This is a genomic window from Roseomonas acroporae (assembly GCF_023223525.1).
Classification (GTDB): domain Bacteria; phylum Pseudomonadota; class Alphaproteobacteria; order Acetobacterales; family Acetobacteraceae; genus Roseomonas_E; species Roseomonas_E acroporae.
This window is the reverse complement of record NZ_JALPRX010000104.1, coordinates 1-57,023: the sequence shown is the minus strand read 5'-3', so window position 1 is coordinate 57,023 and position 57,023 is coordinate 1. Positions and strand designations below refer to the sequence as shown.

The 57,023-nt window shown below is 74.2% G+C and carries 46 protein-coding genes and 1 pseudogene (1 of these 47 running past the window's edge); 39 read left to right on the top strand and 8 right to left on the bottom strand.

The features are described from left to right. A protein-coding gene (locus M0638_RS22180) for a thiamine pyrophosphate-requiring protein (RefSeq protein ID WP_248669143.1) crosses the window boundary here: on the bottom strand, positions 1 to 1,661 show its 5' portion. It extends 133 nt beyond the left edge of the window; 1,661 of the gene's 1,794 nt are visible here — the first part of the coding sequence; the start codon lies at positions 1,659 to 1,661; its stop codon lies beyond the left edge, outside the window. Positions 1,662 to 2,088: 427 nt separating this feature from the next. Between M0638_RS22180 and M0638_RS22175 the strand changes: the two genes are divergently transcribed. The 13 genes from M0638_RS22175 (at position 2,089) to M0638_RS22115 (ending at position 15,409) form a co-directional block, all read left to right on the top strand. After that, the gene (locus M0638_RS22175; protein ID WP_248669142.1) at positions 2,089 to 2,745 is read left to right on the top strand and encodes a cytochrome c3 family protein; all 657 of its coding nucleotides are present in this window, start codon (positions 2,089 to 2,091) and stop codon (positions 2,743 to 2,745) included. Continuing rightward, a complete protein-coding gene (locus M0638_RS22170) occupies positions 2,742 to 5,753 on the top strand; it encodes a 4Fe-4S dicluster domain-containing protein (protein ID WP_248669141.1) in 3,012 nt (1,003 codons plus the stop codon). Before M0638_RS22175 ends, M0638_RS22170 begins: the two co-directional genes overlap by 4 nt. A gap of 46 nt (positions 5,754 to 5,799) precedes the next feature. Then, a complete protein-coding gene (locus M0638_RS22165) occupies positions 5,800 to 7,740 on the top strand; it encodes a quinol:electron acceptor oxidoreductase subunit ActD (RefSeq protein WP_248669140.1) in 1,941 nt (646 codons plus the stop codon). 17 nt (positions 7,741 to 7,757) lie between these two features. Continuing rightward, entirely contained in the window at positions 7,758 to 8,417 is a 660-nt protein-coding gene (locus M0638_RS22160; protein WP_248669139.1) for a c-type cytochrome, read from the top strand. After that, complete coding sequence (locus tag M0638_RS22155) at positions 8,414 to 9,637, top strand: hypothetical protein (protein ID WP_248669138.1); 1,224 nt, start codon at positions 8,414 to 8,416, stop codon at positions 9,635 to 9,637. Before M0638_RS22160 ends, M0638_RS22155 begins: the two co-directional genes overlap by 4 nt. After that, positions 9,630 to 10,070: a hypothetical protein gene (locus M0638_RS22150; RefSeq protein WP_248669137.1), complete on the top strand. Its 441-nt coding sequence runs from the start codon at positions 9,630 to 9,632 to the stop codon at positions 10,068 to 10,070. Before M0638_RS22155 ends, M0638_RS22150 begins: the two co-directional genes overlap by 8 nt. Before the next feature lie 11 nt (positions 10,071 to 10,081). After that, complete coding sequence (locus tag M0638_RS22145) at positions 10,082 to 10,906, top strand: thioredoxin domain-containing protein (RefSeq protein ID WP_248669136.1); 825 nt, start codon at positions 10,082 to 10,084, stop codon at positions 10,904 to 10,906. Further along, positions 10,903 to 11,889 (top strand): cytochrome c oxidase subunit II, encoded by a 987-nt coding sequence (gene coxB / locus M0638_RS22140; RefSeq protein ID WP_248669135.1) that lies wholly within the window; start codon positions 10,903 to 10,905, stop codon positions 11,887 to 11,889. Before M0638_RS22145 ends, coxB begins: the two co-directional genes overlap by 4 nt. Next, the gene (locus M0638_RS22135) at positions 11,886 to 13,574 is read left to right on the top strand and encodes a cytochrome c oxidase subunit I (protein WP_248669134.1); all 1,689 of its coding nucleotides are present in this window, start codon (positions 11,886 to 11,888) and stop codon (positions 13,572 to 13,574) included. The genes coxB and M0638_RS22135 overlap by 4 nt, the downstream gene beginning before the upstream one ends. Beyond that, positions 13,571 to 14,206: a cytochrome c oxidase subunit 3 gene (locus tag M0638_RS22130; RefSeq protein WP_248669133.1), complete on the top strand. Its 636-nt coding sequence runs from the start codon at positions 13,571 to 13,573 to the stop codon at positions 14,204 to 14,206. The genes M0638_RS22135 and M0638_RS22130 overlap by 4 nt, the downstream gene beginning before the upstream one ends. Then, positions 14,203 to 14,487 carry a cytochrome C oxidase subunit IV family protein gene (locus tag M0638_RS22125; RefSeq protein ID WP_248669132.1) on the top strand — a complete coding sequence of 95 codons (285 nt, stop codon included), beginning with the start codon at positions 14,203 to 14,205 and terminating at the stop codon, positions 14,485 to 14,487. The genes M0638_RS22130 and M0638_RS22125 overlap by 4 nt, the downstream gene beginning before the upstream one ends. 92 nt (positions 14,488 to 14,579) lie before the next feature. Continuing rightward, positions 14,580 to 15,071 (top strand): hypothetical protein, encoded by a 492-nt coding sequence (locus tag M0638_RS22120; RefSeq protein ID WP_248669131.1) that lies wholly within the window; start codon positions 14,580 to 14,582, stop codon positions 15,069 to 15,071. Next, positions 15,068 to 15,409, top strand: coding sequence for a Rieske (2Fe-2S) protein (locus M0638_RS22115; protein ID WP_248669130.1), 342 nt, complete (start codon positions 15,068 to 15,070; stop codon positions 15,407 to 15,409). The genes M0638_RS22120 and M0638_RS22115 overlap by 4 nt, the downstream gene beginning before the upstream one ends. Positions 15,410 to 15,556: 147 nt before the next feature. Here M0638_RS22115 and M0638_RS22110 read toward each other — a convergent pair whose 3' ends face one another. Continuing rightward, complete coding sequence (locus M0638_RS22110) at positions 15,557 to 16,087, bottom strand: gamma carbonic anhydrase family protein (protein WP_248669129.1); 531 nt, start codon at positions 16,085 to 16,087, stop codon at positions 15,557 to 15,559. Positions 16,088 to 16,279: 192 nt separating this feature from the next. Here M0638_RS22110 and M0638_RS22105 point away from each other — a divergent pair. The 5 genes and pseudogenes from M0638_RS22105 to M0638_RS22085 all read left to right on the top strand — a co-directional run. Continuing rightward, a pseudogene (locus tag M0638_RS22105) lies at positions 16,280 to 16,814 on the top strand (IS701 family transposase); the annotation flags it as partial. Positions 16,815 to 17,004: 190 nt separating this feature from the next. Further along, on the top strand, positions 17,005 to 18,282 hold the full coding sequence (locus tag M0638_RS22100; protein WP_248669128.1) for a putative DNA modification/repair radical SAM protein: 1,278 nt from the start codon (positions 17,005 to 17,007) through the stop codon (positions 18,280 to 18,282). Positions 18,283 to 18,388: 106 nt separating this feature from the next. Continuing rightward, positions 18,389 to 19,975, top strand: a complete 1,587-nt coding sequence (locus M0638_RS22095; protein ID WP_248669127.1) for a UdgX family uracil-DNA binding protein — start codon at positions 18,389 to 18,391, stop codon at positions 19,973 to 19,975. Between the two features lie 309 nt (positions 19,976 to 20,284). Further along, on the top strand, positions 20,285 to 21,307 hold the full coding sequence (locus M0638_RS22090; RefSeq protein ID WP_248669126.1) for an amidohydrolase family protein: 1,023 nt from the start codon (positions 20,285 to 20,287) through the stop codon (positions 21,305 to 21,307). A 51-nt stretch (positions 21,308 to 21,358) separates the two neighbouring features. Next, the gene (locus M0638_RS22085) at positions 21,359 to 22,486 is read left to right on the top strand and encodes an FAD-dependent monooxygenase (RefSeq protein WP_248669125.1); all 1,128 of its coding nucleotides are present in this window, start codon (positions 21,359 to 21,361) and stop codon (positions 22,484 to 22,486) included. A 7-nt stretch (positions 22,487 to 22,493) separates the two neighbouring features. Here M0638_RS22085 and M0638_RS22080 read toward each other — a convergent pair whose 3' ends face one another. Continuing rightward, on the bottom strand, positions 22,494 to 23,021 hold the full coding sequence (locus M0638_RS22080) for a MarR family winged helix-turn-helix transcriptional regulator (RefSeq protein WP_248669124.1): 528 nt from the start codon (positions 23,019 to 23,021) through the stop codon (positions 22,494 to 22,496). A 323-nt stretch (positions 23,022 to 23,344) separates the two neighbouring features. On the opposite strand from M0638_RS22080, the gene M0638_RS22075 reads away from it, so the two are divergent. From M0638_RS22075 to M0638_RS22040, 8 genes are all read left to right on the top strand, one after another. Next, positions 23,345 to 24,160 (top strand): MBL fold metallo-hydrolase, encoded by an 816-nt coding sequence (locus M0638_RS22075; protein ID WP_248669123.1) that lies wholly within the window; start codon positions 23,345 to 23,347, stop codon positions 24,158 to 24,160. Positions 24,161 to 24,166: 6 nt separating this feature from the next. Next, entirely contained in the window at positions 24,167 to 25,291 is a 1,125-nt protein-coding gene (locus tag M0638_RS22070; RefSeq protein WP_248669122.1) for a mandelate racemase/muconate lactonizing enzyme family protein, read from the top strand. A 147-nt stretch (positions 25,292 to 25,438) separates the two neighbouring features. Next, entirely contained in the window at positions 25,439 to 26,476 is a 1,038-nt protein-coding gene (locus tag M0638_RS22065; protein ID WP_248669121.1) for an ABC transporter substrate-binding protein, read from the top strand. A gap of 14 nt (positions 26,477 to 26,490) precedes the next feature. Next, positions 26,491 to 27,618, top strand: a complete 1,128-nt coding sequence (locus M0638_RS22060) for an ABC transporter ATP-binding protein (protein ID WP_248669120.1) — start codon at positions 26,491 to 26,493, stop codon at positions 27,616 to 27,618. 3 nt (positions 27,619 to 27,621) lie between these two features. After that, the gene (locus M0638_RS22055) at positions 27,622 to 28,482 is read left to right on the top strand and encodes an ABC transporter permease (RefSeq protein ID WP_248669119.1); all 861 of its coding nucleotides are present in this window, start codon (positions 27,622 to 27,624) and stop codon (positions 28,480 to 28,482) included. Further along, positions 28,479 to 29,324: an ABC transporter permease gene (locus M0638_RS22050; RefSeq protein ID WP_248669118.1), complete on the top strand. Its 846-nt coding sequence runs from the start codon at positions 28,479 to 28,481 to the stop codon at positions 29,322 to 29,324. The genes M0638_RS22055 and M0638_RS22050 overlap by 4 nt, the downstream gene beginning before the upstream one ends. Continuing rightward, the gene (locus M0638_RS22045) at positions 29,321 to 30,517 is read left to right on the top strand and encodes an amidohydrolase family protein (RefSeq protein WP_248669117.1); all 1,197 of its coding nucleotides are present in this window, start codon (positions 29,321 to 29,323) and stop codon (positions 30,515 to 30,517) included. Before M0638_RS22050 ends, M0638_RS22045 begins: the two co-directional genes overlap by 4 nt. A 33-nt stretch (positions 30,518 to 30,550) precedes the next feature. Beyond that, positions 30,551 to 31,147, top strand: coding sequence for an amino acid synthesis family protein (locus M0638_RS22040; protein WP_248669116.1), 597 nt, complete (start codon positions 30,551 to 30,553; stop codon positions 31,145 to 31,147). Between the two features lie 116 nt (positions 31,148 to 31,263). Here M0638_RS22040 and solA read toward each other — a convergent pair whose 3' ends face one another. Continuing rightward, entirely contained in the window at positions 31,264 to 32,406 is a 1,143-nt protein-coding gene (solA, locus tag M0638_RS22035; RefSeq protein ID WP_248669115.1) for an N-methyl-L-tryptophan oxidase, read from the bottom strand. A 151-nt stretch (positions 32,407 to 32,557) separates the two neighbouring features. Here solA and M0638_RS22030 point away from each other — a divergent pair, with 151 nt between their 5' ends. The 4 genes from M0638_RS22030 to M0638_RS22015 all read left to right on the top strand — a co-directional run bounded on the left by M0638_RS22030 (position 32,558) and on the right by M0638_RS22015 (position 39,464). Continuing rightward, complete coding sequence (locus M0638_RS22030) at positions 32,558 to 35,998, top strand: molybdopterin-dependent oxidoreductase (protein ID WP_248669114.1); 3,441 nt, start codon at positions 32,558 to 32,560, stop codon at positions 35,996 to 35,998. A gap of 368 nt (positions 35,999 to 36,366) precedes the next feature. After that, entirely contained in the window at positions 36,367 to 37,371 is a 1,005-nt protein-coding gene (locus tag M0638_RS22025; RefSeq protein WP_248669113.1) for a hydroxyacid dehydrogenase, read from the top strand. A gap of 46 nt (positions 37,372 to 37,417) precedes the next feature. Then, positions 37,418 to 38,410 carry a tripartite tricarboxylate transporter substrate-binding protein gene (locus M0638_RS22020; protein WP_248669112.1) on the top strand — a complete coding sequence of 331 codons (993 nt, stop codon included), beginning with the start codon at positions 37,418 to 37,420 and terminating at the stop codon, positions 38,408 to 38,410. A gap of 4 nt (positions 38,411 to 38,414) precedes the next feature. Further along, entirely contained in the window at positions 38,415 to 39,464 is a 1,050-nt protein-coding gene (locus tag M0638_RS22015; RefSeq protein ID WP_248669111.1) for an amidohydrolase family protein, read from the top strand. Between the two features lie 566 nt (positions 39,465 to 40,030). Here the strand turns inward: M0638_RS22015 and M0638_RS22010 are convergent. Next, positions 40,031 to 40,951: a LysR family transcriptional regulator gene (locus tag M0638_RS22010; protein WP_248669110.1), complete on the bottom strand. Its 921-nt coding sequence runs from the start codon at positions 40,949 to 40,951 to the stop codon at positions 40,031 to 40,033. Between the two features lie 100 nt (positions 40,952 to 41,051). Between M0638_RS22010 and M0638_RS22005 the strand changes: the two genes are divergently transcribed. The 8 genes from M0638_RS22005 (at position 41,052) to M0638_RS21970 (ending at position 49,579) form a co-directional block, all read left to right on the top strand. Beyond that, positions 41,052 to 43,313, top strand: coding sequence for a xanthine dehydrogenase family protein molybdopterin-binding subunit (locus M0638_RS22005; protein WP_248669109.1), 2,262 nt, complete (start codon positions 41,052 to 41,054; stop codon positions 43,311 to 43,313). Continuing rightward, positions 43,310 to 44,302: a dihydrodipicolinate synthase family protein gene (locus M0638_RS22000; protein WP_248669108.1), complete on the top strand. Its 993-nt coding sequence runs from the start codon at positions 43,310 to 43,312 to the stop codon at positions 44,300 to 44,302. Before M0638_RS22005 ends, M0638_RS22000 begins: the two co-directional genes overlap by 4 nt. Before the next feature lie 12 nt (positions 44,303 to 44,314). Then, complete coding sequence (locus tag M0638_RS21995; protein WP_248669107.1) at positions 44,315 to 44,851, top strand: 3-hydroxyanthranilate 3,4-dioxygenase; 537 nt, start codon at positions 44,315 to 44,317, stop codon at positions 44,849 to 44,851. A gap of 97 nt (positions 44,852 to 44,948) precedes the next feature. Continuing rightward, a complete protein-coding gene (locus M0638_RS21990; protein ID WP_248669106.1) occupies positions 44,949 to 46,142 on the top strand; it encodes an ABC transporter substrate-binding protein in 1,194 nt (397 codons plus the stop codon). A gap of 19 nt (positions 46,143 to 46,161) precedes the next feature. After that, a complete protein-coding gene (locus M0638_RS21985) occupies positions 46,162 to 47,076 on the top strand; it encodes a branched-chain amino acid ABC transporter permease (protein ID WP_248669105.1) in 915 nt (304 codons plus the stop codon). After that, positions 47,069 to 48,112, top strand: a complete 1,044-nt coding sequence (locus M0638_RS21980) for a branched-chain amino acid ABC transporter permease (RefSeq protein WP_248669104.1) — start codon at positions 47,069 to 47,071, stop codon at positions 48,110 to 48,112. The genes M0638_RS21985 and M0638_RS21980 overlap by 8 nt, the downstream gene beginning before the upstream one ends. Next, positions 48,105 to 48,863 carry an ABC transporter ATP-binding protein gene (locus tag M0638_RS21975; RefSeq protein ID WP_248669103.1) on the top strand — a complete coding sequence of 253 codons (759 nt, stop codon included), beginning with the start codon at positions 48,105 to 48,107 and terminating at the stop codon, positions 48,861 to 48,863. The genes M0638_RS21980 and M0638_RS21975 overlap by 8 nt, the downstream gene beginning before the upstream one ends. A 2-nt stretch (positions 48,864 to 48,865) precedes the next feature. After that, a complete protein-coding gene (locus M0638_RS21970; protein WP_248669102.1) occupies positions 48,866 to 49,579 on the top strand; it encodes an ABC transporter ATP-binding protein in 714 nt (237 codons plus the stop codon). Positions 49,580 to 50,085: 506 nt separating this feature from the next. Here the strand turns inward: M0638_RS21970 and M0638_RS21965 are convergent. The 3 genes from M0638_RS21965 to M0638_RS21955 all read right to left on the bottom strand — a co-directional run bounded on the left by M0638_RS21965 (position 50,086) and on the right by M0638_RS21955 (position 55,699). Continuing rightward, positions 50,086 to 53,295: an efflux RND transporter permease subunit gene (locus M0638_RS21965; RefSeq protein ID WP_248669101.1), complete on the bottom strand. Its 3,210-nt coding sequence runs from the start codon at positions 53,293 to 53,295 to the stop codon at positions 50,086 to 50,088. Positions 53,296 to 53,564: 269 nt separating this feature from the next. Beyond that, complete coding sequence (locus M0638_RS21960; protein WP_248669100.1) at positions 53,565 to 54,815, bottom strand: efflux RND transporter periplasmic adaptor subunit; 1,251 nt, start codon at positions 54,813 to 54,815, stop codon at positions 53,565 to 53,567. After that, positions 54,812 to 55,699 carry an alpha/beta hydrolase fold domain-containing protein gene (locus tag M0638_RS21955; protein WP_248669099.1) on the bottom strand — a complete coding sequence of 296 codons (888 nt, stop codon included), beginning with the start codon at positions 55,697 to 55,699 and terminating at the stop codon, positions 54,812 to 54,814. Before M0638_RS21955 ends, M0638_RS21960 begins: the two co-directional genes overlap by 4 nt. Positions 55,700 to 55,798: 99 nt before the next feature. Here M0638_RS21955 and M0638_RS21950 point away from each other — a divergent pair, with 99 nt between their 5' ends. Next, positions 55,799 to 56,701: a LysR family transcriptional regulator gene (locus M0638_RS21950; protein WP_248669098.1), complete on the top strand. Its 903-nt coding sequence runs from the start codon at positions 55,799 to 55,801 to the stop codon at positions 56,699 to 56,701. The last annotated feature ends 322 nt before the right edge of the window (positions 56,702 to 57,023 follow it).

Here is a 57,023-nt window from a genome sequence, read left to right as displayed (position 1 = left end):
GGCAGCGGCGGCACGTCGGGGTCGGTCTTGACCTCCAGCACCACCGGGCGGTCGCTGCGCAGCGCCTCCTCCCAGGCTGGGCCGACCAGTTCCGGCATGTCGCAGTAGATCCCCTTCAGCCCGATCAGCTCGGCGAATTTGTGGTAGGGCACGTTGGGCAGGGTCTGGGTCGCCTCGAATTTCGGGTCTCCCTCCATCACCCGCTGCTCCCAGGTGACCTGGTTCAGGTCCTCGTTGTTGAACACGCAGCAGACGAAGTGCGGGTTCTCCCAACGCTTCCAGTACTTCTGCACGGTGATCAGCTCGGCCATGTTGTTCATCTGCATGGCCCCGTCGCCGACCAGGGCGATCACGGGGCGGTCCGGATGGGCGAATTTCGCGGCGATGGCATAGGGCACCGCCGCGCCCATCGAGGCGAGGCCGCCCGAGAGCGAGCACATCATGCCGCGCCGGATCTTCAGGTCGCGCGCGTACCAGTTGGCGCAGGAGCCGGAATCGCTGGTGATGATCGCCCGCTCCGGCAGGCGGGGGGACAGCTCCCAGGTGACGCGCTGCGGGTTGACCGGGCTCGCCTTCGCCTTGGCGCGCTCCTCCAGCGTCTCCCACCACTTGCGCACGTTCTTCTCGATGCGTGCGCGCCAGGAATCCCCGCTCTTCTGCTCCAGCAGCGGCAGCAGGGCACGCAGGGTCTCGGCCGCGTCGCCGACGAGGTTCACCTCCATCGGGTAGCGCAGGCTGAGCATGTCGGCCTTGAGGTCGATCTGCACGCCGCGCGCCTGGCCTTCCGGCGGCATGAATTCGGAATAGGGGAAGCCGCTGCCCACCATCAGCAGCGAGTCGCATTCCTGCATCATGTGCCAGCTCGGCTCGGTGCCGAGCAGACCGATGCCGCCCGTCACCCAGGGCAGCTCGTCCGGCAGCGCCGCCTTGCCGAGCAGCGCCTTGGCGACGCCGGCATTCAGCCGGTTGGCGACGGCGATCACCTCGTCCGTCGCCCGCAGCGCGCCGGCGCCGACCAGGATCGCGACCTTCTTCCCCGCGTTCAGCACCTCGGCGGCGCGCTTCAGGTCCGCCTCGTAGGGCACCACCTTCGGGTCGGTGTAGCCGATTCCGGAATGGATGGTGCCGTGCCGGTTCGGCGGGTCCTCGTAGGGCAGCTCCTGCAGGTCGTTGGGAAAGATCAGCGCCGTGACCCGGCGCTCGGCCATGGCGGTGCGCACCGCACGATCCACGAGGTGGCGGGTGGAGGCGGGCGTGGTCGCCATCTGCACGAAGGCGCCCGCCACGTCCTTGAACATGCTCTGCAGGTCCAGCTCCTGCTGGTAGTGCCCGCCCAGCGCGTTGCGCGCCTGCTGCCCGGCGATGGCGAGCACCGGCATGTGGTCCATGCGCGCGTCGTACAGCCCGGTCAGCAGATGCGAGGCACCGGGCCCCGAGGTCGCGATGCAGACGCCCAGCTCGCCGGTGAACTTGGCGTAGGCCGAGGCCATGAAGGCGGCCATCTCCTCGTGCCGCACCTGGACGAACTCGATCTTGTCGGTGCCGAAGCGTTGCAGCCCGCCGAGCAGCCCGTTGATACCGTCGCCCGGATAGCCGAACACCTTGCGCACGCCCCAGTGGTGCAGGCGTTCCCAGAAGAAGTCGCCGACCGTCTTGGCCATGTCCGCACCTGCCGCGCCGCGCCCGAGTGCCGCGGCCCGCCGGGCCGCCGCTTCCGGTTTCCCGAACGCGGCCGGCCGCCGCACTGTTCCTTCCGGTGTCGGCGCGTGGCGCGGAATGAAGGCGCCGCAGGCCGTCGAGGATTCCGCCATGTTGCACCGCGGCCGTCGGCCTGGCGACCTGACGGTCGCAGCGCGGCGTGCGATGACGACGAAAGGGGCGGAACGGCACCCCTCGTCGCGCGTCGTGAGGGTGAGGCAGGCAATCGCCCGTTAGTGAACCTCCCTTACGATTTCTTCATCCGAGCCGGCTGGACGTCCACGCCACCGGGCGACAGCATCGACGCGCTCTGCCAGGAGGCACGCGCATCCCTGCGCCCCGACAACGTTCGCCGCGCGCGCCGCAAGCCGCCAAGCCCGTGACGAACGGGTGACGCAGCTTTTCCCGCCTGTCGCCAACACGCTGGCGCGTGCCGCGCTGCTCGGCGCCGCGCTGCTGCTGCTCGGCGGGATGGGGCTGCTGGTCACGATCCCCTTCACCCCGCACGTCACGCGGCAGGACGTGGTGGTGGAACAGCCGGTGCAGTTCAGCCATGCGCACCATGTCGGCGGGCTCGGCCTCGACTGCCGCTACTGCCACACGGGTGTCGAGCAATCACGCTTCGCCGGCCTGCCGCCGACCCATACCTGCATGACCTGCCACTCGCAGCTCTGGACCAATGCGGCGATCCTGGCGCCGGTGCGGGAATCCCTGGCGCGCGACGAGCCGCTGCGCTGGGTGCGCGTCCATCGCCTGCCGGACTACGTCTACTTCGACCACAGCATCCACGTCGCCAAGGGCGTCGGCTGCTCCACCTGCCACGGCGCGGTGCAGCGCATGCAGCAGGTCCGCCAGGTGGCGCCGCTGACCATGGGCTGGTGCCTGGACTGTCACCGCGACCCGGCGCCGAACCTGCGGCCGCGCGAGGCGATCTACGACATGGGCTGGACCCCGCCGGCCGACCAGCGCGCCCGCGGCGAGGCATTGATCAGGGCCTACATGATCCGCACCGAGCACCTGACCGACTGCTCGCGGTGCCACCGATGACCGGCGGGCCGTCCCTCCCGCGCCGGCAGGCGGCGCTGGCGCTGCTCGCCTCCGCCGCCACGCTCACCGCCTGCGGCGAGCCGCCGGAGGAGATCATCCCCGCCGTGGAGCAGGCGGAGGACGCGGTGCCGGGCGTGCCGCGCCGCTTCGCCACCGCGCTGCCGCTGGGCGGCTACGGGCGCGGCGTGGTCGTCACCTCGCACGAAGGGCGGCCCACCAAGGTGGCGGGCAACCCGGACCACCCCGCCAGCCTCGGCGCCACGGATGTCTTCGCCGAGGCGGCGGTGCTGTCGCTCTACGATCCCGACCGCTCGCGGCTGGTGCGCGAGACGGGGCGCGGGGGCGCGCAGGTCGCCTCCTGGGAGGGCTTCGTCGCCGCGCTCGCGCCCCGCCTGCGCGTGCTGGAGTCGCGTCGGGGCGAGGGGTTGGCGCTGCTGACCGGCCACCTCACCTCGCCCACCCTGCTGCGCCTGATCGACGCCGTGCGCGCCCGCTTCCCCGGGTTGCGCCACCACGCGCACGAGGCGGTGGGCGAGGCCCAGGCCCTGGCCGGCGCGGCGCTGGCCTTCGGCCGTCCGCTGGCCACACACGCGGCCCTGGAGCGCGCCACGGTGGTGCTGGCGCTGGATGCCGACCCGCTCGGCCCAGGCCCCGACCAGATCCGCCATGCCCGCGCCTTCGCCGCCCGGCGCGCGGCGCAGCGCGGCGGCGCGACCGATGCGCGCCTCTACGCCGCCGAGCCGGTGATGAGCGTCACCGGCGCCAAGGCCGACCACCGCCTCGCCGCGACGCCCGGGCTGGTGCGCGACCTCGCCGTGGCGCTGGCGGCGCGACTGGGCGCCGGGCTGCCGGCGCCGGACCTGCCGCCCGGGGCCGCGCGCTTCCTGGCGGCGGCGGCGGACGACCTGCTCGCCCACCAGGGCGAGGCGCTCGTGCTGGTGGGCGAATGGCAGCCGCCGGCGCTGCACGCCCTGGCGCACTGGATCAACGCCCGGCTGCGCGCGCCGGTGGCGCTGACCGAGCCGGTCGGGCCGGCCACGCCGCCTGCCACCCTGGCCGAGCTGGCCGGCGACCTGCGCGCGCGGCGGGTGGACACGCTGCTCGTGCTCGGCGCCAACCCGGCCTACGACGCGCCGGCGGCGCTGGGCTGGGCCGAGGCGCTGCGCGATTCCGGCGCCTTCTCCGTGCATCTGGGTGGCTGGCGGGACGAGACGGCGGCGCTCTGCCGCTGGCACCTGCCGGAGACGCACCCGCTGGAGGAATGGGGCGACCTGCGCGCCACGGACGGCACCGCCGCCATCGCGCAGCCGCTGATCACCCCGCTGTACCGCACGCGCTCGGCGCACTGGCTGCTCGGCCTGCTGCTGGGACGCGACGATCTTTCCGCCCGCGAGGCGGTGCGGGAGACCTGGGCGGCCGCTCGCGCGGGCGCCGATGGCGAAGCTGCCTCCGCGGCGCCGGCCGACCGGGGGGCGGGCGGCGGCGGGATGGCCGGACAGGGAGCAGGCGGCGAGGGGGCGGGACAGGAGACGGCAAACCGGGGGACGGCAGACCGGGGGGCGGCAGGTCGGGGAACAGCAGACGGGGGAACGGCCGGACGGGACGCAACTCGGTCGGCGGCGTTCGAGCGCTGGTGGCGCCGCGCCCTGCGCGACGGCGTGGTGCCCGGCAGCGCCGCCCGGCACGTCGCAGCGCCGGCGCCGCGACTCGTGCCGCCGCCCACCATGCCCGAGGGGCCGTTCCTGCTGCTGCGCCCCGACGCCGCGCTCTGGGACGGGCGCTTCGCCAACAATGCCTGGCTGCAGGAATGCCCGCGGCCGCTGACGCGCCAGGTCTGGGGCAATGCGGCGCTGCTGGCCCCGGCCGAGGCGCGCCGGCTGGGCCTGTCGGAAGGCGACCTGGTTCGCCTGACCCTCGACGGGCAGGCGCTGGAGGTGCCCGTCCTGCCGCGCGCCGGCATGGCGCCGGGCGTGGTGGCGCTGGCGCTCGGCCACGGGCGGCGGCGCGCGGGCGCGATCGGCGACGGGGTCGGGGCCGATGCCTACGCGCTGCGCCGGCCGGATTCGCCCTGGGCCATGCCGGGCCTCGACATGCGCGCCACCGGACGGCGCGGCACGCTGCTGCGGCTGCAACCGGAAACGCCGCTGGAGGGCGAGACGGCCACGCTGTTCCGCACCGCTGTCGCACCGCGGGAGCCGGTGCCGCCGAGCCTCAACCCGCCCCTGCCGCGGGGCGCGGAGGCCTGGGCGATGGTGATCGACACCACGCGCTGCATCGGCTGCAACGCCTGCGTCGTCGCCTGCCAGAGCGAGAACAACGTCCCCGTGGTCGGGCCGGAGGAGATCGCGGTGGGCCGCGACATGCACTGGCTGCGCATCGACACCTATGACACCCGGGGCGACGCCCAGGATGGCACCGGGAGCGGGGCCGGCCCGGAAGCCGATCCGCGCCCCGGCTTCCAGCCCGTTCCCTGCATGCATTGCGAGCACGCGCCCTGCGAGCCGGTCTGTCCCGTCGCGGCCTCGGTGCACGATTCCGAGGGGCTGAACGTGCAGGTCTACAACCGCTGCATCGGCACGCGCTTCTGCCAGGCCAACTGCCCCTACAAGGTGCGCCGCTTCAACTTCCACGGCTACGCGGACGGGCAGGAATACGCCAGCCTCGGCGCCCCCGTGGTGGCGGCGCAGCGCAACCCGGAGGTGACGGTGCGCGCGCGCGGCGTGATGGAGAAGTGTACCTACTGCGTCCAGCGCATCAGCGCCGCCCGGCGGACCGCCGCGAAGGAGGATCGGCCCATCGCCGAGGGCGAGGTGGTCACCGCCTGCCAGTCCGCCTGCCCGGCGCAGGCCATCGCCTTCGGCGACCTGCAGCGGCCGGACTCCGAGGTTTCCGCCCTGCGCCGCCAGCCGGCGCACTACGCGCTGCTGGAGCATCTCGGCACGCGGCCGCGCACCACCTACCTCGCGGCGCTGCGCCACCCGAACCCGGCGCTGGAGGACGGCGCGTGAGACCCGGCGCGCCCCCGCCGGGCGGCGCCGTGCCGGGGCCGGCGCCGTGAGCGGCAGCGAGGGGCTGCTGCCGCCGGGGGCGGGCTACGGCACGCTGGTGGGCGCGGTGGCGGACCCGCTGCTGCGCCGCCGGGTGGGCCGGCCCTACTGGCTCGCCTTCGCGGCGGGGGCGCTGGGCACGGCGCTGATGCTGGTCTCGATGGGCTGGCTGTTCGTCGAGGGCATCGGCATCTGGGGCGTGAACACCAGCGTGGTCTGGGGCTTCGCCATCGCCAACTACGTCTGGTGGATCGGCATCGGCAACGCCGGCACCTTCATCTCGGCGGCGCTGCTGCTGCTGCGCCAACCCTGGCGCGCGGCGATCAACCGCTTCGCCGAGGTGATGACGCTGTTCGCCGGCGCCATCGCCGGGCTGTTCCCGATCATGCATCTCGGCCGGCCCTACCGGGCCTACTGGCTGCTGCCCTACCCCAACAGCATGGAGCTCTGGCCGCAATGGCGCTCCGCGCTGGTGTGGGACTGCGCGGCGATCGCGACCTACCTTCTCTTCTCGCTGGTCTTCTGGTGGCTCGGGCTGCTGCCCGACCTCGCCACGCTGCGCGACCGCGCACCCGGGCGCGCCGGCCGGCTCGCCTACGGCGTGCTGGCGCTGGGCTGGCGCGGCTCGGCGCGGCACTGGCACCTGCACGACCGGCTCTACCGCACGCTGGCGATGCTGGCCCTGCCGCTGGTGGTCTCGGTGCACAGCGTCGTCGGCATGGATTTCGCCGCCAGCCTGATGCCGGGCTGGGAGGAGAGCATCTTCCCCCCCTACTTCGTCGTCGGCGCGCTGTTCTCCGGCTTCGGCATGTGCGTGGTGCTGGCGGCGCTGCTGCGCTGGGGGCTCGGCCTGCAGGCGGTGATCACGCAGCGCCACTTCGCGGTGATGGCGAAGGTGATCCTGGCCGGCGCGCTGGTGCTCGGCCTCTCCTACCTGACCGAGTGGTTCACCGCCTGGTACAGCGGCGATGCCGACGAGCGCGGCCATGTCCGCTTCCTGTTCGGCGGGGAGTACGCGCCGCTCTACTACGTGCTGCTGGCCTGCAACGTGCTGGTGCCGCAGGTTCTGTGGTCGGCGCGGGCGCGGCGGAGCATCGGGGCGGTGGTGGCGGTCTCGCTGCTGCTGAACCTCGGCATGTGGCTGGAGCGCGTGCTGATCATCTGGAACGTGCTCTCGCACGGCTACCTGCCGTCGATGCACGGCGTGTTCCGGCCGACCTTCTGGGACTGGGCGCTGCTGGCCGGCACGATCGGCTTCTTCCTGCTGCTCTTCCTCGTCTTCGCGCGCCTGCTGCCGGTGATCGCCATGCACGACCTCGGCAAGCTGCTGTTCGACCGCCAGCGTGCCGAGGCGCATGCCGGGGAGGAGGACGAGGCACGGGCCGGGGAGCGGCCCGGCGGCGCGGGCCGGGGCGCGCGGCCCATGGGCGGCGCGCCACCGATCCTGGCGGAGTTCCGCGACCCGCTGACCCTGATCGACGCGGCACACCGGGCGCGCGAGGCCGGGCTGCGCGGCCTGGACGCGCACACGCCCTTCGCCGTGGCCGGGCTGGCCGAGGCGCTGGCCCTGCCCACGCCGAGGGTGCGGCCGGCGATGCTGGCGGGCGGGCTGCTGGCGGCCGCCTTCGTCTATGCCCTGTGCTGGTACAGCGCCGTGCTGGACTACCCGCTCGTGCTGGGCGGCCGGCCGCTGCACGGCTGGCAGGTCTTCCTGGTGCTGACCTTCGAGGCGGGCATCCTGGGCGCGACCTTCACCGGCGTGGCCTGGTTCCTCGTCGCCGCCGGCCTGCCGCGCCTGAACCACCCCGTCTTCGACGCGCGCGACATCGGCCGCGCCAGCCAGGACCGCTTCTTCCTCGCCGTCGCCGACCCCGCTGCCGACGAGGCGCGGTTGGCCGCGCTGCTGGACGGGCTGGGGCCGCTCTCCATCCGGCGGGTGGCGCCGTGACGCGGCGCGGCGTGGCTTTGGCCACGACACGGTGCAGCGCAGCCCTGGCCGCGATATGGTGCAGCGCGGCCCTGGCCGCGACACGGCGCGGCACGGCCCCGGCGCGGCGCGCCCCCGCCGCGCTGCTGGCCGCGCTGCTCGCCCTGCCGCTGCTGGCGGGGTGCCGGCAGGAGATGGCGCGGCAGCGCCGGCTCGATCCCCAGGGCCCCACCGACGCCTGGCCCGGCGGCGTGGCCGCCCGGAAGCTGCCGCCCGGCGTGGTGGCGCGCGACTCGGTGCTGGAGCCGCCGCCGCGCCCGTCCGTCACGCCGGCCCTGCTGGCGCGCGGGCAGGAGCGCTTCGTCATCGCCTGCCAGCCCTGCCACGGCGCGGCGGGCGACGGGGACGGGATCATCGTGCGTCGCGGCTTCCCCAGGCCGCCCTCCTTCCACGCGCGGCGGCTGCTGGCGATGCCGGCGCGGCACGTCGTCGAGGTGATCGGCCAGGGCTACGGCGTGATGTACGCCTATGCCGACCGGGTGGCGCCGGCCGACCGCTGGGCGATCGCCGCCTATGTCCGGGCCTTGCAGCTCTCCCGCCACGCCACCCTGGCGGACGCGCCCGAGGCGGCCAATGCCCTGGAGGCAGGTGCCCCGGAAGCTCCGTCCCCATCGGTGCCGGCGGAGGCGGCGCCATGAGTCGGCCGCCCGCCACCCGGCCGGGCGCCGGCCCGGGTGCCGCCGCCCGGCCCGACGGCGCGCCGCCGGGGGCGTGGCTGCGGGCGCGGGCCGGGCGCGCCCTGCTGCTGGGCCTTGCCGCCGCGGCGGCGCTGGGCCTGTGGGCGCTGGTGGCGCCCGCCGGGCCGCCCGCCGCCGGCTGGCTGGTCGGGCTGGCCTTCTGGGCCTCCGTCGCGCTGGGGGCGGTGGCGCTGCTGGCGGTGCACGCGCTGACCGGCGGCCGCTGGGGCGAGTCGCTGCGCCCGGCCCTGGCCCCGGCGGCGCTGGGGCTGCCGGCCCTCCTGCCGCTGCTGCTGCCGCTGCTGCTCGGGCTTACGGCGCTCTACCCCTGGGCCGTCGATCCCGGCACGGCCCCGGCGCCGGACGTGGCGCGGCTCTACCTCAACCCGGCCGGCTTCCGGCTGCGCACGCTGCTGGCCTGGGGCGTCTGGTGCCTGCTCGGCTGGCTGATGCTGCGGCTGCGCGGCGGGGCTCGCGCCGTGGCCGGGGCGCTGGGGCTGGTCTTCCACCTCGGCGCGGTCACGCTGGTCGCCCTCGACTGGCTGCTGTCGATCGACCCGCACTTCCAGTCCACCGCCTTCGGCGTGGCGGCGCTGGTGATGCAGATGATGGCCGCCCTGGCCTGGGCGGCGCTGCTGCGGCCGGCGGTCGGGCGGGAGGCCGGCGACCTCGCCGCGCTGCTGTTCGCCGCGGTGCTGGGGGCGCTCTATCTCGGCTTCGTCCAGTACCTGGTCGCCTGGTACGGCGACCTGCCGGACAAAGCGCGCTGGTTCCTCCGGCGCGAGGGGGCCGGCTGGCTGGCGCTGCAGGGCGCCTCCTTCCTGCTCGCCGCCCTGCTGCCGCTGGTCGCGCTGCTCCGGCCGGGGACGCGGCGCAGCCCGGCGGCGCTGGCCGGGCTCGGGGCGGCGATCCTGGCGGGGTTCTGGGCGCATCTGTGCTGGATCGTGGCGCCGGCCTTCGGGGCGTCGGTGCTGCCGGCAGCGCTGCTGGGCGTGCTGGCGGTGGGCGGGATCTGGCTTGGCCTCGCCTACGGGCCGGCGGGCGGGTGGCTGCTGCGTCGCGCGGAAAGCGCGCCCGGTGAAGGCGCGGAAGGGGCGTCCGACGGTCGCGTGGCGCGTGCGCCTGACGATCGGGTGGAGCGCCTCTCGGGTGGCAGGGCGGAGGGCCTGGCCGATGGCTGAGGACGACCCTCGCCCCACGGCCCTGCCGGACATCCGCGCCGTGCTCGCGGTCGGGCTGGGCACGCTGCTGTTCCTGCTGGTCGCCATGGCGGGGCTGGGCGCCTGGTTCCGCTGGGCCGGTCCGGACACCACCATTCCCGCCCCGACCCCCGTTCCCCCGCCACGGCTGGAGACCGGCCCGACCACGACGCGCGACGCGCTGGCCCCGGTGCAGCGCGCGCAGCGGGAAGGCTATGCCTGGACCGACCGCGCGGCCGGGCTGGTACGCATCCCCGTGGCGCGCGCCATGGAAATCCTGGCGGCGCGCGGCGAGGCCGCCTGGGCGCCGCTGGAAGCCCCGGTGCCCGGCATCCCGCTGCCGGTGCGGCCGGAGGCAGCGCGGCCGGAGCCGGCCGGACCATCGGGGGCGGCCGGACCGGGGGCGGCGCGATGAGGCGGAGCCCGTTGTCCCACCTGCGGCCCGCGGCCCTGGCCCTGCTTCTGGCCGCCACGCCGGCCATGGCCGCGCCGCCCGGGGCGCTGGCCGATGTCGCGCTCTCGCCGCCGCCCGATGCGCGCCTGCCGCCCGATCTGGCGCTGGCGACCGAAGCCGGGGAGACCGGAACCCCGGCGCAACTGCTGGCCGGGCGGCCGGCGCTGCTGGTGCTCGCCGACTACCGCTGCGCCGTGCTCTGCGGCACCGCGCTGGGGCTGGCCGATTTCGCCCTGCAGCGGAGCGGGCTGCGGCCGGGCCTGGACTACATGCTGCTGGTGCTGGGGATCGACCCGCGCGACGGCCCGGCCGAGGCGGCGGCGGCGAAGCGGGAGCGGCTGGGCGATTCCCCCGTCGCCCCGTCGGCCCGCTTCCTGACGGCAGCCCCCGAGGCGCTGGCCGCCGCCGAGGCGGCGCTCGGCTACCGCGCCTGGCGCGATCCGGAGACGGGCGAGTACGCCCACCCGCTCGGCGCGCTGGTGCTGGCGCCCGACGGGCGCGTCAGCGCGGTGCTGGACGGGCTGGTGCCGGAGCCGGCGGCGCTGCGCGCGGCGCTGGCGCAGGCGGCCTCGGCCCCGCCCGCCGGCCCGGTGGCGCGGCTGGGCGAGCGGTTGCGCCTGCTCTGCGCCGGCTTCGGCCTGGGCGACGGCTTCGCCGTGCCGCTGATCCGCCGCGTGCTCGGCATCGGCATGGCGATGACGCTGCTGGGGCTCGGCGGGCTGCTCTGGGCGCTGTCGCGGCGCCGGATGGGGCAGGGGCCGGGTACGGTCGGACGAGGGAAGGCGGGGCGGGCATGAGCGGCCTGTCGGGCTGGGTGCCGCTCTGGCCGCCGGCGGCCTCGGCGGAGGCGGGGACGGTGGATGCCATCGTCCTGCTGCTGCTCGGCCTCTCGGGGGCGGTGCTGCTGCTGGTGCTCTGCCTCGTGGCGGGCTTCGCCATCCGCTACCGGCGCGGCTCGCCCGCGAAGCGCGGCGCGCTGCCCGAGCTGGTGCAGTCGGAGGTGGAGATCGGCTGGACCGCCGCCACGCTGCTGCTGGCGCTGCTGCTCTTCGCCTGGGCCGCCTCGGCCCAATTGGGCGAGGAGCGGACGCAGTCCGACGCGCTGGAGATCCACGTCACCGCCCGGCAGTGGATGTGGAAGGCGCAGCACCCGAACGGCGCGCGCGAGATCAACGCGCTGCACCTGCCGCGCGGCGAGCCGGTGCGGCTGCTGATGACCTCGGAGGACGTGATCCACTCCTTCTTCGTCCCCGCCTTCCGCATCAAGCAGGACGTGCTGCCCGGCCGCGTGACGCAGCTGCGCTTCCATCCCACCGAAACGGGGGAGTTCCACCTGTTCTGCGCCGAGTTCTGCGGCACGCTGCATGCCCGCATGCTCGGCACCGTCACGGTGATGGAGCCCGGCGACTATGCGCGCTGGCGGGCGGCGCAGCCGGAGGGCGACGGGCTGGCGCGCGAGGGGGCGGCGCTGTTCGTCTCGCTCGGCTGCGCCGGCTGCCACGGGGCGGGCGGAGGGGGCAGCGAGGTCGGCGTCGGCGCGACGGTGCGCGCGCCGCGGCTGGCGGGGCTGTACGGGCGCGACGTGCCGCTGGCCGATGGCCGCGTGGTGCGGGCGGACGAGGCGTATCTGCGCGATTCCATCCTGCAGCCCGGGCGCGACGTGGCGGCGGGCTACGCGCCGCTGATGCCCTCCTTCGCCGGGCTGCTCGGCGAGGGGGAGGTGCAGCGCCTGGTGGCCTATCTGCGCGAGCGGGGCGAGCAGCCGGGAGAGGGCCGATGAGCGGGATCACGGCGGACGACGCAATGGCGGAGGCGCCACAGGAGCGGCAGGGCGACAGCTACCTGACGGCGGAGACCGGCCTCGCCTCCTGGCTGCTGACCACCGACCACAAGCGCGTGGCGCTGCTCTACGCGGCGGCGCTCACCGCCTTCTTCTTCATCGGCGGCGCGGCGGCGGTGCTGATCCGGCTGGAGCTGTTCACCCCGGCCTCCGACCTCGTCTCCGCGGAGGGCTACAACCGGCTGTTCACGCTGCACGGGCTGGTGATGGTCTGGTTCTTCCTGGTGCCGGCGATCCCCAACACGCTGGGCAACTTCCTGCTGCCGCTGATGATCGGCGCGCGCGACCTCGCCTTCCCGCGGCTGAACCTGTTCTCCTGGTACCTGTTCATGGGCGCGGGGCTGCTGCTGCTGGCGGCGCTGCTGCTCGGCGGGGTGGACACGGGCTGGACCTTCTACACCCCCTTCTCCACCGGCTACGCCCATTCCAACGTGCTGCTGGCGGCGCTGGCGGTGGTGCTGGTGGGCTTCTCCTCGGTCGCGACGGGGGTGAACATGCTGGCCACCGTGCACCTGCTGCGCGCGCCGGGGATGGGCTGGTTCCGGCTGCCGCTGCTCGTCTGGTCGATCTACGGCACGGCGCTGGTGATGGTGCTGGCGACGCCGGTGCTGGCCGCCGCGCTGCTGCTGGTGGTGGCCGAGCGCGCCTTCGGCCTGCCGATCTTCGATCCCAGGCAGGGCGGCGACCCGCTGCTGTTCCAGCACCTGTTCTGGTTCTACTCGCACCCGGCCGTCTACATCATGATCCTGCCGGCCTTCGGCGTGGTGAGCGAGATCGTGCCCTGCTTCGCCCGGCGGCGGATCTTCGGCTACACCTTCATGGTCTACGCCATCCTGATGATCGCGCTGCTGGGCTTCCTGGTGTGGGGGCACCACATGTTCGTCTCCGGCCAGTCGCTCTACGCCTCGCTGGTCTTCTCCTTCCTCTCCTTCGTCATCGCCGTGCCCTCGGCGATCAAGGTGTTCAACTGGTCCTTCACCCTCTACCGCGGCCAGATCAGCTTCCAGGCGCCGATGCTCTACGCGCTCGGCTTCATCGGCCTGTTCACCCTGGGCGGGCTGACCGGGCTGGTGCTGGCCTCCGTGCCGGTCAACCGGCACGTCACCGACACCTACTACGTCGTGGCGCATTTCCACTTCATCATGGTGGGCGGGGCGGTGACGGCGCTCTACGGCGGACTGCACTTCTGGTGGCCCAAGATCACCGGCCGGATGCCGCCCGACGGCTGGGCCCGCTTCGCCGCGGTGCTGATGTTCTTCGGCTTCTCCTTCACCTTCTTTCCCATGTTCGTCATGGGCTTCCTCGGCATGCCGCGCCGCTACGCCAGCTACCCGCCGGAATTCCAGGTCTGGCACGTGCTGGCCTCGGCCGGGGCGGTGCTGCTGGCCGCGGCCTACCTGCTGCCGATGGGCTACCTCGCCTGGTCGCTGGTCCGCGGCCGGCGCGCGGGAGATGATCCCTGGAACGCGACGGGGCTGGAATGGCGCACCGCCTCGCCGCCGCCGCGCGACAATTTCCGCGTGCCGCCGATCGTCGAGGAGGCCGCCTACCTCTACCATCCCAGGCACGAAGGTCCGCGCCACGAGGAGCAAGAGCCGCACCGCGACCAGGGCGGCGGAACATGAGCGGCGACGTCGCGGCCGCGCTGCGCGAGCCATGGGACAGCCTGCGCCGTCAGCGCGAGGCGGCCGAGTTCGGTGTCTGGATCTTCCTGGGCAGCGAGGCGCTGCTGTTCGCCGGGCTGCTGCTCGCCTTCGCGGTGAACCGGACGCTGCACCCGGCCGGCTTCGCGGCGTCGGGACGCGAGACGGACATCGTGTTCGGAACGGTGAACACGCTGGTGCTGCTGACCAGCAGCCTGGCCATGGCGGTGGGCAGCGAGGCGGCACGGGCGGGGCTGCGCCGGCTGGCACTGCGCGCCCTGGCCACGGTCCTGCTTCTCGGCCTCACCTTCCTGGTGCTCAAGGGCTTCGAATGGGCCAAGGATCTGCGCGAGCAACTCTGGCCCGGCGCGGGTTTTCGCCTGGCGGAGCCCGGGGCGCGGCTGTTCTTCGGGCTCTACTGGACGATGACCGCGCTGCATGCGCTGCATCTCGCCGGCGGGCTCGCCGTGGTCGGCTGGCTGTCCTGGCAGGGTTGGCGGGGTACGCGGCCGCTGGGCAGCCCCGCCTTCCAGGTCGCGGCGCTGTATTGGCACCTCGTGGACGTCGTGTGGATCCTGCTCTATCCGCTGCTCTACCTTGGCGGTCGTGCATGAGCGGCGGCGAGGCGCGTGCCATCCTGCGCCGCGGCCTGCTGACCTGGGCCGGGCTGCTGCTGCTGCTGCTGGCGACGCTGGCCCTGGCCTATGTGCCGATGGGGTGGCTCAACCTGCCGGTCGGCCTCGCCATCGCCGCGGCGAAGGCCCTGCTCGTGGCGCTGGTCTTCATGGATCTGCGCCGGCGCGACCTGCTGCTGCGCCTTGCCGCAGGCGCATCGCTGCTGTGGATCGGCTTCCTGTTTCTGCTTACCTTCGCCGATCTGCTGAGTCGGCCCTGAAGGTTCTCTTGCAGAACGGAGACTGCCGGAATCCGGGCACGCTGGACCACAACGGGTTTGTCGGCGGCTTCGGGCCTCGGGAGGGGGGAGCGATGACGAGGAAGACGTCGAACCGGTTCCCGCCCCGGGCATGGCAGCGGGTGGTGCGGTCGGCGCGGGAGCATGCGGCCGACCATGCGTCGCAATGGGCGGCGCTCGGCTCGATCGGGGACAGGATCGGCTGCACGGACAAGACGCTGCGCGGGTGGGTACGGCAGGCTGAGCACGGCCAGGGGCTGCAAGCGGGCCCGACGGGCGGGGCGGGCAAGCGGATCAAGGCCCCGGCGCGGGAGAACCGTGTGCGGCACCTGGCCAACGAGGGCCCGTGCGAGGCGTCGGTGCATCTTCATGGCGGCGCTCAGCCGCCGATCGCGGCCATGATCGCCTTCATCGACGATCACCGCGCGGCCTGCGGGCTTGGGCCACGCAGCGGATCCGAGGCGATCCGCCCTGCCCACGTCGCCTGCCGGGCCCTGTTCGTCTCCATCGAGGAGGACCGGTTGCGCCGCGGCGTGCTGTCGCCGCGGGCGGTCGGGCCGGCATGATCGGCCGGATCGAGGCGTTCCCGCCCGGCACCGCCACGCCGGTGACCGCGCGCCTCGGCGGGCGGGAGATCGCGATCCTGGTTGTCCATGACACGGCGGGGCTGCGCGCCTTCGAGGATGCCTGCCCGCACCAGTACCTGCCGCTGAGCTGGCGCGGCGGCAGCGTGCTGAGTGCGGACGGCCGGCGGCTGCGCTGCGCCAGCCACGGGGCGGAGTTCTGCGCGCGGGACGGGCGGGCGCTCACCGGCCCCGGCACGGGCGAGGGGCTGACGCCGGTGCCACTGCGCGTGGCGCCGGACGGCACGGTGCATGTCGCCGAAGCGGAGGGTTCCGGCTGAACGATGCTGGCGGCCCGGGACCGGGGCTCTGCCCTGGGCCTCGGCAGAAAGGGCGCCGCCCTCTCCGCCCGCTCCCGCGAGGGGACGCAGTCCCCTTCGAGATCCTCGTTCCGGAAGGGCGGGATGCGGACCGGCAGCCAGCCTGTTTCAGTCGATCCGGCGCAGCCCGGCCGCGAAGCGGCGCCAGTTCGCCACGTAGTGCGCGGCCGAGGCGCGCAGCATCGCCGCCGTCTCCGGATCCAGCGTGCGCGCCACCTTGGCCGGGGCGCCGACGATCAGCGAGAAGTCCGGGAACTCCCGCCCCTCCGTCACCAGCGCATTGGCGCCGACGATGCAGTTGGCGCCGATCCGGGCCCGGTTGAGCACGGTGGCGCCCATGCCGATCAGCGCATTGTCGGCCACCGTGCAGCCATGCAGGATGGCGCGGTGGCCGACCGTGACGCCGGCACCGATGGTGAGCGGCACGCCGGGATCGGAATGCAGCACGGCGCCATCCTGGATGTTGGTGCGGTCGCCGATGCGGATCGGCTCGTTGTCGCCGCGGATCACCGCGCCGAACCAGATGCCGACCTCGTCGCCGAGCACGACGTTGCCGATGACGTGCGCGTCGGGTGCGACCCAGTAGCGCCCTGCCGGCGGCAGGGTCGGGGTCATGGCATCGAGAGCATGGATAGGCATGGGCGTGGTTCCTCCTGAACGGCTTGTCGCGCGCGGCAGCAGGTTACGGCAAGGTCCCGGCGGCGCGCCGCTCCCGCCGTTCTCCCTGGAACCATCGGACAGTCCAGTCACAGACCCTGGCACTGCCTGGGCACTTCAATGGTGCTTTGGCGCTGTCTGTCTCCTGGCTGAAGTTCTGGGAGGCCGGAGATGGTGGCGGGTCGAGCCGGGGTGGTGGATCTGGACCTGTGGCTGGAGCCGTTCCTTGCGGTGATGGGACGCAAGACGCGGCGACACTGGGCGCCGCTCTATCTGCGCGGGCTGCTGGGGCCTGGGGAGCGCAAGAGCCTGCAGCCGATGGCGGCGAGGCTGGGGCTGTTGGGTCACGACCAGTTGCAGCATTTCATCGCCAGCCCTGCCTGGGACGACGGTCCGCTGTGGACGGCGCTGGCGCGGGAGGCGGACCGGCTGGTGGGCGAGCCGGCGGCCTTCCTGGTGATCGACGACACGGCGCTGCCGAAGAAGGGCGAACTGTCGGTGGGGGTGGCACGGCAGTACTGCGGGCAACTCGGCAAGCGGGCGAACTGCCAGGCGCTGGTCACGCTGACGCTGGCGCAAGGCGAGGTGCCGGTGCCGGTGGGCCTGCGGCTGTTCCTGCCCGAAGACCTGGAGCGGCGACGCGGGCGTGCCGGCGGCGCAGGCCAGGGCGCCGGTCCTCTGTTCGAGCACCGGCCGGCACCAGCCGGTTTCTCCCGGTCATGTTTTCCCTGGCCATGCTGCCCTGGCGTTCGCCACCGGGAGAAGGGCAGGCGGAGCGCGTCTGCAGGAGGCGTCCATGCAGGAGCGGCCACTCGGCCGGCCAGACTTCCCCCGATTCCTTCCGGCGGTGGCGGCCGGCGGGACCTTGGCATTCCTGCGAAATGGAACATATAGGGAACATGATCGAGATCGTCCCCGTCGCCCGCCCGGACCTGCGCCACAAGCTGGCGATCCTGGCCGACGCGGCGAAGTATGACGCCTCCTGCGCCTCCTCGGGCTCGGCGCGGCGCGACAGCCTCGGCGCGCGCCACGGGGTCGGCTCGACGGAGGGCATGGGCATCTGCCACGCCTATGCGCCGGACGGGCGCTGCATCTCGCTGCTCAAGGTGCTGCTGACCAATGCCTGCGTGTTCGACTGCGCCTACTGCATCAACCGCGCCACCTCCAACGTCCGCCGCGCCCGCTTCACGGTGGCCGAACTGGTCGGGCTGACGCTGGACTTCTACCGGCGCAACTACATCGAGGGGCTGTTCCTCTCCTCCGGCATCATCCGCTCGCCGGACTACACGATGGAGCAGGTGGTGCGCGTGGCGCGGGCGCTGCGCGAGACGCACGGCTTCCGCGGCTACATCCACCTCAAGACCATCCCCGACGCCTCCCCCGGGCTGCTGGCCGAGGCCGGGCGCTGGGCCGACCGGCTCTCGATCAACATCGAGCTGCCGGGCGAGGAATCGCTGCGTCGCCTCGCGCCCGAGAAGGATTTCCGCGCCATCCGCCTCGCCATGGCCGGGCTGCGCGACCGCATCGACACGGCGCAGGGCGAGGGGCGCGAGGCGAGGCCCGGCCGCGCCGCGCCGCCGGCCTTCGCGCCCGCCGGCCAGTCCACCCAGATGATCGTCGGCGCGGACCGGGCCGATGACGGGCAGATCCTCGGCACCGCTGCCAACCTCTACGCCGGCTACCGCCTGAGGCGCGTCTACTACTCGGCCTACAGCCCGATCCCCGACGCCTCCGCCGCCCTGCCGCCGGCCGCGCCGCCACTGCTGCGCGAGCACCGGCTCTACCAGGCGGACTGGCTGCTGCGCTTCTACGGCTTCTCGGTCGAGGAGGTGATGCAGGGCGCCGAGGCCGGGCTGCTGCCGCTCGACATCGACCCCAAGCTGGCCTGGGCGCTGCGCCACCGCGACCGCTTCCCGCTCGACGTCAACCGCGCGCCGCGCGAGCTGCTGCTGCGCGTTCCCGGCCTCGGCGCCCGCAACGTGGAACGGCTGCTGGCCGCGCGCCGGCACGCCGCGATCCGCACGGCGGACCTGGCACGGCTGCGACTCTCCCTGCCGCGCGTGCTGCCCTTCCTGGCCACCGCCGACCACCGCCCCTCGCCCCGCCTGCTGGAGCATCCCGGCCTGCGCCGGCGCCTCGCGCCGCGCCCGGCCCAGGGGGAGCTGTTCGCGCCGTGAGCGGCGTGGGGGGAGCTGTTCGCGCCGTGAACGGCGCGGGGGGAGCCGTTCGCGCCGTGAGCGGCGTGAAGGGAGTTGTCCGCGCCGTGAGCGGCGGCCGGTCCGGATGATCCGCGCCCTGCTCGACGGCCCCACGGATCATGCCGGCTGGCGCCGGCAGGCGCGGGCCCTGGCGCTGGCCGGCGTGCCGCCGGAGCGGGTGGAGTGGTCGGTGGCGGGCGACACGCCCGGCCTGTTCCCCGATCCGGTGCCGCCGGCGCCGGCGGGCGCCACCCTCACCGTGCCGCGCGGCTTCCCGCCGCTGGCCGAGACCGTGTCGCGCCACCGCGATCCCGAGCGCTTCGCCCTGCTCTACGGGCTGCTGTGGCGGCTGCGCGAGTCGCCCGGCCTGCTCGCCGTCGCGACCGATCCCGCCGTCGCGCGTGCCGAGGCCATGGCCCGCGCGGTGCGGCGCGACGCGCACAAGCTGCACGCCTTCCTGCGCTTCCGCGAGATCGCGACGCCGGACGGCCCGCGCTTCGTCGGCTGGTTCGAGCCCGACCATCACATCCTGGAGGCCGAGGCCGGCTTCTTCGTCCGCCGCTTCGCCACCATGCGCTGGTCGATCCTGACGCCCCGCCGCTCCGCGCACTGGGACGGCGAGGCGCTCGCCCTCGGCCCCGGCGGGCGGCGCGCCGACGCCCCGGCCGAGGATGCGCGGGAGGCGCTCTGGCTCGCCTATTACGCCAGCATCTTCAACCCGGCGCGGCTGAAGCCCGCGGCGATGCGCGCCGAGATGCCGCGCAAGTACTGGCGCAACCTGCCCGAGGCGGCGCTGATCCCGCGCCTGATCGCCGAGGCGCCGGGGCGCGTGGCGGCGATGGTCGCGCGCGGCGTGTCCCCGCCCGTGGCGGCGCGTCGGCGCGCGGCGTTGCCGGGCGCCCTGGCGCCAACGCCGGCCCCGGCTCCGGCCCCGGCTCCGGCATCGCCGTCCGGCGATGCGGCGTGCGTCGAAGCGTCGGCGGCGATGGTGGCGATGCCCATCGTGGCCGCGCCCGGGGCGCCGCCACCGGCCGGCGGCGGCGCGACGGCCGACTCCCTGTCGGCGCTCCGCGAGGCGGCACTGGGTTGCCGGGCCTGCCCGCTCTGGAAGCCGGCGACGCAGATGGTGTTCGGGGAGGGCGTGCCCGGCGCGCCGCTGATGTTCGTGGGCGAGCAGCCCGGCGACGCGGAGGATCTGCGCGGCCGCCCCTTCGTCGGGCCCGCCGGCCGGCTCTGGAACCGGGCATTGGCGGAAGCGGGCGTGGACCGCGCCGCCGCCTACGTCACCAACAGCGTCAAGCACTTCAAGTTCACGCCGACCGGCAGGCGGCGGCTGCACCAGCGGCCGGATGCGGGCGAGGTCCAGGCCTGCCGGCCCTGGCTGCACCGGGAGATCGCCCTCGTGGCGCCGCGCCTGGTCGTGGCGCTCGGCGCCACCGCGCTGAACGCGTTGACCGGCCACGCGGGCGCGCTGGGGCCGCTGAAGGGCGAGGTGGTGGCGGGGCGGGACGGCGTGCCGGTGCTGGTCACCGTGCATCCCTCCTACCTGCTCCGGCTGCCCGACCCGGCGGCGCGGGCGGCCGAGTATGCGGGCTTCGTCGCGGCGCTGCGCCGCGCGGCGGAACTGGCCGGTGTCCACGGCGAGGGGATGGACGGCAGGGAGCGCCGGTAGGTCCCGTCGGCGCCCGGGACCGGACGGCGTGGGAAGGCCGGGACCGCCGGTGCCCGAGGAGACGGCGTGCCGGCCTCGCCGTGGGGCGTGCCCGGGCGCCGAGGCCGGCGCCCACCCGGCCCGCGGGCGACGCTCCGGGCGGCGGAGCCGTTCATCCGGCGCGCGCGATCCGACGTCGCCGTCGTTGACACCGTGCGGCGCGCCTCACTAGTGTCGTGAAACTTCGATATCTAACTATCATCCGACGAACCAATCCCCGGACCGCCACGCGCCCGTGGCGGGCCAGGACCCTGGCAGGCGAGGAGCGGGTTGGCAGGCATCGTCGACATCCACGCCCATCACGTGCCGCCCCTGCTGATCGACGAGGTGGCGCGGCACGGCCCGGCCTTCGGTGTCCTGCTGCGGCACGATGCGGACGGCGTCCTCCGGCTGCGCGTCGGCGACGGGCCGCCGTTGCGGCCGGTGCTGCCGGAGCTCAGCAACCTCCTGCTGCGCCTGCCGCTGCTGGACGAGCAGGGCGTGACGCTGCAGTACCTCTCGCCCTGGACCGACTGCGCCGGCGATGCGCTGCCGCCCGACCAGGGCGCGCGCTGGGCGCGGCTGCAGAACGAGACCATGGCCGACTCGGCCCGCGCGCATGGCGACCGCTTCGAGGCGATGGCGACGCTGCCGATGCAGGATCCCGGCCTCGCCGTCGCCGAGCTGGAGCACGCGGTGCGGCACCTCGGCCTGCGGGCGGTGGAACTGGTGACGTCGGCGTGCGGCCGCGACCTGGACCATCCCGACTACCGGCCGTTGTGGCGCCGGCTGCGCGACCTCGACGTGTTCGTGCTGCTGCACCCGCCCGGCACGCCGGTCGGCATGGAGCGCCTCGGCGACTACTTCCTCAACAACCTGCTGGGCTTCCCGATCGAGACCACCATCGCGGCGAGCCGGCTGCTGTTCGGCGGCGTGATGGCCGAATTCCCCGGGCTGAAGGTCTGCCTCGTACACGGCGGCGGCTTCCTGCCCTACCAGATCGGCCGGCTCGACCGCGGCTTCGCCGTGCATCCCGCCTGCCGCGCCGGCGGCCCGGCGGAAGCGCCCTCGGCGGCGCTGCGTGCCTTCCACTACGACACGCTGACGCACGACGATCCGGCGCTGGACTACCTGGCCGCGCGCGTGGGTGCCGACCGGCTGCTCTACGGCAGCGACTACCCGTTCGAGATGCTCGACCCGGCCGGGCCGGCGCGGGTGCGGCGTTCGGCGGCGCTGGCGGGGCAGGCCGGGGCGGTACTGGGCGGCAACGCCGAGGCGCTGCTGCCGCCGCGCGGGGCGGGGATGCCGGGCTGACCGGCACGGGCCGGCGGGAAGGGCGGGGCAATCGGCATGAGGGAGGGCGGCATGCGCCGGGAAACACGCGTCGCGGTCATCGGCGCCGGGCTCGGCGGCACCACGGCGGCGGCGCTGCTGCAGCGCGCGGGCTTCGCGGTGCGGCTCTACGAGCAGGCGCCGGCCTTCGAGCGGATCGGCGCCGGCATCCATCTCAGCCCGAACCTGATGCAGGTGCTGCGGGCGGTGGGCGTGGCGGATCGCCTCGAGCGGATCGGCCTGCATCCGGACGCCTTCCTCAGCCGCGCCTGGGACAGTGGCGAGGTGCTGTTCCGCCTGCCGCTCGGCGAGGCCGGGGAACGGCGCTACGGCGCGCCCTACATCAACGTGCACCGCGGCGACCTGCACGCGGCGCTGGCCTCGGCGGTCGCGCCGGACAGCATCGCCTTCGGCCACCGCCTGGCCGGCATCGAGACGCGGGGCGATGGCTGCCGCCTGCTGTTCGGGAACGGCGCGACGGCCGAGGCCGACATCGTGATCGGCGCGGACGGGGTGAACTCGCGCGTGCGCGAGCTGGTGCTGGGCGTCGAGAAGCCGCGCTACACCGGCCATGTCGCGCATCGCTGCATCGTGCCGGCCGCCGCGGTGGACCCGCCGCCCGCGGACTGCACGAAATGGTGGGGTCCCGACCGGCACCTGCTGATCTACTACATGACGGGCAGGCGCGACGAGCTGTACCTCGTCACCAGCTTCCCGGAGCCGGAACTCACGGTCGCCGGCGCCTGGGCGCCCTGCGATGCCGACGAATTCCGGGCGGAGCTGGCGGGCTTCCACCCGGAGGTGCGGCGCGTCGCGGCGGCGGCCGGGGCGGTGACGAAATGGCCGGTCTTCGATCGCGAGCCGGTGCCGGTGTGGAGCGAGGGGCGGCTGGTGCTGCTCGGCGATGCCTGCCACCCGCTGCGCCCCTACATGGCGCAGGGGGCGGCGATGGCGATCGAGGACGCGGCGGTGCTGGCGCGCTGCCTGATCGAGGCGCTGGCCAGCGACCCGCTCGCCGCCTTCCCGCGCTATGCCCGCAACCGGTTGGAGCGCACCAACCGCGTGCAGCGCGTCTCGGTCGCCAATGACTTCCTGCGCGGCCCGACCGACCCGGCCTGGGTGTTCGACTACGATGCCTGGACCGTGCCGCTGCTCGACTGACGCGGCCTCAATCGCCTTCCGCCGCGAGATGCTCGCCGAGCACCCAGAGCAGGGCGGTGAGGTCGCGCGCCTTCGCGGTGCCGATGCCGAGGGCGGCGCGCTGGATGCCGATCAGCTCGGGCAGCATGCGGTCCACCAGCGCGAGCCCCTTGCGCGTCAGGCCGATCAGGATGCTGCGGCGGTCCGCCGGCTCGGGCAGGCGCACCGCCAGCCCCGCCTCCTCCAGCCGGTCGAGCCGGCTGGTCATGCCGGCGCCGCTCAGCAGCAGGGCGGCGGAGAGCTGCGTCGGCGTCAGCCGGTGCGGCGCCCCGGCGCGCCGCAGCGCGGCCAGCACATCGAACATGCCGCGCGTGATGCCATGGCGCGCCACCATGCGGTCGATGCGGCCGTCGAGGAGCTGGTAGGCGCGGGCGAGGCCGGCGAACAGCGCCATCGGCTCGAGGTCGAGATCCGGGCGCTCCCGCCGCCACTGCGCGGTGATGGCGGCGGCGGAATCCTGGTCGCCGGCCGCGACGCGCTCCTCGGCGGGCCGCACCGGGGGATGGCGTGACGTGTTGGCACGCGCCGGGCGGGATTCCGAGGGGCGGGACTCCGGGAGGTGGGCCTCCGAAAGGCGGGATTGCGGCGGGCGCGGTCGTCCTTGCTGTTCCATGCGGCCTGCTCTCTCCCTGCGCCCGTCGGAAAGCCATTGACGGCGGGCACCCGCGCTCAATAACTTCGGCACCGAATAATACGGCCCGGAAGCATTCGGCGGAAGGGCCACCGCGCCGCGAGCGGTGCATCCCATGGCCGCGCATTCCGCGGTGGCGCGGTCCGTGGCGGGTGTGCCGCGGGGCGGACGAGGAAGGGGCGCGCGGCATGCAAGCGTTTCTCTGCACGACCTGCGGCACGCAGTACCCGCCTTCCGAGTCGCCGCCACCGCGCTGTCCGATCTGCGAGGACGAGCGGCAGTACCTGCAGCCGGCCGGCCAGGGCTGGACCACGCTGCCGCGCCTGCGCATCACCCACATGAACGCGTTCCGTGACGAGGCGGGGCTGCTCGGCATCGGCACGGCGCCGCATTTCGCGATCGGCCAGCGCGCCCTGCTGGTGCCGACGCCGGCCGGCAACGTGCTGTGGGACTGCATCAGCCTGATCGACCGCGCGACGGTGGAGATCATCCGCGGCCTGGGCGGCCTCGCCGCCATCGCCATCTCGCACCCGCACTACTACACGACGATGCTGGAATGGAGCGAGGCGTTCGGCGGCGTCCCGATCCATCTGCACGCCGCCGACCGCGACTGGATCATGCGCGACGGCCCGGCCATCGCCCTTTGGGAAGGCGACACGAAGGAGATCGCGCCCGGGCTGACGCTGATCCGCTGCGGCGGGCACTTCGCCGGCGGCACCGTGGCGCACTGGACCGGCGGCGCGGCGGGGCGCGGCGCGCTGCTCAGCGGTGATATCCTCCAAGTGGTGGCGGACCGCAGGACGCTCGGCTTCATGCGCTCCTACCCGAATTTCATCCCGCTCGGCGCGGCCGCGGTGCGGCGGATCGCCGGGCGCGTCGCGCCCTGGCGCTACGACGCGATCCTCGGCGCCTTCTGGGACAAGGTGATCCCGCACGATGCCGAGGCGGCGATGCGCCATTCGGTGGAGCGGCACATCCACTGGCTCGGCGACCCGCCCGAATAGCGCGCGATGCGTATCGCCGCGATACGGAGTTGGCCGCTCGCCGTGCCGCCCGCCGCCGGTTCCGGCCGCACGGCGCCGGTGCGCACCCTCGTCGTCGAGGTGATGGACACGGACGGGCTGAGCGGCTTCGGCGAGGCGCTGAGCCCCGCCGCGCCGCGCGACGCCGCCGCGCAGGTGGCATCGCGCTTCGCGCCGCTGCTGCTCGGCGAGGCGGCGGCCGACATCGCACGGCACTGGCAGCGCATGGGCGACGCGGCCGGTGTGCCGCTCGTCGGCGCCGCGGCCGAGGCGCGTTCGGCGATCGACATCGCGCTGTGGGACCTGCTGGGCCGGCGACGGGGCGTGCCACTGCACCGGCTGCTCGGCGGCATGGCGCGCGCGCTGGTACCGGCCTACGGTTCCTACGTCGCCGTGGTGGCGGACGACGTGGCGGCGGCGCAGGCCGAGGCCGCCGTCGCGGCGGGCTTCCGCCATCTCAAGGTGAAGCTGCAACCGCCGCTCGATGCGGCCATGGCGCGCGCGCGGCATATCCGCCGCGTCGTCGGACCGGCTGTCGCGCTCTGCGCCGATCCGAACGGCAGCTTCGACGAGGACGCGGCACACCGGCTCGCCGCGCTGCTGGCCGAACTCGATTTCCTCTGGCTGGAGGAGCCGCTCGATCCGACGGACCATCGCGCGCTGGCGCGTCTGAACCATCGCGCGCTGGCGCGTCCGAACCAACATCATCTGCTCATGATTTCGGCAGGCGAGAGCGAGTTCACGCCGGAAGGCGCGGCGGCGCTGGTGGAAGCGGACGCGATCGGCCTGTTGCAGCCCGACTGCGGCCGGATCGGCGGCATCACCGGCTTCGTGCGCGCGCGGAACGCGGCGCTGCCGCGCGGGCTGCCCTTCTCGCCGCACAATTCCGGCGGTGCGATCAAGGCGGCGGCGTCGTTGCAGCTCGCGGCGGCCTTGCCGGACCTGCACAGCTTCGAATGCAGCCTGTTCCGCACGCCGCTGAACGATTCCCTGGTGCGCACGCCGGTCGCGCATCCGGCGCAGTTGCTGGGTGGCTGCCTGCCCGTGCCGGACGCGCCCGGCCTCGGCATCGAGGTCGATCGCGCCGCGCTGCGACGTCTCGCCGACGCATGAGCGGCGCGACGCATGCATGGCATGTCGCTTGCTAGCCACGCGGCGGCCATGCCGCACGACGCGGCCGTGACCACCGGCCGCGCCGATGCAACCGGAGCCTCCGCTCCGACGGCAGCGCGCCCGTCCCATGCCGGAGAACCGCACGACATGATGCTGCGACGCCGCCATCTTCTCGCCACCGGCCTGGCCGCGCCGCTGCTCGGCGGCGCGCACGCCGCCTCGGCGCAGGCCACCACGCTGCGGGTGACGCATTTCGGCGGCCCCTACCAGATCCTTTCCGAGATCGCTGGCCAGCCCTTCGAGGCGGCGAAGGGCGCGCGCGTCGCCTACAGTGTCGAGATCTCGCCGAGCGCGCTGACCAAGCTGCAGACGCAGAAGGCCTCGCCGCCCTTCGACGTGGTGCTGTTCTCGCGCGCCTACGGCCTGCGCGCCATGAATGGCGGGCTGCTGCACAAGGTGAGCCGGAGCGACTTCCCCGAGGCCGCGCACGCCCTGCCGGACACGGTGCCGGAAGCCGGCTGGGGCGCCGCCATGATGATCGACTCGATCGACATGATGGCGCGGCGCGACCTGGTCGGCGAGCCGATGACCTCCTGGTTCGACCTGTGGCGCCCGGCGCTGCGCGGCAAGGTGATGCTGCCCTCGGCGGTGAACGGCGCCACCGCCTTCGGCTTCATCGCCTGCATCGTGCACGCGCTCGGCGACATGAAGTCGCCCGCCACGGCCAACGAGGCCTTCGCGCGGCTGAAGGCGCTGAAGCCCGCGGTGCGCGGCTTCTACGTGGACCCGATCCAGCCGAACCAGATGATCGAGCGCGGCGACATCGCGGCGGCGCCGCAATTCGCGGTGCGCGTCGCCAATTCCGCCCGCAACACGCCGGAGGTGGTGAAGGTGACGCCGAAGGAGGGCGTGCTCGCCGTCCCCTACGATCTGTGCATCCCGGTCAACAGCCCGAGCATCGCGCTGGCCAAGTCCTACATCGACTTCCTGCTGACCAAGCCGGTGCAGGGCGCGCTGGCCGAGAAGCTGCTGGCCTCGCCGGTGCGCACCGACGTGACCGTGCCGCCCGCGCTGGCGCCGCTGGTCACCACCGATCCCACGCGCCTGTTCTTCCAGGACGAGGAATTCGCCGCCGCGAAGCAGCGCGAGTGGCTCGACCGCTACACGCGCGAGGTGCAGAACTGAGCCGGCGCCTCGCCATGGCCGCGACGGCCCTCGCCGCCGACGCCGCGGCGGACACGCTCGATCCCGCGGCCGCCGCCGAACGGCCGCCGGTGCTGGAGATCGCCAGCCTGCGCAAGTCCTTCGGCAGCATGCTGGCGCTCGACCGCTGCGACCTGACGCTGCGCCAGGGCGAGATCGTCGCCCTGCTCGGCGCCAGCGGCTGCGGCAAGTCGACCCTGCTCAACATCATCGCGGGCTTCGAGACGGCCGATTTCGGCACGCTGCGCCTGCGCGGGGCGCTGCTGAACAAGGTGCCGCCGCACCGGCGTAACATCGCCATGGTGTTCCAGAGCTACGCCCTGTTCCCGCACATGACGGTGGCCGGCAACATCGCCTACGGGCTGGAGGTGCGCGGCCTCGGCAAGGCGGAGATGGCGTCGCGCGTGGCCGAGATGGTTGGCATCCTGCGGCTCCAGGGGCTGGAAGGGCGCTATCCGCAGCAGCTCAGCGGCGGGCAGCGGCAGCGCGTCGCGGTGGCGCGCGCCCTCGCCATCCGCCCCGACATGCTGCTGCTCGACGAGGCATTCAGCGCCCTCGACAAGAACCTGCGCGAGGAGACGCAGCTCGAACTCTCGCTGCTGCTGCGCCGGCTCGACGTCACCACCATCCTCGTCACCCACGACCAGCGCGAGGCTTTCGCCCTGGCCGACCGCGTCGCGGTGATGCATGCCGGCCGCATCGCGCAGATCGGCACGCCGGAGCAGGTGTACCGCCACCCCGCCACCGACCAGGTGCTGCGCTTCCTCGGCAGCGCCAACACGCTGCGCGGCACGGCGCGGGCGGGCGAGATACGGCTCGCCGAAGGTCTGGGCTATGCGCTGCCGCCGGGACGGACGGTGCCCGAGGGGCCGGTCTCGGTGCTGTTCCGCACCGAGGATGCGGGCGTCTCCACCGTGCCCACCGCGATCCACCGCGCGCACCCGGCGCGCGTCACGCTCAGCACCTTCTTCGGCGCGCAGGAGCGCGTGGTGCTCGACCTCGACGGGCAGCAGGTGGTGGTGGACCGGCCGGTGCGCAGCGCCGATCCGCTCGCCTCGCTGCCCGCGGGCAGCGCCGTGTTCCTCGACCTCGATCCCGAACGCTGCCGGCTGGAGGCGGGCTGAGTCATGCGCTCGCGCGCCCTGGTCCCCTGGCTCTGGCTGCTGCCGGCGGGCTGCCTGCTGGTGCCCTTCTTCGTGCTGCCGCTCGCCGTCACCTTCCGCAACAGCTTCTGGCGCGACGACGACAGCGGCGTGGCGGTGCCCGCCTTCACCTTCGCGAACTACGCCAGGGTGCTGGGCGATCCCTACTACCTCCAGGTGTTCGGCAACACGCTCTGGATCGCGCTGCTGATCGCGGCGCTGGCGCTGGCCATCGCCTTCCCCTTCGCGTGGCTACTGGCGCGGCTGACCGGCCGCGCCCAGGCGCTGGTCTTCTGGGTGGTGTACCTGCCGCTCTACGTCAGCGTGGTGATGCGCGCCTTCGGCTGGATCGTGATCCTGGCCGACAGCGGCGTGGTCAACCAGGCGCTGCTGGCGATGGGGCTGATCCGCCAGCCCATCCGCATCCTGTTCGAGGTGGAGGGCATGGTGATCGGCATGCTGCACCGCTACCTGCCGCTGATGATCGTCCCGCTCGTCACCGCGCTGCGCAAGCTGGATCCGAGCCTGCTGCGGGCCTCGGCCAATCTCGGCGCCGGGCACTGGTACACCTGGCGCCGCGTGGTGGTGCCGGCGGCGCTGCCCGGCATCGTCGCCGGCACGCAGCTCGTCTTCTCCGGCGTGCTCAGCGACTACGTGACGCCCTCGCTGATGGGCGCCTCGGGCTACCAGCTCGTCGCTCCGGCGATCTACTACGAGGCCGCGACCAACAGCGCCTGGGCGCTGGCCGGCGCCATGGCGACGCTGACGCTCGCCCTGGTGTCGCTGCTGCTCGTCGTCGCCAACGCCCTGCTGCGGCGCTTCGCGCCCTGGGCGGCGACGCTGTGAAGCCGCAATTCGGGGTCGCGGAGCGGTTCCACGCCGCCGCCGTGCTGCTCTTCCTGGTCGCGCCGATCCTGGTGGCGATGATCGTGGCCTTCAGTTCCGGCAACCGGCTGGACTTCCCGCCGCCCGGCCTCAGCCTGCGCTGGTTCGGCGTGGCGCTCGGCAACGAGCTGTTCATCGACGGGCTGCTCGTCAGCCTGGTCCTCGCCGCCGCCAGCGCCGTGCTCGCCACCATCGCCGGCACCGGCGCGGCGCTGGCGATCAACCACCACCGCTTCCGCGGCCGCTCGCTGGTGCAGGCGGCGGTGATGCTGCCGATCGCCATGCCGACCATCGTGCTCGGCCTCGGCCTGCTCTTCACCCTGTCGATCTACGACATGCAGCCCGGGCTGCTGCCCACCATCCTCGGCCATGCCGTGCTCGGCCTGCCCTACGTCGTCGCCATGGTGACGGCGGCGCTCGCCAGCTACGACACCTCGCTGGAGCGCGCCTCGCTCAACCTCGGCGCCGGGCCGGCGCGCACCTTCCTGCGCGTCACCCTGCCGCTGATCGGCAACGGCGTGGTGGCGGGCGGGGTCTCGGCCTTCATGATCTCGCTCGACAACATCTCGCTCTCCCTCTTCATCTCGAAGGGCGACACGCTGCCGCTGCGGCTGATGCAGCAATTGCAGTCCTACGCCGATCCCAGCGTGGCGGCGATCGCCACGGTGGTGGTCGGGCTCTCGGCGGCCGGCTTCCTGCTCTCCCTGGCCTGGGGCGCGCGCCGCCGGCGCCTCGTCGAACCCGCGCCGCCCGGCGCCGCCGCCGGCAGGCCCCCCGCCGAAAGCAAGGAAGCGACCGCATGAGCCTGCCCGGCGGCCCGGAGACCGGGCGCGGCAAGATGGTGATCCGCAACATCGGCCTGCTGCTCTCGGGCGCGCTGGAGCGGCCGATCCTCGACGCCGACACGGTGGTGGCGGTGGACGGGCGCATCGCCGCCTGCGGCCGCGCCGCCGACTGCGACACGGAAGGCGCCTCGGTCGTCATCGACGCGCAGGGCTGCGCCCTCTCGCCCGGGCTGGTCGACAGCCACGTCCACCCGGTGTTCGGCGACTGGACACCGCGGCAGAACCAGCTCGGCTGGATCGATTCCTGCCTGCATGGCGGCGTCACCACCATGATCTCCGCCGGCGAGACCCATCTGCCGGGCCGGCCGCGCGACATCGTGGGCGTCAAGGCGCTGGCGATCACGGCGCAGCGCGCCTTCGCCAATTTCCGCCCGAGCGGGGTGAAGGTGGTCGCCGGCGCGCCGATCATCGAGCAGGGGATGGAGGAGCAGGACTTCGCCGAGCTGGCGGCGGCCGGCGTCACGCTGCTGGGCGAGATCGGCCTCGGCACGGTCAAGGCCGGGCGGGAGGCGCGGCGGATGGTGGCCTGGGCACGCCGGCACGGCATCCGCAGCACCATCCACACGGGCGGGCCGAGCGTGCCCGGCTCCGGCTACATCGACGCCGACACGGTGCTGGAGGCCGATGCCGACGTGATCGGCCACATCAATGGCGGCCACACCAGCCTGCCGCTGCGTCAGATACGCTGCCTCTGCGAGGGCTGCGGGCGCGGCATCGAGATCGTGCACAACGGCAACGAGCTGGCCGGCCTCTCGGCGCTGCGCTTCGCCAGGGAGCTGGGGCAGCTTTCCCGCGTCATCCTCGGCACCGACGCGCCGGCCGGCTCCGGCGCGCAGCCGCTCGGCATGCTGCGGATGATCGCGCTGCTCGCCTCGGTCGGCGACACGCCGGCCGAGCAGGTCTTCGCCTGCGCCACCGGCAACACGGCGCGGCTGCGCGGGCTGGATTGCGGACTGATCGAGCCGGGCCGCGCGGCGGACTTCCTGCTGATGGACCGCGCCCAGCACAGCGACGGCAGCGACCTGCTGGACAGCATCCGCAAGGGCGACCTGCCGGGGGTGGGCATGGTGGTGATCGACGGCATCGTCCGCTGCCGCCGCAGCCGCAACACGCCGCCGGCCGAGCGCGTGCCAACGATCGTCGGCGAATGATCGTCGGGGAATGACTCTCGGGGGATGAACGCCATGGAGACCGGATCCGGCCTCGCCATCCGCAAGCTGCTGACGGTGGTCGAGGACACCTGCGACGAGGGCGGCCGGCCCGTCTCGCCGCCGACCCGCAAGGCGGCGGCGCTGGCGGTGGTGCGCAACCCCTGTGCCGGGCGCTTCGCAGACGACCTGTCCGGGCTCTACGCCATCGGCGAGGCGCTCGGCGCCCTGCTCGGCGAGCGGGCGGTGGCGGCGCTGGGCGTCTCGCCCGGGCAGGTGGAGAGCTTCGGCAAGGCGGCCATCGTCGGCGAGGATGGCGAGCTGGAGCATGCCGGCGCCATCCTGCACCCGAAGCTCGGCGCGCCGCTGCGCCGCGCCGTGGAGCGCGGCGCCGCGCTGATCCCGAGCGCCAAGAAGCGCGGCGGCATGGGCGCCGCGATCGACGTGCCGCTCGGGCACAAGGACGCGGCCTATGTCCGCAGCCATTTCGACGCGATGGAGGTGCGCGTGCCGGACGCGCCGCGCCGCGACGAGATCGTGGTCGCGGTGGTGATCACCGATTCCGGCCGGCCGGCGCCGCGCATCGGCGGGCTGCGGGTGGAGGAGGTGGTGGGCAAGGACGGGCTGCGCTGAACGACCGCACCGTTCGCCGGGCGGCGCCGGGGCGCCGCCGGGGGGACGGGGCTGGCCGAGAGGAACGGGGCCGAAGCCCGCCGCCGGCCCGGGGCGGGCCGGTGGCCATCGCGGCGTCAGGCCGCGGCCAGCGCCGGGCGACGCAGGTCGAGGAAGCCGATGTCGTGCCGGGTGGTGCCGTCGCCGGTCGCGAGGTCGGCCAGGATCTCGCCGATCACCGAGCAGAATTTGTAGCCGTGACCCGAGCAGGGCGAGGCCACCACCACCTGCTCCTGCCCGGGCAGGCGGTCGAGGACGAAGTGCCCGTCGGGCGTGTTGGTGAACAGGCAGGAGCGCAGCGCCATGGTCGGGCCGTTGCCGGCCGGGAAGTAGCGGGCGGCGAAGTCGCGCAGCAGCGCCTCGTCGCGCGCATCCGGCTCGCGTCGCAGATCCTCGGGCGCGCCGGTCTCGCCGAGATGATGGTAGCGCCCGAACTTGAAGCCCGGCACCTCGTAGATCGGGAAGCCGTAGTAGCGTCCCTCGGCCACGTCGAGGTTGAAGACCGGGAAGCGGGCGTGGTCGAACAGCGACGGGTCGTCGGGCTGCAGCCAGGCGAGGACCTGCCGCTCCGGCACGGCGAGGCGCGCGAGGCCCGGCACCATCGCCCCCATCCAGGCCCCGGCCGCGAGGACCAGCCGCTCCGCCTCGTAGCGTCCCTGCTCCGTCTTCACCACCACGCCGCCCGCCGGCGTCGCGCGCCATTCGCGCACCGGCTCGCGGGCGTGGATCTCGGCGCCGAGCGACTGCGCCGCGCGCACATGCGCGACGATGGCGCGCTCGCTGGCGATCAGCCCGCCCTCGGCCTGGAACACCGCCCGCGTGCCGGCGGGCAGGCGGTAGGCGGGGAAGCGGGCGTTCACCGCGTCGGCCGTCAGCACCTCGTGTGGCAGGCCGTGCAGCCGCGCCGAGGCGAGCGCGCCGTTGAACAGCGGCCCGTCCTCGGGGCCGCCATCGATCGAGCCGGTGGCGACGAGCAGCTCCGCGCCGCTCGCCGCCTCGATCTCGCGCCAGAGCGCGTAGGCGCGGCGCAGCAGCGGCACGTAGGCCGGGTCCTCGTAGTAGGGCAGCCGGATGATTCGGCTGATGCCGTGCGAGGAGCCCATGGCGTGCGGGATGTCGTAGCGCTCCAGCCCCAGCACGCGCCGGCCGCGCCGGGCGAGCTGCCACGCCGCCGCGCTGCCCATCCCGCCGATCCCGACCACGATGACGTCGTAGCGCATGGCCATCTCTCCGTTCCCTCCGCCGCCGGCGTGCGCGGAAGCTGCCAAAATCGCAGCGTCGGCGCGCGGGTCCGCGTGCCGGCCGACGCCGCGCGATGCGCCGGTCCGCCCGGCGCGGTAGGATGCCCGCCGGCCAGGAGAGGCGCGACCGATGGACGGCGCTGACGACGACCGGCGGCGCGGCGCCGCGCCCGCCACGCTGCCCGGCTTCTGCACCCTCTGCCGCTCCCGCTGCGGCACGCGCAACACGGTCGAGGCCGGCCGGCTGGTGCGGGTCGAGCCGGACCCGGACCACCCGACCGGCCGCGCCCTGTGCGCCAAGGGGCGCGCGGCGCCGGAGATCGCGCACGGCTCCCGCCGCCTCGCCACGCCGCTGCGGCGCACCCGGCCGAAGGGCGCGGCCGATCCGGGCTGGGAGCCGATCGGCTGGGACGCGGCCATGGCGGAGATCGCCGCGCGCCTCGGCGCCATCCGCGCGGAGAGCGGCGCCGAGGCGGTCGGCTTCGCCGTCACCTCGCCCTCCGCCACGCCGATCTCGGATTCGATCGAATGGATCGAGCGCCTCATCCGCGTCTTCGGCAGCCCCAACACCGCCTACGCCACCGAGATCTGCAACTGGCACAAGGATTTCGCCCACGCCTTCACCTTCGGGGCCGGAATCGGCACGCCGGACTACGCGAATGCCGAGCTGATCCTGCTCTGGGGACACAACCCCGCCAATGCCTGGCTCGCCGCGGCCGGCGCCATCGCCGAGGGCCGCGCGAAGGGGGCGCGACTGCTGGTGGTGGACCCGCGCCGCACCGCCCACGCCGCGCAGGCCGATCACTGGCTGCAGCCGCTGCCCGGCACCGACGCGGCGCTGGCTCTCGGACTGGCCGGGCTGCTGATCGACGAGGGCCGGATCGACGCCGCCTTCCTGCGTGAATGGACCAACGCACCCTGCCTGGTGCGGGAGGATGACGGCCTGCTGCTGCGCGCCGGCACGCTCGGCCTGTCCGGCCCGCCCGACCGGCCGGTGGTGCTGGACGCGGCGACGGGCACGCCGCACGCCCTGAACCCCTGCCATCCGGAAGCGGCGCCGCAGGCCGGACGCCTCGCGCTGCGCGGCCGCCATCGCCTCCACGGCGCCGACGGCGCCGACATCGCCTGCCGCCCCGCCTTCGACCTGCTGGCGGAAGCCTGCGCCGCCTGGACGCCGGGGCGCGTCGCCGACGCCACCGGCGTGCCGGAAACGGCGCTGCGCGCCGCCGCCGCGGCGATCGGCGCCGCCCGGCGCATCAGCTACTACGGCTGGACCGGCATCGGCCAGAGCGCCAACGCGACCCAGACCGACCGTGCCATCGCCGTGCTCTACGCGCTGACCGGCAGCCTGGACCGGACCGGCGGCAACCGGCAATTCCCGCGCCTGCCCGCCAACCCGGCCAACCCGCCGGGCCTGCTCGCCCCGGCCCAGGCCGCGAAGGCGCTGGGGCTGGCGGCGCGGCCGCTCGGCCCGCCGGCGCGCGGCTGGGTCACGGCCGCCGATCTCTGCGCCGCGATCCTGGAGCGCCGCCCCTACGCCGTGCGGGCGCTGCTCTCCTTCGGCGCCAACCTGCTGGTCTCCCAGCCCGATCCCGCCCGCACCGAGGCGGCGCTGGCGGCGCTGGAATTCCACGTCCACTGCGACCTGTACGAGACGCCGGCCGCGCGCTTCGCCGACATCCTGCTGCCGGTGAACAGCCCGTGGGAGCGCGAGGGGCTGCGCCTCGGCTTCGAACTGGACGCCGCCTCCGAGGAATTGGTGCAGCTGCGCCCGCGCATGGTCCCGCCGCTCGGCGAGAGCCGGTCCGACCTCGAGATCGTGTTCGATCTGGCGGTGCGGCTCGGCCATGGCGACGCCTTCTTCGGCGGCGATGTCGAGGCCGGCTGGAACCACCAGCTCGCGCCGCTCGGGCTCGACGTCGCCACGCTGCGCCGCCACCCGGCCGGCCGGCGCGTGGCGCTGCCGCGCGAGGAGCGCCGCTTCGCCGCCCGGCGCGCGCGCGGCGAGCCGGCCTTCGCGACACCGAGCGGGCTGGTGGAGATCTACTCGGAGACGCTGCTCCGCCACGGCCAGCCGCCGCTGCCCCGCCACGTGCCGCCGCCCGACGCGCCCGGCCCCGGCCTGCCGCTCCTGCTCACCACGGCCAAGGACGGCTATTTCTGCCACAGCCAGCATCGCGGCATCGCCTCGCTGCGCCGGCGCGTGCCCGAACCCTGGGCGGCGCTGCACCCGGCGGCGGCGGCGGCGCGCGACGTGGCCGAGGGCGACTGGCTGGCGATCCGCACCCGGGCCGGCGCGGCGCGCTTCCGCGCCCGGCTGGACGCGACTCTGCATCCCGGCGTCGTGGTCGCCGAATACGGCTGGTGGGAGGGCTGTCCCGATCTCGGCCTGCCCGGCTACGTCCAGGCGGGGGCGGCCGGCAGCAGCTACAACGCGCTGGTCGCCGACGACCATGCCGATCCGGTCAGCGGCTCCGTGCCGATGCGCGGCATCGCCTGCGAGGCGACACGCGCCGGCCCCGGCCTGGGCTGGCCGGACTTCCGCGAATTCCGGGTCGCGGCGGTGGAGCCCGAGGCCGAGGGCGTGGTCTCGCTCCGCCTCGCCGCGGCGGATGGCGGCGCGCTGCCGGACTATCGCCCCGGCCAGCACCTGACGATCCGCCTGCCCGGGCCCGACGGCGTGCCGGTCACCCGCGCCTACTCGCTCTCCGGCCCCGCCGGGCGGCGCGACTACCGCATCACCGTCAGGCGCGTGGTGGGGCGGGACGCGGACGGCGCGGCGGTGTCCGGCCTCGCCTCCACCCGCATCACGCAGGGGCTGGCGCCCGGCGACCGGGTCGAGGCGCGGCAGCCGGACGGGCGCTTCACCATCCCCCTGGACGCGCCCTTCCCGGTGGTGCTGCTGGCCGCCGGCATCGGCATCACGCCCTTCCTCGGCTATCTCGAATCCCTGGTCGGACGGCCGGACCCGCCGCGCGTGGTGCTGCACTACGGCAACCGCGACGGCGCCGGCCACGCCTTCCGCGAGCGGCTGCGCGCCCTCACCGCGCTGCTGCCGACACTGCGGATCGTCGACCACTACAGCCGGCCGCGCGGCGGGGAACGGGCGGGGCGCGACTTCGACCGGCACGGCCGCATCACCGCCGCCGACGTTGCGCCGGCGCTGATCGCGGCGCGCGCCCGCTTCTACCTGTGCGGGCCGGAGACGATGCTACGCGACCTCGCCGCCGGCCTCGCCGCGCGCGGCGTGCCGCGCTTCGAGATCTTCCAGGAAACCTTCCACGCCGCCGGCGGCGACGTGGCGGCGGGCCCCGCCGGGCCGTTCTCGGTCACCTTCCGCCGCTCCGGACGCACCCTGCGCTGGCAGGCCGCCGACGGGCCGCTGCTCGGCTTCGCCGAGGCGGCCGGGCTGCGCCTGCCCGGCGGCTGCCGCGTCGGCCAGTGCGAGAGCTGCGCCGTGGCGCGGCTGGCCGGCGAGATACGCTACCTCGCCGCGATCGAGGCCGAGGACCCCGGTCTCTGCCTCACCTGCCGGGCCGTGCCGGCCAGTGACCTCGTGCTTGATGCCTGAGGCGCATCTCCGGCGCCTTCGGCTGACCCGGCCACCGGAGCGGCCTGCCGCGTGACCATGTCGGGCGTCTCGACGTCGCCGCCGCAAGCCTCGGCGCCAACGCCCTCGGCGCCGACATCTTCCGCCGCTGACCGGGAGCAGCGCGCCGATGTCCTTCGCTGCCCCCTGCGGCTGCGCTGCGGAAGGGGGCGCGTCGGCGCCCCTGGTGACCTTCTGCACCGCGTCGCGGCCATGCGCGCAGCGAGCGCCGCGCAAGCGGCCGCCGGAAAAACGCAACGCTATTGCGTTTTTCCGGAAACCCTGGTGTTCTCATCCCCATGCCGGCGGCCCGGACGGTCGCGGCGAAACGGAGGAAGCGGTACCTGCCCATGCGCCCGACAGATCAGGCCCGCGACGTGCTCGTCACCGGCGCGGCGCTGGCGCCCGCCGCCACGGCGCTGCTCGGGGAGGCGGGCTACGTGGTCCGCTGCACCGGCAACTACCCGAGCGAGGCCGAGCTGATCCGGCAGGTGCGGGAGTACCGGCCGGTCGCCATCCTGCACCGGCACGGCGCGGTCACGGAGGCGGTGATGCTGGCCGCGGCGCCGGCGTTGCGGGTGATCGCGCGGCACGGCGCCGGCATCGACGGCATCGACGTCGCGGCGGCCAGCCGGCACGGCCTGACCGTCACCCGCGCGGCCGGCGCCAATTCGCGGTCGGTCGCCGAGCACGCCATGGCCCTGATGCTGCCGCTGCTCAAGGATCTGCCCTCGGTCGTCGAGGGCATGCAGGCCGGGCGCTGGGAGAAGACCTCGCGCATGACGCGCGACATCGAGGGCGTCACGCTCGGGATCGTGGGCTATGGCGCGATCGGCTCGAAGGTCGCGCGCTTCGCCGACGCCTTCGGCATGCGCGTCCTCGCCCACGACCCGTACCTGCCGGCGGGCGGGCTGCCGGGGCCGGGCGAGCGCGTGCCGGACCTGCCCGCGCTGCTGCGCCGGGCCGAGGTGCTGTCGCTGCACTGCCCGCTGAGCGCCGAGACGCGCGGCCTGATCGGCGAGGCGGCGTTCGCGCTGCTGCCGGAGGGCGCGATTCTCGTGCACACCGCGCGCGGCGGCATCGTCGAGGAGGCGGCGCTGGTCGCGGCGCTCGATTCCGGCCGGCTGCGCTGGGCGGGCCTCGACGTGTTCGCCGCCGAGCCGCTCGACCCCGAGAGCCCGCTGCGCCGCCATCCGCGCGTGGTCGCGACGCCGCATCTCGCGGCCAACACGCCGCGCGGCGCGCTCGGCATGGCCTGCGGCGCGGCGGAGAGCATCGTCGCGGTGCTGGCCGGCCGCGCGCCGGCGCTGCCGGGGGCGCTGGTCACCGGCGGCGAGGCGCTCGCGGCCGCCTGACTTTCCACGCGCCCAACCTTTCGCGCACCAACAGGGGAGGACCGAATTGCCGGCACCAGCCAACATCGCCCGGCGTGGCCTGCTCGCGCTGCTCGGCACGGCGGCGGTCCTGCCGCTCCGCATCGAGGAGGCCCGGGCGGAGGAGCCCTGGCCGGCGCGGCCGGTGCGCGTCGTCGTCCCCTGGCCGCCCGGCGGAACGGCCGACCTGGTCGCGCGGCAGCTCTTCGCCGCGGTCGCGGCGAGGCTCGGCAGGCCCTTCGTGGTGGAGAACCGCTCCGGCGCCACCGGCACGATCGGCGCCGGCGCCGTGGTCCAGGCCGCGCCCGACGGCTACACCGTGCTTTACGACGGCACCGGCATCTCGGTCACGCCCGCCCTGTTCGGGCACCTGCCCTACGACCCGCGGCGGGATCTCGTGCCGGTGTTCCGCGCCGTCTCCGTGCCGCAGCTCATGCTGGTGAACCCGTCGCTGCCGGTGCGGGACGCCGCCGGCCTCGTCGCCCTGGCGCGCTCGGGCGAGCGGCGGCTCGACGCGGCCTCGGCGGGCAACGGCTCGCTGCAGCATCTGGTGATGGAGCTGTTCGCGCGCCGGGCGGGGGTGCCGCTCAACCACATCCCCTATCGCGGCGGCGCGCCGGCGGTGAACGACCTGATCGCCGGGCAGGTGCAGCTCTACTTCGGCAACGTCAACGTCTCGGCCCCCTTCGTGCGGGACGGCGCGCTGCGGGCGCTCGCGCATACCGGGCGCGGGCGGCTGGCCTCGCTGCCGGATGTCCCGCCGCTGTCGGAGACGCTGCCGGACTTCGAGACCTACGAATGGAACGGCGTGTTCCTGCCGAAGGCCACGCCGCGGCCGATCGTCGAGGCGCTGAACCGCGCGCTGAACGACGCCATCGCCGAGCCCGAGCTCGCCGCCAGGCTGCGCGCGGCCGACCTGCAGGCGGCGCCCAACACGCCCGACGAATTCGCCGCCTTCTTCGCGGCACAGAGCGATCTCTGGCAGGGCTTCGTCCGCCAGGCCGGCATCCGACTGGAGTAGCGACATGGCCACCGCCCCGCATGCAGGCCCCCATCTTCAGGTCCGCCCGGACTGGCTGGCGCGGCGCCGGGAAGCGCCGCTGGAGCCGGACCTGCCCATCATCGACCCCCATCACCACCTGTGGGACCGGCCCGGCTCGCGCTACCTGCTGGAGGATCTGCTCGCCGACACCGGCTCGGGCCACGACGTGCGGGCCACAGTGTACGTGCAGGCGCGCGCCATGCTGCGCGCCGACGGGCCCGTCGAGGAGCGTTCCCTGGGCGAGACGGAGTTCGCCAACGGCGTCGCCGCGTGCAGCGCCAGCGGCGTGTACGGCCCGACGCGCGCCTGCGCCGGCATCGTCGGCATGGTGGACCTGATGCTGGGCGAGGCGGCGGGGCCGCTGCTCGAACGCCACCAGCGCGTGGCGGGCGAGCGGCTGCGCGGCATCCGCAACACCACCGCCTGGCACGAATCGCCGGAGATCCTCTCCAACCCGATCCCGCCGCCGCCCGGCATGCTCACCTCGGCGGGCTTCCGCCAGGGCGCCGCGCTGCTGCCCGGCTTCGGCCTCTCGCTCGACATCTGGGCCTACCACACGCAGCTCGACGACGTGCTGGCGCTCGCCCGCTCCCTGCCGGCCTTGCAGCTCGTCCTGAACCATTGCGGCGGGCCGCTCGGCGCGGGGCCCTATGCCGGCCGGCGCGCGGAAGTGCTCGCCGAGTGGCGCGATCGGATGGCGCGGCTGGCCGAGCTGCCCAACGTCGCGGTGAAGCTCGGCGGGCTCGGCATGGCGGTGAACGGTTTCGGCTTCGAGAAGGGCGAGACGCCGCCGGGCTCCGAGGAACTCGCCGCCGCCTTCGCACCCTACATTCTGGGCTGCATCGAGCTGTTCGGCCCCGAGCGCTGCATGTTCGAGAGCAACTTCCCGGTGGACAAGGGCAGCTACGGCTACACGGTGCTGTGGAATGCCTTCAAGCGGCTCACCGCCGGCATGGCGCAGGGCGAGCGCACGGCGCTGTTTGCCGGCACCGCCGCCCGGATCTACCGCCTGCCGCTCGGACCGGCGGCCTGACGGGGCGGGCGCGTCCGCCCCGCATCGCGGCATCAGGGACGGCGGCTGCTCTTCCCATCCGTCGGGCCGGTCGATTGCGCCGGCGACGCCATTTCCGCTAGAGCGGATCGCAGTCCGGTTGGGACTGCGGTTCGCCGTAGCTCGTTGTTCTCGGTGCGGATTCATGCCGCCGGGCGTGTCCGCCCGCCGGCGATCCGCTCTGGAGCATTTTCAAGCTGAGCGTACTCGCTCAGCGGCTCGGAAAATGCGCCGGATCGACGGCTGGAGCCGTTCCGGCCTGATACAGTCAGGCTGGAACGGCTCTAGCCGCAGCTGCCCCCTGGTGCAGACCGGCATTCGGGCGTCGAGGTCCGCCTCGGCGATGTGGGGTACCGTCATGGCCTCGGGCGGGATGCCGTGCGGCGGCGGCCGGCAGAGACGCGTCACCGAACGCTCGGCGCGCCACGCCCTACCCGCGAGCACCACGTCCGGCTGGCCGAACGCGATCACCTCGGCCGGTGACGCCTCGACGCGGGGGCCGGGGCGCCGTCCCGCCGCGCGGCCGTCGCGCCGGGAGCGGCCGGGCGTCAGCGCCGCGTGCCGCGCAGCAGCGGCACCAGCGCCGCCTGCAACGCCGTGGCGCCGGCCGCCGCCAGCCCGTGCAGGCCCGGGCGGCGCAGCAGCGCGATCTCGCGCGTCACCACCGGCTCCGACAGCGGCCGGATCGCGACGCGCCCGCGCTGCGCCAGCGGCGCCGCCGCCATCGGCAGCGCCGCGACGCCGAGCCCGGCCGCCACCAGCGCGATCGCGGTGGTCATCTGCGCCACCTCGAAGGCAGGCGGGGCGGGCGGCACGCCGGCCGCGGTACGGGCTGCGTCCACCAGCCCGCGCACCGCGGAATCATGGGTCAGCGCCACCTCCGCCGCGCCGGCCAGACGGCGCCAGGGCAGGGCGCGGCGCTCGGCGGCGAAGGGATGGCCGGCGGGGCAGAACAGGGCCAGCGCGTCGGTGCCGAGGCGGATGCGGCGCAGCGTCGCGCCGCCCGCCGGCGTTGCCTCCGGCGGGAAGGTCCCGAGGGCGAGCCCCGCCTCGCCCCGCGTGACGAGGCCGAGGGCCTGCGTCGCCCCCGCCTCCCGCACCACCACCCGCAGCGCCGGCAGCGCGGCGCGCAGCGTGGCGATGGCCGGCGGCAGCAGCGCCGCGGCCAGCAGCGGCGGCGTCGCGACGACGAGCGGCGCCTCCTCCCCCGGCGCCCGCGCCGCCTCGATGGCGGCGGCGAGGTCGGCCAGCAGCGCCGCGGCGCGCGGCCGGAACGCCTCGCCGGCGGCACTGAGCGCGACCCGGCGGGAGGAACGCTCGAACAGCCGGACGCCGGTCGCCGCCTCCAGATCCGCGACCAGGGTGGAGATGGTCGACTGCACCCAGCCCAGCCGGCGCGCGGCGGCGGTGAAGCCGCCCGCCTCGGCCACGGCGAGGAAGGCGCGCAGCTGCCGGGGCGAGATGTCCATCGCCGATCCCGATCGATCCATCTGAACATCGCCGTTGTAGGATGGATGGCGCTTCGCGTGAAATGCCCCGACACGATCATCGGGGATGCCACGGACAGCCATGCCGGACGGTTCGGCACAGAACGGCGAGGCGCGCCAGCAGGGCTGGATCGGTCGCGCCCGGCGCCGGCGCGAGGATGCCGCGCTGCTGACCGGCGCCGGCCGCTTCGCCGCCGACCTGCCGCGCCCCCCCGGCTGCCTGCATGCCGCCTTCGCCCGCGCCGCCGAGGCCAGCGGCGTGCTGCGCCAGGTGGACCTCTCGGCGGCGCTCGGCCTGCCCGGCGTGGTGGCCGCCTTTGCCGGCGCCGACTGCGTGCCGGCCGGCGAGCCGGCGGTGAACCGCTTCTTCCCCGACCTGCCGGCCTCCCGCTTCCTGCCGCTGGCGCGCGACCGCGTGGCGGCGGCCGGGCAGCCGCTGGCGATCGTGCTGGCCGAGAGCGCCATGGCCGCGCTGGACGGCGCCGAGGCGGTGCTGGCCGAGTTGGAGCCGCTCGACCCGGAAGCGACCGAGCCCGCCTTCGCCGGGCAGTGGCGGTCGGGCGACGCCGAGGCCGCCTTCGCCGCCGCCGCGCACGTGGTGCGGGCCGGGATCCGCCATTCCCGCCTCGCGCCCGCCGCGATGGAGCCGCGCGCGGCGCTGGCGGTGCCGCGGGAAGGCGGCGGGCTGACCATCCACCTCTCGACCCAGACGCCGCACCGCGCCCTCGCCGACCTCGCCGCGATCCTCGGGCTCGACCCGGCGGCGATCCGGGTGGTGGCGGGCGACGTGGGCGGATCCTTCGGTGCCAAGGCCTCGCTGCACCCGGAGGAGGCGGCCGTCGCCTGGGCGGCGCTGCGCCTCGGCCGCCCCGTGTCCTGGCAGGCGACGCGCTCGGAGGAGATGCTGACGGCGACGCAGGGGCGCGGGCAGCATCTCCGTGGCGAGCTGGCGCTCGACGCCGGGGGCCGCGCCACGGCGCTGCGGGCGGTGATCGAGACGCCGCTCGGCCACCGCCTGCCCTACTCGGCGGCGGTGCCCGGGCGCAACGCGGCGCGCTGCCTGCCCGGCCCCTACGCGGTGCCGGCGGTGGACATCGCCCTGGCCGGGCATTTCGACCATCGCGCGCCGATGGGCATCTATCGCGGCGCCGGCCGGCCAGAGGCGGCGATGCTGATGGAGCGGCTGATGGAGGCCGCCGGCCGCGCCACCGGCCTCGGCTCCGAGGAGATCCGACGCCGCAACCTGCTGCCGCCCGAGGCGCTGCCCCATCGCACCCCGACCGGCGAGGTGCTGGATTCCGGCGACTACCCGGCGCTGCTGGCGCGGGTGCTGGAGATGGGGGCCGGGCTGCGCGAGGCGTGCGCGGCGCGGCGTGCCAGGGGCGAGCTGGTCGGGCTCGGCCTCGCCCTCTACGTCGAGCCCTGCGGCCAGGGCTGGGAGAGCGCGCGGCTGACGCTGGCGCCGGACGGGCGCATCCTGGCCGCCACCGGCGCCACCGCGCAGGGCCAGGGGCGCGAGACCGCCTACGCCCAGATCGTCGCCGACGCGCTGCGCGTGGCGGACGCCGAGGTCGAGGTGCTGCACGGCGACACCGCCACCACCCCGCCCGGCATCGGCGCCCTGGCCAGCCGCTCCACCGGCATCGGCGGCGGCGCGCTGATGCAGGCGGCGGCGGCGCTGGAGGCGAAGGCGCTGCCGGTCGCGGCGCGGCTGCTGCAATCGCCGCCCGAGGCGCTGCGCCCCGCGCCCGGCGGCTTCGCGGTGGCTGGCGCGCCGGGCCGGCAGGCCGGCTGGGCCGCCATCGCCGCCGCCACCCCCGCCGACCCGCTGGAAGCCGAGGCGGTGTTCCACGCGCCGGGCGAGGCCTGGGCCTGCGGTGCGGTGCTGGCGCTGGTCGCGATCGAGGCCGAGACCGGCATCGCGACGGTGGAGCGGCTGGACTGGGTGGACGACATCGGCACGGTGGTGAACCCGATGCTGGCGAAGGGCCAGATGCTGGGCGGGCTGCTGCAGGGCGTGGGCGAGGCGCTGCTGGAGCGCGTGGCCTACGACGAGGCCGGCCAGTTGCTCAGCGGCTCCTTCATGGACTACGCCATGCCGCGCGCTGATGATGCGCCGCTGGAGACGCGCCTCGGCGCCCCGGCGCATCCCTCGCCGGCCGGGAATTCGCCGCTCGGCGCCAAGGGCGTGGGCGAGGCGGGCTGCATCGGCGTGCCGGCGGCGGTGGTGAACGCCGTGGCGGACGCGCTGGCGGCGCGCGGGGTGACGCTGGACAGCCTGGCGCTGCCGCTCACCCAGGAGAGCATCTGGCGGGCCTTGAACTCGGGAGGGTCGGAGCGATGACCGCAGCCTATGGACGCAACGAGGCCAAGGCGCATGCGCGCGCGCACCTGCGCGGCATCTGGTGCGCGGCGCTGACGCCGTTCCAGCCCGGCACCCTGGCGCTGGACGAGGCGGGCTTCGAGCGCAACCTGCACCACTGGTTCGGCGCGCTCGGCATCGACGGCGTCTTCGTCGCCGGCAAGCAGGGCGAGTTCTTCTCGATGTCGGTCGCCGAGCGCAAGCGCACCTTCGAGATCGCGCAGAACGCGGCCCGGGCCTGCGGCAGGCGCACCATCATGTCCTGCTCCGACCAGAACCTCGACACGGTGCTGGAGCTGGCGCGCCACGCCGAGGCGATCGGCGCCGACTACATCGTGGTCCACGCCCCGGTGCTGCACTTCGTGCACGGGCCGGACGAGATCCTCTGGCAGTACTACAAGTACATCAGCGAGCGGGTGAACATCGGCATCGCCATGTGGTCGCACCCGGACAGCGGCTACCTGATGTCGCCCGAGCTGTGCGCGCGCATCGCGCAACTGCCCAATGTCGTGGCGATCAAGTACAGCGTGCCGCGCCCGATGTACGCCGAGCTGACGCGCCTCGCCGGCGACAGCCTGATCGTCTCGACCGCGAGCGAGGAGGAGTGGCTCGACAACATCCTGGAGCTGGGCTGGCAGGTCTATCTCTGCTCCTCGCCCCCGTACCTGATGCAGACGGCGGTGGACCGGCGGATGCGCGAGTACACCGACCTCGCCTTCGCCGGGCAGGCCGACGCGGCGCGCGCGGTGTGGGAGAGCCTGCAGCCGGTGCGCCGCGCCCTCAAGGCGGTGAAGCCGCACGACAAGCCGACCGCGCACGGCAAGTACTGGCAGGACCTGCTCGGGCAGGTGGGCGGCCCGGTGCGCTTCCCGATGCTGGCGCTGAGCGAGGCCGAGAAGGCCGCGATGCGCGAGGCGCTCGCCGGCTGCGGCCTGCGCCTGCCCGCCGGCCACGCCGCCGCCGCCGAATAGGGAGCCCGAGCCATGCGCATGCCCTTCGACTTCAAGGCCTGGATCGCCGAGAACGAGCACCTGCTCAAGCCGCCCGTCGGCAACCGGCTGCTGTTCCAGGATGCCGAGACGGTGGTGCAGATCGTCGGCGGCCCCAACCAGCGCGTCGACTTCCACGACGATCCGGTGGAGGAATTCTTCTACCAGATGCGCGGCGACATGGTGCTGAAGGTGCATCTGGACGGGAAGGTGCAGGACATCCCGATCCGCGAGGGCCAGGTGTTCCTGCTGCCCGCGCACGTGCCGCACTCGCCGCAACGGCCGCAGGAAGGCTCGATCGGGCTGGTGGTCGAGGGCAAGCGGCCGCCGGACGCGAAGGACGGCTTCGAGTGGTACTGCTTCGGATGCGGCGGCAAGGTCCACCGCATCGAGCTGGTGGTGACGGACATCGTCAAGGATCTGCCGCCGCTCTACGCCGAGTTCTACGCCTCCGAGGCGAAGCGCACCTGCCCGCATTGCGGCGCGCTGCACCCCGGCAAGCAGCCGCCGCCCGGCTGGGTCTGCCTGTAGGCCCCGCCTCCCGGCCCCCCTCCGCCTCCCCTGGCATGCTTCTCGCTTACTCCGCCCGCAACATCTGAGACCGGCCCGCCGGACACGGAGATTCCCGATGCTGCACAGACGCGGCCTCCTCGCCGCCGGCGCCCTCGGCGGTGCCGCGCTCGTCGCCTCGCCTCTCGCGCGCCCCGCCCTGGCGCAGGCGGCGCCGGTGCGCATCGGCATGATCACCAGCCTCTCCGGCCCCGGCGCCTATCTCGGCCAGGACATACGCGACGGCTTCCTGCTGGCGATCGAGCAGGGCGGCGGCAAGCTGGGCGGCACGCCGGTGGCGCTGCTGGTCGAGGATGACGGGCTGAAGCCCGGCCAGGGCAAGCAGATCGCCGAGCGCTTCGTCGGCAACGAGAAGATCCGGCTGCTCACCGGCATCGTCTTCTCCAACGTGCTCGGCGCCGTGCTGCCGGACGTGCTGGACGCCGGCGCCGTCTACGCCTCGCCCAACGCCTCGCCCTCCAATTTCGCGGGGCGCGACTGCCACCGGAACTACTGGTCCATCGCCTGGCAGAACGACAGCCTGCACGAGAGCGCCGGGCAGGCGGCGCAGAATCTCGGCCACAAGCGGATGTTCCTGCTCGCCGCCAACTACCAGGCCGGGCGCGACGCCATCGCCGGCTTCCGGCGCATGTACAAGGGCGAGGTGCTGGGCGAGATCTACACCCGCCTCGACCAGACCGACTACGCCGCCGAGCTGGCGCGCATCCGCGCCGCGCGGCCGGACGCGGTGTACCAGTTCCACCCGGGCGGGCTCGGCATCGCCTTCCTGCGGCAATACGCCCAGGCCGGGCTGGCCGAGCTGGTGCCGCAGGTGGTGGCCGCGCCCTCGATGGACAGCACCACGCTCGCCGCCGTCGGCGAGGCGGCGCTCGGCATGACGGTCGGCTCGCACTGGAACTCGGATTTCGACGTGCCGGCGAGCCGTGCCTTCGTCGCGGCGTTCCGCGCGAAGTACGACCGCCTCCCCACCTACTACGCGCAGCAGGGCTTCGACACCGCGCTGGCCATCGGCGGCGCCTTCCGCAACGGCGGCGCCGACCTCGCCGACACCGAGGCGTTCCGCAAGGGCATGCTGAAGGCCGACTTCGCCTCCACGCGCGGCCGCTTCCGCTTCGGGCCGAACCAGCACCCGGTGCAGGACTGGTTCATGCTCAAGGTCGAGCGCGGCGCCGACGGCAAGCCCGCCCTGGTGACGAAGGCGAAGATCCTCTCCGATCACGGCGACGCCTACGCGGCGCAGTGCCGCCTCTGATCGCCGGCAGGGGGCGGGCATGGCGCTGCTGCTGGAACAGCTGCTGAACGGGCTGCAGCTCGGCGTCATGCTGTTCCTGCTGGCGGCGGGGCTGACGCTGGTGTTCGGCATCATGGGCGTGATCAACCTCGCCCAGGGCTCGCTCTACATGGTGGGCGCCTTCGCCGGGGCGGCGCTGGCGGCGCGCACCGGCTCCGCCACGCTGTCGCTGCTGGGCGGCATCGCCGCCGCGGCGGCGGTCGGCATGGCGATGGAGCTGGCCGTGCTGCGCCGCCTCTACCGGCGCGGCCATCTCGACCAGGTGCTGGCCACCTTCGGCATGATCCTGTTCCTCAACCAGGCGATGACCATGCTGGCGGGCCGGCAGCCGCTCTTCGTCGCGGTGCCGCCGGCGCTGGAAGGGGCCGTCGAGATCATCCCCGGCGTGCCCTATCCCGTGTACCGCCTCGCCATCATCGCGGTCGGCATCCTGGTCGCGGCCGGGCTCTGGCTGCTGATCCAGCGCACCCGGCTCGGCATGCTGGTGCGCGCGGGGGCGACCAACCGCGAGATGGTGCGCGCCCTCGGCGTCGACATCCGCCTGCTCTACACGCTGGTCTTCGGCCTCGGCGCGCTGCTCGCCGGGCTGGCCGGCGTGATGGCCGGGCCGGTCTTCTCCGTGCAGGTCGGGATGGGCGAGCAGATCCTCATCACCACCTTCGTCGTGGTGGTGATCGGCGGCATCGGCTCGGTGCGCGGGGCCTTCGCGGGGGCGATGCTGGTCGGCCTGGTGGACACGCTGCTGCGCGCCTTCCTGCCGGACCTGCTGCGCGGGGCGATCGGCGGGCCGGATGCCGACGCGCTGGCGGGCGGCCTCGCCTCGATGGGCATCTACCTGCTGATGGCGATCGTGCTGCTGGTGCGGCCGCGCGGGCTGTTCCCCGCCCATGCGTGAACATCCCGCGCGCGAACGCGCCGCCCTGCTTCTGCTGCTCGCCGCGGCCGCGCTGCTGCCCTTCCTGGCGACCGCGCTCGGCAGCCCGGCCACGGTGCCGCTGGCCAGCCGCATCGTCATCTACGGCATCGCCGCCGCCTCGCTGAACCTGATCCTCGGCCATGGCGGGCTGGTCTCCTTCGGCCACGCCGCCTTCTACGGGCTCGGCGGCTACACGGTCGGCATCCTCTACGCGCACCTCGCCCCGGGCGATCCGTTCCTCGGGCTGATCCCCGGCTCCAACCAACTCGCCGTCACCCTGCCGGCGGCGCTGCTGGTGGGCGGCCTCGGGGCGGCGGCGATCGGCGCGCTGTCGCTGCGCACCAGCGGCGTGCAGTTCATCATGATCACGCTGGCCTTCGCGCAGATGCTCTACTTCCTGTTCGCCTCGCTCAGCGCCTATGGCGGCGATGACGGGCTCTCGGTGCGCCGGCCCAACCTGCTCGGCCCGCTCAACCTGCGCGACCCGGCCACCATGTACTGGGTGGCGCTCGGCGCCCTCGCCCTGTGGCTGGCCTTCCAGCGCCGCCTCGTGCGCTCGCGCTTCGGCCGGGTGCTGGAAGGCATCCGCCAGAACGAGGCGCGGGTGGTGGCGAGCGGCATCCGCCCCTACCCGTACAAGCTCGCCGCCTTCGTCATCGCCGGCATGGGGGCGGCGCTCGCCGGCGCGCTGATGGTCAACGCCATGCGCTTCGTCAGCCCGGACATGCTGCACTGGACCAAGTCGGGCGAGCTGATGGTGATGGTGATCCTGGGCGGCATCGGCACGCTGCTCGGCCCCGTCCTCGGCGCGCTGGCGCTGGTGGTGCTGGAGACCGGTCTCACCGCCCTGACCGAGAACTGGCAGGTGGTGCTGGGGCCGATCCTGGTCGTGGTGGTGCTGTTCAGCCAGGGCGGGCTCGCCGCGCTGTTCCGCCGCCGCCCGGCTTCCGACGCCCCTGGCGCCGCCGGCGGCCGCCTGCCGCGCCTCCTGTCCTGGCGCCGCCGTCATGGCTGAGCCGCTGCTGGCCGTCCGTGGCCTGGTGAAGCGCTTCGGCGGCCTGCTCGCCACCGACCATCTCGACCTCGCCGTCCTGCCGGGCGAGCTGCATGCGCTGATCGGGCCGAACGGCGCCGGCAAGAGCACGGCGATCGCGCAGATCACCGGCACGCTGCGCCCCGATGCCGGCAGCATCCGGCTGGCGGGCGAGGAGATCGTCCCCCTCCATGCCGCCGCGCGGGTGCATCGCGGCATGGCGCGCACCTTCCAGATCACCCAGTTGCTCGGCGACGACACGGCGCGCGACAACGTGGCGCTGGCGGTCCAGGCGCGGCTCGGCCATTCCTTCCGCTTCTGGCGTGACGCGCGGCGCGACCCGGCGCTGGCCGCCCCGGCCGAGGCGCTGCTCGACCAGGTCGGGCTGCCGGAGTCACGCCGCGCCCTGCCGGTCGCCGACCTCTCGCATGGCGAGCGCAAGCAGATCGAGCTCGCGGCCGCCCTTGCCGCCGCGCCGCGGCTGCTGCTGCTGGACGAGCCGATGGCCGGCCTCGGCGCCGCCGAATCCCTGCGCATGACGGAGACGCTGCGCGGGCTGAAGGGCCGCATCGGCATGCTGCTGGTCGAGCACGACATGGAGGCGGTGTTCGCGCTGGCCGACCGCATCTCCGTGCTGGTCTACGGGCGCTGCATCGCGACCGGCACGGCGGACGAGATCCGGCGCGACCCGGCGGTGATCGCCGCCTATCTCTCGGACGAGGAGGGGGTGTAGCGGTGCTGCGCGTCGAGGGGCTGCAGGCGGGCTATGGCCACAGCGCCGTGCTGTTCGATGTCTCGCTGGCGGTCGGCGCGGGCGAGGTGGTGACGCTGCTCGGCCGCAACGGCATGGGCAAGACCACCACGGTGCGCGCGATCATGGGGCTGAACCCGCCGCGCGGCGGCACGGTGGCGTTCCTCGGCGCGCCGATCGCGGGCCTGGCACCCGAGGCGATCGCGCGGCGCGGCATCGGGCTGGTGCCGGAAGGGCGGCAGGTCTTCCCGACCCTCACCGTGCGCGAGAACTTGGTCGCGACCGCCGCCGACCGCGGCGGCCCCAGGACCGACGGGACACGGCCCTGGGCCCTCGATCGCGTCTACGACCTGTTCCCGCGCCTGCGCGAGCGCGAGTCGCAGGTGGCGCGCACCCTCTCGGGCGGCGAGCAGCAGATGCTGGCGATCGGCCGGGCGCTGATGACCAATCCTCGGCTGCTGGTCCTGGACGAGGCCACCGAGGGGCTGGCGCCGGTGATCCGGCACGAGATCTGGACCACGCTCGCGGCGCTGAAGCGCACCGGCCTCTCGATCCTGCTGATCGACAAGACTCTCTCGGCGCTGCGCCGGCTGGCGGACCGCCACTACGTCCTGGAGAAGGGCCGCACCGTCTGGTCCGGCGACGGCGCGGCGCTGGAGCGCGACGCGGCGCAGGTGAGGGGCTGGATCGGCGTCTGACCCACGAAGCGGCGTTCCGCCCGTGGCGGGACGTGTTCCGGATCGCCTCGGCCCCGCAATTCGGTCGGCGGTCGGCATGCGTCAGGCCGTCCTTGCTCGGACGAGACGCGCATTCCGGTCCGAACCGGCGGATTGCGCGGATTCGCGGCCGAGATTGTCCCGATGGAGCGGCGCGATCCCGCCGATCCGGACCCTGGCCCGACCCGCCGGATTCACGCCGCTGTCCGCCGACCGCCGAACGCGGCAACGAAGCCCCGTCTCCGGCGTCGCGGAAGCCGAGCTTGGCGTGCTCGCCGTCGCGGCGGCCCAGCCCTTCTCCGATCGGCCGGATCGGCTACCGGCCTGGCCCCGATCCCGTCACTGCGGACGGATACGGCTCCTGGCCGCGCAAGATCCGCTCGACGCTGCGCCCGCCATCCCGCCATCCGCACGGACCGTGCGCAGCGCGCCGTGCGCCGCGTCACCTCGGTGCAGGCCATGGCAGAACCCCGGGCGCATGATCGCCTTCAGAGCCCGGCGCCGCCGGGCAGGCCGGAGGAACCGGGCTCGGCCTGCCGTGGCACCTGGGCGCCATGGTGGATCAGGCGCCGGTTCCCGGCGAGCCGACGGAGCACCACGTAGAAGACCGGCGTCAGGAACAGGCCGAAGGCAGTGACGCCGATCATCCCCGCGAACACCGCGACGCCCATCGCATGCCGCATCTCCGCGCCGGCGCCGACCGAGGCAACCAGCGGCACGACGCCCATGATGAAGGCCATCGAGGTCATCAGGATCGGCCGCAGGCGAAGCCGGCTGGCCTCGATCGCCGCGGCGACCGGCGAGCGGCCCTGCAGCTCCAGCTCCCGCGCGAATTCGACGATCAGGATCGCGTTCTTGGCCGAGAGGCCGACCAGCACCACCAGGCCGATCTGGGTGAAGACGTTGTTGTCGCCATGCGTGAGCCAGACGCCGGCCATGGCGGCCAGCAGGCCCATCGGCACGATCAGGATGATCGCGATCGGCAGGGTCAGGCTCTCGTACTGGGCGGCGAGCACCAGGAACACCAGCAGCAGCGCCAGCGGGAACACCAGGATCGAGGAGTTGCCGGCCAGGATCTGCTGGTAGGTCAGCTCGGTCCATTCGTAGCCGAAGCCCTTGGGCAGCGTCTCGGCCGCGATCCGCGCGATCGCCGCCTGCGCCTGCCCGGAGGAGTAGCCCGGGGCCGCGGCGCCGTTGACGTCGGCGGAGAGGAAGCCGTTGTAGCGCATCGCCCGCTCCGGCCCGGCGCTGTCGCGGACCTGCAGCACGGCCGAGAGCGGCACCATCTCGCCCGCGGCCGAGCGCACCTTGAGCCGGCCGATATCCTCGGCGCGGGCGCGGAACGGCGCGTCGGCCTGGATGCGCACCGAGTAGGTGCGGCCGAACGCGTTGAAGTCGTTCACGTAGAGCGAGCCGAGATAGATCTGCAGCGTGTCGAACACGTCGGTGACGGAAACGCCGAGCTGCCGCGCCCGGACGCGGTCGAGATCGACCCGCAGCTGCGGCACGTTGGCCTGGAAGCCCGAGAACATGCCCGTCAGTTCCGGCGCCCGGCGGGCGGCGGCGAGGAAGGCGGCGGTCGCCTCGGCCAGCGCCTCGTAGCCCAGGCCGGCACGGTCCTCGATCTGCAGCTTGAAGCCGCCGATGGTGCCGAGGCCCTGCACGGGCGGCGGCGGGAAGATCGCGATGAAGGCATCCTCGATGCCGGCGAACCGCGCGTTCAGCCGGCCGGCGATGCCGCCCGCCGAGAGCGCCGGGGTGGTGCGCTCCTCGAAGGGCCGCAGCGGGGTGAAGACGATGCCGGCGTTGGAGCTGTTGGTGAAGCCGTTGATGGAGAGGCCGGGGAAGGACACGGTATCGGCCACGCCCGGCGTCGCCAGCGCGATCGCGTCCATGCGGCGGATGACCGACTCCGCCCGGTCGAGGCTGGCGCCGTCCGGCAATTGCGCGAAGCCGACCAGGTACTGCTTGTCCTGCAGCGGCACGAAGCCGCCCGGCACGGCGCGGAACAGCACCGCCGTCACGCCCACCAGGAGGAGGTAGAGGAACATCATCAGGCCCTTGCGCGAGATCACCCGCGCCACGCCGCCGCCATAGGCGCGCCCGCCCGCGGCGAAGGCGCGGTTGAAGCGGCGGAAGAACCAGCCCAGGCCGCGGTCCATCATCCTGGTCAGCCGGTCCGGCGGCGTGCCGTGGCCCTTCAGCAGCAGGGCGGCCAGCGCCGGCGACAGGGTGAGGGAGTTCACCGCCGAGATCACGGTGGAGATGGCGATGGTCAGCGCGAACTGGCGGTAGAACTGCCCGGTCAGCCCGCTGATGAAGGCGAGCGGCACGAACACCGCGACCAGCACCAGCGCGATGGCGACGATCGGGCCGGAGACCTCGCTCATCGCCTGGTTGGTGGCGTCCCGGGGCGACAGGCCGGCCTCGATGTTGCGCTCCACGTTCTCGACCACCACGATCGCGTCGTCCACCACGATGCCGATGGCGAGCACCAGGCCGAACAGGCTGAGCGCGTTGATCGAGAAGCCGATCAGGTGCATCACCGCGAAGGTGCCGACCACCGAGACCGGCACGGCGACCAGCGGGATGATCGAGGCCCGCCAGGTCTGCAGGAACAGCACCACCACGATCACCACAAGCACCACCGCCTCCAGCAGCGTGTGCACCACGGCCTCGATCGAGGCGCGCACGAACTGGGTGGTGTCGTAGACGATCTCGTAGCTCACCCCCTCGGGCATGGTCTCCCGGATCTCGCCCATCACGCGGCGGACCTCGTCCGAGATCCGGATGGCGTTGGAGCCCGGCGCCTGGAACACCGGCACGGCGACCGCGGCCTTGCCGTCGAGCAGCGCGCGCAGCGCGTAGTCGGCCGCCCCCAGCTCCAGCCTGGCCACGTCGCGCAGTCGGGTGACGGCGCCGTCGGGCGCGGCGCGGATCACGATGTCGCCGAATTCCTCGACGCTGCGCAGCCGCCCCTGGGCGTTGACGGAGAGCTGCAGCGCGACGCCCGGCACGTTGGGCGCGCCGCCGATCACGCCGGCGGCCGCCTGCACGTTCTGCGCCCTGATCTCGCGCACCACGTCGCCGGCCGAAAGGCCGCGCTCGGCCATGCGCTGCGGATCGAGCCAGACGCGCATGGCGTAGTCGCCCGAGCCGAAGAGCTGCACGTCGCCGACGCCGGCGATCCGGGCGAGCCGGTCCCTGACGTTCAGCACGGCGTAGTTGCGCAGGTAGGTCGGGTCGTAGCGGCCATCCGGCGAGAGCACGTGCACCACCATCATCAGGTCGGGCGAGCTCTTGCGCGTGGTGACGCCGAGCGCGCGCACCGCGTCGGGCAGGCGCGGCTCGGCCTGCGCGACGCGGTTCTGCACGAGCTGCTGCGCCTTGTCCGGGTCGGTGCCGAGGCGGAAGGTGACGGTGAGCGTCATCAGCCCGTCGGTCGTCGCCTGGCTGCTCATGTAGAGCATGCCCTCGACGCCGTTGATCTGCTCCTCGATCGGCGTCGCCACCGTCTCCGCGATGACGCGCGGGCTGGCGCCGGGATAGGTGGCGCGGACCACCACCTGCGGCGGCACCACCTCCGGGTATTCCGAGATCGGCAGCGCGACCAGGGCGAGCAGGCCGGCAACGAAGATCAGCACCGAGAGCACGCCCGCGAAGATCGGGCGGTCGACGAAGAAGCGGGAGATGTTCATGGCGTCCGTCCGAGGGGTCCCGGCTCTCTGTGGGCGGTCACGGGGCCGGGCAGGCCCGGCCATGGCCGCGCGCGGTCGCACGCGGTCCTCTGCGGGAGAGGCTCCAGCCTTCTGATTTCTTGCATTTTCCGATTCGCCGGGTGAGTACACCCAGCCTGAAATGCTCTAGAGCATTTTCAAGCTGAGCGTCCTCGCTCAGCGGCTCGGAAAATGCGAAAAATCAAAAGGCTAGAGCCGTTCCGGCCTGATACAGTCAGGCTGGATCGGCTCTAGCGGGCCGCCAGCATGCCGGGGGCTTCCGTGGCGGCGGTCATCGCGACCGGACGCGGCGCCACGACGGCGCCGGGGCGGACGCGCTGCAGCCCGTTGACGACGATGCGCTCGCCCGGCTCCAGCCCCTCCGTCACGATGCGCAGCCCGTCGGCGGTGCCGCCCAGCCGCACCGGCCGGTAGGCCACCCTGTTCGCCGCGTCGACCACCAGCACGTAGCGGCGGTCCTGATCGGTGCCGATGGCCTGTTCCGCCACCGCGAGGACCGGCTCGGGCCGCGGCTGGCCCAGGCGTATCCGCGCGAACTGGCCGGGCAGCAGGCGCCCGTCCGGATTGTCGAGGCGGGCACGCAGGCGGATGGTGCCGCTGCGCGCATCCACCACGTTGTCGACGAATTGCAGACGCCCCCGGAACGGCGTGCCGCCACTAGCCATGGTGCCGATCTCGACGGGGATCCGGTCGATCCCGGCGCCCGGCGGCAGACCGGCGAGGGCGTGCTCGACGGTCTGCTCGTCGGCCTCGAAGCTCGCGTAGATCGGGTCCACCGAGACCAGCGTGGTCAGCACCGGCGCCCCGGGGCCGGCCGGCACCAGGTTGCCCGGCGTCACCTCGATGCGTCCCACCCGCCCGTCGATCGGCGCCCGCACCTCGGTGTAGCCGAGGTCGAGGCGGGCGAGGGTGAGCTGCGCCTGCGCGCTCCGCAGCGCCGCGCCCGCCGCCTGGAAGGCGCTGGCGCGCTGGTCGAGGTCGCGCTGCGTGCCGGCGCTGCTCTGCACCAGCTGCTGCGCGCGTGCCTGCTCCCGGCCGGCGAGGAGGAGCTGCGCCTCGGCGGTCGCCACCTGCGCCTCCGCCCGCTGCACCGCGGCGGCGTAGGGCGCGGGGTCGATGGTCACGAGCAGGTCGCCCCGGCGCACCAGCGCGCCCTCGCGGAAGGGCACGCCCAGGATGGCGCCCGCCGCGCGCGGCCGCACCTCGACGCGGCCCACCGCCTCGACCCGGCCGGAGAATTCGCGCCAGAGCGTGACGTCGCGCCGTTCCGTCACGGCGACGGAGACGGGCGGCGGGGCGGGCGCGGCGGCCGTCGCGGCGGGCGCGGCCTGCCAGGGCAGCGGCACCCGGCCGGTCAGCACCGCCCCGCCGCCGAGCCCGGCCAGGACCAGCACCGCCACGGCGGCGACAAGGACGGGCCGTCGCCGGCGGCGGTGCGAGGCCTGCGGCGGCTCGATGGCGATCTCGCCGATCTCGTTCATGACAGCGGCTCCGGAGCGTCTGGCTTGCGAGCGGCGACGCGGCGCGCGGTCGCGTCGAGGAAGGCGGCGACGGCGGCACGGACCTCGTCGGCCCAGGGGAGAGGCGAGTCGGCGCCGGGACGGACGGTGTCCGGACAGGCGGCCTCGGGACAGGTGGCGGCGGGCGCGACGAGCAGGCCCGGCCAGGCGACCGGCGCCGCGATCCGGTGCAGCCGGGCCGGCACGCCGCTCGCCGCCAGACGCTGCGCGTAGGCGGCGGCCTCGTCGCGCAGAGGATCGTCGGGGCCGGTCAGCAGCAGCGCCGGCGCCACGCCGGCCAGGCGCAGCGCGCCGCCGGGGGCCGCGTAGGGATGGCAGGCGCGGTCGGGCGAGCCGAGATAGGCGTGCCATCCCTCGGCCAGCGGGCAGCCGATCGCGCCGGTCTCGGCGCTGCGGCAGGAGGCGGTGGCCAGGCGCGGGTCGAGCATCGGGGAGAGCAGGATCTGCCCTGCCAGCGGCGGCTCCCGCCGGTCGCGCGCCATCAGGGCGAGGGCGGCGGCGAGGTTGCCGCCGGCCTCCTCGCCCGCGACGTAGAGCCGTCCGCCCCGGCGTGTGCCGCCGCGCTGCCGCGGCGCCTGGCACAGGGCGAGATAGGCTGCCTCCAGCGCCTCCGGAAAGGGATGCGCGGGGCCGGCCGGGTAGTCGACCGAGACGACCACCGCCCCCGCCGCGGCCAGGATCCGTGCCACCGCCTCGCCATCCGCCAGCGTGCCGGCGAAGGCGCCGCCGTGCAGGTGCAGCATCGTCGGGGCCGTGCTCGGCAGGGTGCCGCGGCCATGGATCCGGACCCGCAGGGAGAGGCGGGACGTCAGCTCCATCGTCTCGGTGGCGGGGGAAGGGGCCATGCCCGAGATCTGGATAGCGGCATTCCACCAATAAAGCGTCGTGTTGTGGCCTCACTGTTCATACTGGTAAACAATCCGCCCGTGCCGGAGACCCACGCCATGGATCAGCTCGCGGCCATGCGTGCCTTCGCCCGCATCGTGGAGACGGGCAGCTTCACCCGCGCGGCCGCCTCGCTGAACCAGCCCAAGGCGACGGTGACCAAGCTGATCCAGGGGCTGGAGGCGCATCTGCGCACCGGCCTGCTCAGCCGGACGACGCGGCGCCTCGTGGTCACCGCCGATGGCGCCGCCTACTACGAGCGCGCCGTGCGCCTGCTCGCGGAGCTGGACGAGCTGGACGGCAGCATGGCCCTGTCGCGGCTGAGCCCGAAGGGCCGGCTGCGCATCGACGTGCTGGCGGTGCTGGCACGGGACGTGATCATCCCCGCCCTGCCGGGCTTCTTCGCGCTCTACCCGGACATCCGGCTCGAGATCGGCGCGTCGGACCGCAGCGCCGACCTGCTCGCGGAGAATGTCGACTGCGTGATCCGCGGCGGCACCATCCGCAACCCGAACCTCGTCGCCCGGCGCATCGCGACGATCGGCATGGTGACCTGCGCCGCGCCGGCCTACCTGGAACGGCGCGGCATGCCGGCGCACCCGGCGGAGCTGCGCGACCGGCACGACGCGATCGGCCACTTCAGCGCGACCACGGGCGAGACCTATCCGCTAGGCTTCGACCGGGACGGGGAGCATGTGGAGGTGGCGGGCGGCGCGCGCGTCGCCGTGAACGAGGTCAGCAGCTCCGTGCTCGCCGTCGTCGCCGGCCTCGGCGTCGGGCAGCTGCCGCGCTTTGCCGCCGCGTCGCATCTGGCGGCGGGGCGGCTGGTGCCGGTGCTGCCGGACTGGAGCGTGGCGCCGGTCCCGCTGCACATCGTCTATCCGCCCGGCCGCCAGCTGAGCAACAAGGTCCGCGTGTTCGCCGACTGGGCGATCTCGCTGTTCCAGGATGTCCGGTTCTGAGCGGCGGCGCTCTGCGGGCATCCCGTCGATCTGCCCGGCCTCGGCCGCGAGGCGCGCGTCGACGTGGTGGCAGGACGCCTCCGTTGCCGCGACCAGGCGTACCCGCGGCGGACCGTCGCCGGGCGGCAACCCGGCCTGAAGGCCGCGCTCGCCATGCCCTGGGGCGGCGGGCGGACGAAGGGGCGGGTGGGCGGGCTCGAACGGACGCACCGCCGGGACTCCGGCGGCGACGGCCGGGAGCATTTTCAGGCTGGGCGTACTCGCCCGGCGCCTCGGGAAATGCGCCGGATCAAAGGCTAGAGCATTTTCAAGCTGAGCGTCC

Bases quoted from the DNA above. Each gene is read 5' to 3' on its own strand.
- M0638_RS22170 (WP_248669141.1), top strand. From the start codon at position 2,742: ATGACCGGCGGGCCGTCCCTCCCGCGCCGGCAGGCGGCGCTGGCGCTG.
- M0638_RS22155 (WP_248669138.1), top strand. From the start codon at position 8,414: ATGAGTCGGCCGCCCGCCACCCGGCCGGGCGCCGGCCCGGGTGCCGCC.
- M0638_RS22150 (WP_248669137.1), top strand. From the start codon at position 9,630: ATGGCTGAGGACGACCCTCGCCCCACGGCCCTGCCGGACATCCGCGCC.
- coxB (WP_248669135.1), top strand. From the start codon at position 10,903: ATGAGCGGCCTGTCGGGCTGGGTGCCGCTCTGGCCGCCGGCGGCCTCG.
- M0638_RS22135 (WP_248669134.1), top strand. From the start codon at position 11,886: ATGAGCGGGATCACGGCGGACGACGCAATGGCGGAGGCGCCACAGGAG.
- M0638_RS22130 (WP_248669133.1), top strand. From the start codon at position 13,571: ATGAGCGGCGACGTCGCGGCCGCGCTGCGCGAGCCATGGGACAGCCTG.
- M0638_RS22125 (WP_248669132.1), top strand. From the start codon at position 14,203: ATGAGCGGCGGCGAGGCGCGTGCCATCCTGCGCCGCGGCCTGCTGACC.
- M0638_RS22120 (WP_248669131.1), top strand. From the start codon at position 14,580: ATGACGAGGAAGACGTCGAACCGGTTCCCGCCCCGGGCATGGCAGCGG.
- M0638_RS22115 (WP_248669130.1), top strand. From the start codon at position 15,068: ATGATCGGCCGGATCGAGGCGTTCCCGCCCGGCACCGCCACGCCGGTG.
- M0638_RS22110 (WP_248669129.1), bottom strand. From the start codon at position 16,087: ATGCCTATCCATGCTCTCGATGCCATGACCCCGACCCTGCCGCCGGCA.
- M0638_RS22100 (WP_248669128.1), top strand. From the start codon at position 17,005: ATGATCGAGATCGTCCCCGTCGCCCGCCCGGACCTGCGCCACAAGCTG.
- M0638_RS22095 (WP_248669127.1), top strand. From the start codon at position 18,389: ATGATCCGCGCCCTGCTCGACGGCCCCACGGATCATGCCGGCTGGCGC.
- M0638_RS22085 (WP_248669125.1), top strand. From the start codon at position 21,359: ATGCGCCGGGAAACACGCGTCGCGGTCATCGGCGCCGGGCTCGGCGGC.
- M0638_RS22075 (WP_248669123.1), top strand. From the start codon at position 23,345: ATGCAAGCGTTTCTCTGCACGACCTGCGGCACGCAGTACCCGCCTTCC.
- M0638_RS22070 (WP_248669122.1), top strand. From the start codon at position 24,167: ATGCGTATCGCCGCGATACGGAGTTGGCCGCTCGCCGTGCCGCCCGCC.
- M0638_RS22065 (WP_248669121.1), top strand. From the start codon at position 25,439: ATGATGCTGCGACGCCGCCATCTTCTCGCCACCGGCCTGGCCGCGCCG.
- M0638_RS22060 (WP_248669120.1), top strand. From the start codon at position 26,491: ATGGCCGCGACGGCCCTCGCCGCCGACGCCGCGGCGGACACGCTCGAT.
- M0638_RS22055 (WP_248669119.1), top strand. From the start codon at position 27,622: ATGCGCTCGCGCGCCCTGGTCCCCTGGCTCTGGCTGCTGCCGGCGGGC.
- M0638_RS22045 (WP_248669117.1), top strand. From the start codon at position 29,321: ATGAGCCTGCCCGGCGGCCCGGAGACCGGGCGCGGCAAGATGGTGATC.
- M0638_RS22040 (WP_248669116.1), top strand. From the start codon at position 30,551: ATGGAGACCGGATCCGGCCTCGCCATCCGCAAGCTGCTGACGGTGGTC.
- solA (WP_248669115.1), bottom strand. From the start codon at position 32,406: ATGCGCTACGACGTCATCGTGGTCGGGATCGGCGGGATGGGCAGCGCG.
- M0638_RS22030 (WP_248669114.1), top strand. From the start codon at position 32,558: ATGGACGGCGCTGACGACGACCGGCGGCGCGGCGCCGCGCCCGCCACG.
- M0638_RS22025 (WP_248669113.1), top strand. From the start codon at position 36,367: ATGCGCCCGACAGATCAGGCCCGCGACGTGCTCGTCACCGGCGCGGCG.
- M0638_RS22015 (WP_248669111.1), top strand. From the start codon at position 38,415: ATGGCCACCGCCCCGCATGCAGGCCCCCATCTTCAGGTCCGCCCGGAC.
- M0638_RS22010 (WP_248669110.1), bottom strand. From the start codon at position 40,951: ATGGACATCTCGCCCCGGCAGCTGCGCGCCTTCCTCGCCGTGGCCGAG.
- M0638_RS22005 (WP_248669109.1), top strand. From the start codon at position 41,052: ATGCCGGACGGTTCGGCACAGAACGGCGAGGCGCGCCAGCAGGGCTGG.
- M0638_RS22000 (WP_248669108.1), top strand. From the start codon at position 43,310: ATGACCGCAGCCTATGGACGCAACGAGGCCAAGGCGCATGCGCGCGCG.
- M0638_RS21995 (WP_248669107.1), top strand. From the start codon at position 44,315: ATGCGCATGCCCTTCGACTTCAAGGCCTGGATCGCCGAGAACGAGCAC.
- M0638_RS21990 (WP_248669106.1), top strand. From the start codon at position 44,949: ATGCTGCACAGACGCGGCCTCCTCGCCGCCGGCGCCCTCGGCGGTGCC.
- M0638_RS21985 (WP_248669105.1), top strand. From the start codon at position 46,162: ATGGCGCTGCTGCTGGAACAGCTGCTGAACGGGCTGCAGCTCGGCGTC.
- M0638_RS21980 (WP_248669104.1), top strand. From the start codon at position 47,069: ATGCGTGAACATCCCGCGCGCGAACGCGCCGCCCTGCTTCTGCTGCTC.
- M0638_RS21975 (WP_248669103.1), top strand. From the start codon at position 48,105: ATGGCTGAGCCGCTGCTGGCCGTCCGTGGCCTGGTGAAGCGCTTCGGC.
- M0638_RS21965 (WP_248669101.1), bottom strand. From the start codon at position 53,295: ATGAACATCTCCCGCTTCTTCGTCGACCGCCCGATCTTCGCGGGCGTG.
- M0638_RS21960 (WP_248669100.1), bottom strand. From the start codon at position 54,815: ATGAACGAGATCGGCGAGATCGCCATCGAGCCGCCGCAGGCCTCGCAC.
- M0638_RS21955 (WP_248669099.1), bottom strand. From the start codon at position 55,699: ATGGCCCCTTCCCCCGCCACCGAGACGATGGAGCTGACGTCCCGCCTC.
- M0638_RS21950 (WP_248669098.1), top strand. From the start codon at position 55,799: ATGGATCAGCTCGCGGCCATGCGTGCCTTCGCCCGCATCGTGGAGACG.